A 55609-nucleotide genomic window follows, 5' to 3' on the forward strand; every position below is an offset into this window, starting at 1 on the left:
GCTGGTGTCATCGTGCAAACACTGCTGCACCACCAGCAGCTTGAACCCCTCATCGTATCGATTGCTCATAAAAACACCCCGAAGGTTGGATTGGGTGTCCAACTTTCGGGGTGCAGTTCAGCGATTGCGAGGCCTTTTTTCGTCTCGCCGCCCTCCCTCGCCGCCTCAATGCCTTTCGAGCGGGTCAACATCGACGTGAATGCACCGTAAAAAGGCGCTATGCTGCGCGACCGGGTCGCCAGGCGCCCCGTTGGACGAACGTTACAAGCCAGGGAATACAAGCAAAACCATAAGAGACTTGCGCTAGAACAAGTTCTACTCGCACGGAGGTGCTCGTGAAGAACGGCGAGCATGAAGCAGCGCATGGCGGCAGCGAAAGCGAGCGCGCCATGTTCCACCCTTACTGGCCCGACGTCGATCTCGACACGCTGCGGGTCAAGTTCTATCAGCTTTACATTGCCGTGGAACAGAGTCCGGCAGCGACGGCGATCACCGACACCGAGGGGCGCATCGAGTACGTCAACCGACGCTTTCTCGAAGTGACCGGCTACTCGCGCGAGGAGCTGATCGGCAAGACGCCGGCCATGATCCAGTCGGGCATGACTCCCGACCACGTCTACCGCGAGCTGTGGCAGACCCTGCGCAGCGGCCGGGTGTGGCGCGGCGAGCTGCAGAACCGCAAGAAAAACGGTGAGCTCTACTGGGAAGCCGAGACCATCACCCCGGTACGCGACGACAGCGGCCGGATCGTACGATTCGTGGCGGTGAAGGAGGACATCACCGAGCGCAAGCGCCAGGAGGAGGAACTGCGGCTGCTCGCCAGCGTGTTCCAGACCGGCCAGGCCACGCTGATCACCGATCCGGAGATGCGCATCGAACGGGTCAACCAGGCCTTCACCGACATTACCGGCTACCTACCGGAAGAGGTGATAGGCGAGACCCCTCGACTGTTCAAGTCGGGTCGCCACGACAAGCACTTCTACGCTCAGCTGTGGCAGGCGGTGCTGGAAACCGGCCACTGGCAGGGCGAGATCTGGAATCGCAACAAGTACGGCGACATCTATCCGCTGTGGCAGGCGATCACGGCCGTCTACGACGACAGCGGCAGGATCCGCCACTTCATTGCCGTCTTCCACAACATCGCCGAACGCAAGCGCCTGGAAGAAGAGCTGGAGCAGCAGGCCACCCGCGATCACCTGACCGGCACCCAAAACCGCCGCGCCTTCGATGTCGCCATGCGCAAGGCGGTGCGCCAGGCCGAGCGCAGCGACAACACCTTCTCGCTGCTGCTGTTCGACATCGACCACTTCAAGTCGATCAACGACCAGCACGGTCACGACACGGGCGATATCATCCTCAAGCGTCTGGCCACCCTGGTCGGCCAGACCCTGCGCAGCACCGATCTGCTCGCCCGCTGGGGCGGCGAGGAGTTCGCCATCCTGCTGCAGGACACCACGGCGCAGGGGGCCTCGATCTTCGCCGAGCGGCTGCGCCAGCAGGTGGCAGAGACCCGCTTGCACGGCCTGGCCGTGACCATCAGCCTGGGAATCGCGGAATATCGCCGGGGCGACGACCCCGAGGCGATACTGGCACGCGCCGACAGCGCGCTGTATCGCGCCAAACGCGCGGGGCGCAACCGGGTGGGCATCGCCGACACCCACGAGTGATGCCGCCGCGCGTTACAGCAGCGGTTCGAGCCGCAGCAGCCGACTTACCCCGGCCCCACCGTGCCGCCACAGGCTGCCGGGCTCGCGCAGCAGTTCGACCGACTCTCCCTGCACGAGGGCCTGCCAGTAGAGCCGCCCCGACGGCGTACGCCCGACCCGGTAGCTGAGCGCCGGCGACTTGCCGATCTCGGTCAGGCGCTGAAACTCGTTGGCCAGGCCCTGGCTGGTCACCAGTACGCCCACCTCGGTATTCCACCACACCGAGCGCGGGTCGGCGTTGGGCGACCCCACGAAGACACGATCGGCGTCGATGCCCAGCGCCTTGATGTGCAGGGCAGAGGCCGAAGACCCCACACTGAAGCCGATATCCGCATCCGGCTCGTGCTCGGCACGCATCTCATAGAGTGCGACCCCGCTATCGAGCAATGCCGCCCGCCTGGCCTGGTAGGCACCGTGCACCACCGGTACATCGGTCGCCTCCAGGGCATTGGTGAATATCTCGACCTCCACGCCGGCCTCGGCCAGTTCCGTCAGCAGCCGGGTTCCCTGTCTGCCTGGCACGAAGTAGGCGGACACGAGTGTCAGCCGCTCGCTCGGCTCCCCCACCTGGTCGAGCAGCGCGCCGGCCATGGTGCGCCCGAAGGCCGGTCGCCCCCGCCAGGCGGGCTTGCCCGGCGGGTCCCACAGCGCCACTCCCTCGCCCCAGTGCAGCTTGCCGACCAGCGGCCCCTGCTCGATGTCGGCATAGCGCTGGCGCAGGTCGGCGAAATAGGGCGAGTCGATACTGGTCTCGAACCACTCGGCGAGCGACGTCAGCAACGCTTGCCAGGCGCCCTCATCGACCTGGTGATAGCGGCCGATGGGCTGCGCCAGGCCGTGGTTCCAGTACAGATGGAAGCTCTGCGACAACGCGTCCACCACCGGCCCCAGGGCCAACAGGTCGAGATCGGTGAAATTGCGCGGTTCACTGGCGCTGTAGTACTCGTCGCCCAGGTTGCGACCGCCGACGATGGCCAGCGCGTCGTCGGCGATCCACAGCTTGTTGTGCATGCGCCGATGCTGACGCGCCGCCTGGGGCGCCGAGGCCAGCACACGGCCTGTCAGCGTGCCTCGGCCGACGCTCAAGGCGTTGTAGACGCGCACCTGGACGTTGGGGTGGCTGTCGAGCGCAGCCAGCTGCCGACCCTGGCCCACCGCACCGATGTCATCGATCAGCAGACGCACCTCGACGCCGCGCTCGGCGGCCCCCAGCAGCCGGTGCAGCAAGGCCCGGGTGGTCTGTCCGTCGCCCATCAGGTAGGTCTGGATATCGAGCCTGCGGTCGGCCTGCTCGCTGAGCAGCACGCGCAGGCTGAAGGCATCCTGGCCGCTGGAGAGCAGCGCGAAGCCGCTCTTGCCCGGATGCGCGGAGCCGCTCAGGCGCGCCCACTGGCCCAGCCAGGTGGCCTCGCGTTCGGCCGGGGTCAACGGTGCGCCGTGTTCGCGCACCGCCGCGTTGCCGGCACAGCCTTGCAGCAGCAGGAGCAGTACGCCACACAGCACCAGCAGCCAACCGCGGGCGCGGCGCCTGGCGTCCGGATCAGGGTTCGTCATCGTGCTCTGCCAGACGGCGAGCCATGGCCTTGCGCGCCTTGTTGCGCCGATAGAGCCGCGCCACGGCCAGCGCCAGGGCAAAGGCCACCATGGCGCCCAGGGTCACTCCCTGCCAGGGCCGGGCGGCCTCGCCCCCCATGACCGTTTCCAGCGTGATGATCAGGATGAAGCCCAGCGCCTGGCTACCGATGGCCAGGGCGCGCAGGGTATCGAAGGTCTTGTGTGCCATGTAGGCTCCCGCCGGTGACAGCGCCGTCCTGGGGCAGTAGGCTTGCTCTGCCTGACGCGTTACTTTATGCAAGTGAGTGATTTTACCCGGTCACGGCGCTTGCGCCGACCCTAAATGCTGGAGCCGAGCCAATGGACGCCTTTGCCCTGGGCCCCGTGCTGATATCCGTACCGCGCCTCTATGCCATTGGCTGTGCCCTGCTGCTGCTGCTCGCCGCCTGGCTGCTGCTGGGGCTCTCGCCCTCGGCGCGGTCGCGCTGGTTCAACGGCCTGCTGCTGGCCTGGCTGGTAGGCGCCCGCCTGGGGCACGTGGCGCTGAACTTCGACGCCTATGCCGCTGCCCCGCTGGACGTGTTGAGGCTCTGGCAGCCCGGCTATCACGGCCTGTGGGGGCTGCTCGCCGCGCTGATCTGGACCGGCTGGGCACTGCGCGACCGGCTGCTGTCGATGATCGGCGCCATGGGACTCACCGTCGGCGCCTCGGCGCTGTGGCTGGTGCTGGTCACCCTGGCCCCCTTCGGCGGTGACATGCCGCTGCGCGAGCTACCCGACATCACCCTGGAGAACCTCGACGGCGAGCCGGTCAACCTGCAGCAGCTTCAGGGCGAGCTGGTGGTGGTCAATCTGTGGGCCACCTGGTGCCCGCCCTGCCTGCGCGAAATGCCGCTGCTGGCCGAGGCCGACACCCGCGACGGCGTTACCGCGGTGGTGATCAACCAAGGCGAGGAGTTGCTCCAGGTGGCGCGCTACCTCGACGAGCAGGAGCTCGCGTTCCGCTATCCGCTGCTCGATCCAAACCAGCAGATGATCCGCACCATGGAATCGCCGGGGCTTCCCACCACGGTGCTGTTCGACCGCGAAGGTCGCGCCGTGGAGCGCCACGTGGGCGAACTGTCGCGGGCGCAGCTCGATACCTGGCTGGGACGCCACTGATTACCACCGGTAACAGCCGCTCCCTACCATTTCCCGCTCGTCTCCACCAGCCTTAAGCCAGCGCGGGCTTTGCGATAGAATCGCCCGCCCTGCCCGCCGAAGCCATGCTGCGGCGGCAGCGTGCGCACCGTGTTCAGCATCGACCGAGGCATCATGAGCGACTTTTCACCCGGCCAACGCTGGATCAGCGACGGCGAGGCCGACCTGGGCCTGGGCACCATCCTGAGTTGCGACCACCGTAGCGTTACCGTGCTGTTCGGCGCCAGCCAGGAAACCCGTACCTACAGCAGCCGCCAGGCACCGCTGACCCGTGTGGCTTTCGGCAGCGGCGACCGCATCCAGTCCGCCGAGGGCTGGAGCCTGACCGTCGACGACAGCAAGGAAGTCGACGGTCTGATCGTCTACATCGGCGAAGACGACCAGGGCCAGCTGCGCGAGCTGCCCGAGGCGCGTCTGGCCGACAGCATGCAGTTCGACCAGGCCCGCGACCGCCTGCTCACCGGCCAGGTCGACCGCAACGACTGGTTCGACCTGCGCTTTCGTACCCTGCACCACCATCATCGCATCGAGCAGAATCCGGCGCTGGGCCTAGCCGGCCCGCGCATCGACCTGATTCCCCATCAGCTCTACATCGCCGACGAAGTGGCCCGGCGCCATGCGCCGCGGGTACTGCTGGCCGACGAGGTAGGCCTGGGCAAGACCATCGAGGCCGGTCTGATCCTGCACCGCATGCTGCTCACCGGCCGCGCCGAGCGCGCCCTGATCCTGGTGCCGCCGAGCCTCATGCACCAATGGCTGGTGGAACTGCTGCGCCGTTTCGCCCTCGAGGTGACCCTGCTCGACGAGCAGCAGAGCCTGGCCCAGGCCGAAGCCAACCCCTTCGAGTCCGGCCAGCTGATTCTGGCCAGCCAGGCGTGGCTGTTCGCCAACCCCCAGCGCCAGGAACAGGCGGCCGCCTGCGACTGGGACCTGCTGATCGTCGACGAGGCGCACCATCTCGACTGGAGCGCCGAGCAGGTCGGCGCCGGCTACGCCTGCGTCGAGCGTCTGGCCAAGCGCGTGCCGGGGGTGCTGCTGCTCACCGCCACGCCGGAGCAGATGGGCCTGGAGAGCCACTTCGCCCGCCTGCGCCTGCTCGACCCGGACCGCTACCACAGCCTGGAAGCGTTTCGCGAAGAGGAGCAGCACTACGTGGAAGTGGCCCAGGCCATCGACGCCCTGGAACGCCTGCCGGCCGGCGGCGAACGCGACCGTGCCGTCGTGGCCACGGTGATCGAGGAGCATGACAGCCTGGCCCTGCTCGACACCCTGGCCAACCCCGAGAGCGGCCCGCAGCAACAGCAGAGCGCACGAGACCAGCTGCGCGAGCAGTTGCTCGACCGGCATGGCACCGGCCGGGTAATGTTCCGCAACAGCCGTCGCCATGTGGGCGGCTTTCCCGAGCGCCACCTGCACCTGGCCGAACTACCTCTGCCCTCGGCCTACCGCCGGGTACTGCGCAAGCTCGAGCGCGACGAGGACCATCTCGACGAACTGCTGATCGAGACCGGGCTCGACCATCCCGACGTGCTGATCTACCCCGACGCCACCTACCGCGCGCTTTCCGACGATCCGCTCAACGCCGAGCCGTGGTGGCAGATCGACCCGCGGGTGAACTGGCTGATGGAGCGCCTCGCCGACGACGGCGAACAGGGCTTCGCCAACGACAAGGTACTGGTGATCGCGCACAGCCGCGAGACCGCCCAGGACCTGGCCGAAGCGCTGCGGGTACTGGGCGGCATTCATGCGCCGGTATTCCACGAGGGGCTGACGCTGGTAGAACGCGACCGCGCGGCGGCCGCCTTCGCCGACGAGGAGGAGGGCAGCCAGGTGCTGGTCTGTTCCGAGATCGGCTCCGAGGGACGCAACTTCCAGTTCTGCCGCCATCTGGTGATGTTCGACCTGCCCCAACATCCCGATCAACTTGAGCAGCGCATCGGCCGGCTCGATCGTATCGGCCAGCGTCACGCCATCGAGATCCACGTGCCGCTGTTCGAGGCCAGCCCCGGGGCGCGTCTGCTGCGCTGGTTTCGCGAGGGGATGGACGCTTTCGACGCTCCCCACGGGGTCGGCAGCGAGCTGTTCGACGCCTTCGGCGATGCCCTGGCCGAGGCGCTGCTCGACGACGAGGCCCTCGACGACGTCATCGCCGAGACCCGCGCCCTGTTCGAGAACCGCCTGGCCCAGCGCGACGCCGGGCGCAACCGTCTGCTGGAACTCAATGCCTGCCGTCCGGATCGGGCCGAGGCGGTCGCCACGGCGATCCGCGAACTCGACCACGACCCGGCGCTGTCGCGCTACCTCGACCAGGCGCTGGACATCTTCGGCGTCGACAGCCAGGAGCTCGGCGGCGGCCTGCTGCACCTGCAGCCCAGCCCGCAGATGCTCGACGGCCTGCCCGGCCTGGCCAAGGGCGAGGAGGGTTTCACCGCAACCCTGTCGCGCGCTCGCGCCCTGGCCCGCGACGACGTGCAGCGGCTCTCCTGGGAGCACCCGCTGCTGCGCGAAATGATGGCGCGCATCCTCGACGGCACCATGGGCAACACCGCGCTCGCCCTGCTCAAGCACCCGGCGATTCCCGCCGGCAGGCTGATGGCGGAGCTGGTGTTCCGCACCTACTGCCCGGCGCCGAAGCGTCTGCACGTCAATCGCTTCCTGCCGCCGACCGCGGTACGCGTGCTGCTCGACGAGTCCGGCGCCGTGCTCAGCGACAAGGTTTCCTTCACCGGGCTTTCCAAGAACCTGCAGAAGGTCAAGAAGGCCATGGCCCGGGACCTGATTCGCAGCCGCCACGACCAGCTGCGCGAACTGCTGACACAGGGTGAGCAGGAGGCCGAGCGCGAGCTGCCGAGCATCGTCGAAGCGGCTCAGGTCCGCATGCGCCGGGAGCTCGACGGCGAGCTGGCCCGGCTGGAGGCACTGGCACGACTCAACCCGGCGGTGCGCGAAGCGGAGCTCGAGGCGCTGCGCCGCGAACGTGGCGAACTCGACGGCGCCATCGAAGGCACGCGGCTGCGGCTGGACGCCGTGCGGGTCATCGTCACGGTGGGCGACGAGGGCCGCTGAGCCTCGCGGCGGTATGCGTCAGGACTTGCCGAGGATATCGGCCAGCGCCTGCTCGAGGGTCGGGAAGTGAAACTCGAACCCAGCCTCGAGCAGGCGTGCCGGGCGCATGTCGGCACCGGTCAGCAACAGCCGCGCCATCTCGCCGAAGGCGGTCTCCAGCACGATCGCCGGCACCGGCATGACGGCCGGGCGATGCAGCTGCCTGGCCAGGGTACGTGTGAACTCGGCGTTGGTGACGGGATGCGGTGCGCTGCCGTTGAACGGCCCCTCGAGATCGTCGCGCTCGAGCAGGAACAGGATGCTGCGCACCAGATCTTCTCGATGGATCCAGGGCATGAACTGGCGACCGCTGCCGAAGCGTCCCCCGAGGCCCAGCTTGAAGGGCGTCAGCATCTTCTCCAGGCTGCCTCCGCCCGTATCCAGCACCAGCCCGGTGCGCAGCAGCGCCACCCGCGTGCCGAAATCCGCCGCCTCTCTGGCGGTATCCTCCCAGCGCTTGCACAGGCGATGCGCGAACTCGTCGTGGGGTGGGGTCTGTTCGGTGACCTCCACTTCACCCTGATCGCCGTAATAGCCCATGGCCGAGCCCGAGACCATGACGCCGGGCGCCTTGCCGTTGGCCTGCTTGAGCTGCTCGCAGAGGATCACCAGATCGCGGGTGACGTTGACCCGTGAGTCGATCAGCCGGTTCTTCTGCTCGTCGCTCCAGCGCCGGGCGGCGATCGGCTCGCCCGCCAGGTTGACGATGGCATCCGGGGGCGACTCGACGAAGTCGAGCACCGAGCGCCTTATGTCGGCACCTTGGGGCAGCTTGCTCCTGGCCGCGTCCGGATCGCGCGACACCACCTGCAGGCGATGCCCGGCCTGCTTCAAGCGCAGGCACAAACGCTGCCCGACGAAACCGCTGCCACCCGTGATCAGTACCCGCATCGCAATCCCTCCGCAGCGCTGCCTTTCGTTATACAGCCGTTGTACACCTCTGCTATGCTGGCGACAATTGCAAGAGCCCTGGTAGCGCCGGGGCGCCGACCTGCCAGCATCCTGCCTGCTTTCGGGAGACAGCCATGTCCTACAGCCTGATCCTTCTCGCCCACGGCTCTAGCGACGCCAAGTGGCGGGCCCCGTTCGAACGCCTTCATGAGGCGCTCGCCGCTCGCATGGAGGCGAACTTGAAGCTCGCCTACATGGAGCTTAGCGAACCCTCACTGGAAAGTACCGTGGCTGAACTTGCCGCCTCGGGCATCCAGCGGGCCGAGATCCTGCCACTATTCTTCGCCGCCGGGCGTCACCTGCGCAAGGATGTGCCGGCCCAGGTCGAGGCGCTACGCTCCGCTCACCCCAGCGTCGATCTGCAGCTGCTGCCCCCGGTGGGCGAGCATCCGGCCTTCGTCGAGGCCCTGGCCGCCGTGATCGCCGAGCAGGCAGGAGAAGCACTACCGACTTGACCATGACCTCCATCAGTTGTACACCGTTCGAGTAGTGTACAATATTCTCTGCTGCCACCCGTAACGACGGCCAGCCAGGCAGACGAATCCAGGTGATGGCAAGGTCCATACAACGAACGAGCAGAGGCGCGCATGACCGCAAAGGGGGGCCACCCGGCCGACACACCGCTCTATCCGATCCGCGAGGTGTCCCGAATCACCGGTGTCAACTCGGTGACCCTGCGCGCCTGGGAGCGCCGCTACGGCCTGATCCGCCCTCAGCGCACCCCCAAGGGCCATCGTCTCTACGCTCGCGAGGACATCGAGAGGGTCGAGCGCATTCTGCAATGGCTGAGCCGTGGCGTACCGGTCAGCCAGGTCAAGGAGCTCATCGACCAGCCCGCCTCTGCGCCGACCCCCGAACCCGCCTCGGGCGACTGGCCCAGCCAGCAGCGCCAGTTGGTCGCCGCGGTCGAGGCACTCGACCGCGGCCAGATGGAGACCCTGTTCACCCAGAGCCTGGCGCTCTACCCCGTGACCACTTGCCTGACGGAGCTGTGGCAGCCGGTGACACGCGAGCTCGAGGAGCGCTGGCGCGACCAGCTCGGCGCCACCCTGCAGCGCCGCTGCCTGGAGTCCTTCCTGCGCACCCGCATCGGCATACGTCTCTACCACGCCAACCAGCTCGCCAGAGGGCCGTTACTGCTGATCGTACCGCTGCCCGACGACCCGGGGACTCTGTGGCTGCTGCTGGCCGCCCTGGCCGCCAGCGATGCCGGCTATCGTATCCAATTGCTCGACAGCGCCTTGCCCTTCAGCGAACTTCCCCTGGCCGTCGAGCGCTTGCAGGCAGCGGCAGTGCTGCTGGTCAGCGGCCGGGCCGAGCGGGCCGACCTGATTCGCCGCCAGCTGCCACGGCTGGCCGAGCAGCTCGACGCCCCGCTGGGCCTGTGCGGCCCCGTGGCGCGCATCCGTGACGGCGACCTGGCCGACAGCCTGGTGGAACTGCTGGGCGACGACCTGCCTCAGGCCATGGCGCGCCTGCGGTCGTTGATCCAGGACGCCTGACCCTCGGCGAGGCGACCGCCATGATCCGCGCATTGGTATGGTTTCGTAGCGATCTGCGCATTCATGACAACACGGCGCTGGCAGCCGCAACGCGGCGCGGCCCGGTGGTCGCCGTCTTTCTGCGCAGCCTGCCGCACTGGCAGCGCCATGGGCACGGCACCAACAAGCTCGACTTCTGGCATCGCGGCGTCGTCGCCCTGAAGGAAGCCTTGGCCGGCCTCGGCATCCCGCTGCTGCATCGGGACATTGCCGGCTTCGACGACGCCCCTGCCACGCTGCTGCAGATCGCGCGCGAGATCGGCGCCGACGAGCTGCACTTCAACCACGAGTACCCACTGGACGAGCAGCGTCGCGACCGGGCCGTGGCGAAGGCCTTTGCCGACGCCGGCCTCACGGCCACCGGCCACCACGACAGCGTGGCCTTCGCCCCAGGCGAACTGCTGACCGGCAAGGGCGACTTCTATGGCGTATTCACCCCCTTCGCGCGGGCCTGGCAGCGCCAGCTGACGCCCGAGCGCCTGGCGCTGCGGGAGACACCGGCGCCGCAGCCATCCCCGGGTATCGCCGCCGAGCGGGTCGAACCGCCCACGCTGCCCGCGCCCCCCGTCGATGCCGAGCGCTGGCCCGCGGGCGAGGCCGCGGCGGCCGACCGCCTGGAGCGCTTCCTGCGCTTCCGGGCCCGCCACTACGCCACCCAGCGTGACTTTCCGGGCCTGGCCGGGACCAGTGAACTATCCCCCTACCTGGCCTTGGGCATGATCTCGCATCGTCAGTGCCTGCAGGCGGCGCTGAGCGAAAACGACGGCAGTCTGGCGGAAGGCGATGCCGGCATCGTCAGCTGGGTCAACGAACTGGTGTGGCGTGAGTTCTACCACCACGTGGCGACGGGCTTCCCCCGGGTCTGCCGCCACCGGGCGTTCCAGCGCCACACCGAGGCGTTGGCCTGGCAGGATGACGAAGCCGGCTTCCATGCCTGGTGCGAGGGGCGTACCGGCTACCCCATCGTCGACGCTGCCATGCGCCAGTTGGTCCGCACCGGCTGGATGCACAATCGCCTGCGCATGATCGCGGCGATGTTCCTGAGCAAGCATCTGTTGATCAACTGGCGACGAGGCGAAGCGTTCTTCCTGCAGCATCTGGTGGACGGCGAGTTCTGTGCCAACAACGGCGGCTGGCAGTGGGCCGCCTCCACCGGCACCGATGCGGCGCCCTACTTCCGCATCTTCAACCCCACCACCCAATCGCGCCGCTTCGATGCGGACGCCCGCTTCATCGCCGAGTACGTGCCCGAACTAGCGGAACTGGCGCCGCGGGATCGCCACGCCCCCAGCGCCGCGCAGTGCGAGCGGGTGGGATACCCCCGCCCCGTCGTCGATCACAAGGCGGCCCGCGCTCGCGCGCTGGAGGCTTTCAAGTCGCTGCCACCCGGCACCTGACCACACGCATTACCCTCGACCACGGAGATATCGCCATGCACCGGGACGACCCCCTGGCGGCCTTCTGCGCCGCCTTCAATAAACTAGACAAAAACTGTACAGAATTATTGTACGAGTTATATACTCGCGATGTGACCTTCATCGATCCATTCCATCGGATCGAGGGGGTGGAAGCGCTCGAGGCGCACTTCCTCAAGCTGTACGACAACGTGACAGAGTGCCGCTTCGTCTTTCACGACAGCGTGAGGGTGGAGCAACAGGCCTATGTCACCTGGACCATGCAGTTGAGACATCCGCGCCTGGCCGGGGGCCACTCCGTCGCCGTGGAAGGCTGCTCGCAGCTGACCTTCTCGACCCGTCATCCCGGGCGCGTCAGTCGGCATCGCGACTACTTCGACGCCGGCGCGATGCTCTACGAGCAGCTGCCCGTCCTCGGCGGCATGGTGCGCTGGCTGAAGCGACGGATGGCGAACTAGCGCACGGGCTCACGCAGCGAGGAGCAGGCATGACGTCTCCCAACGAAACACGGCGGATCTGGCTGACCGGCGCCACTTCGGGCATCGGTCGTGCCGTGGCGCAGCGCCTGCTCGACCGGGGCCACCTGGTCGCGCTGAGCGGCCGCAGCGAGCCGGCGCTCAAGGCGCTGTGCGAGGGTCGAAACAATGCCTTGCCGCTGCCCCTCGACGTGACCGACCGTGGCGCCGTCGAAGCGGCCGGTCGCCACCTGGGCGATCTCTTCGGTCGCCTCGACCTGGCGGTGCTAAACGCCGGCACCTGCGAATACCTCGATGCGCCACACCTGGACAGCGCTCTCGTCGAGCGCGTCTTTGCGGTCAACTTCTTCGGCGCAGTGTATTGCATCAGCGCCGCGCTGCCGCTGCTGCGCCAGGCTCGTCAGACCGGCAGGCGCCCTCAGCTGGCGGCGACCTCGAGCGCCGCGGCCTACCTGGCGCTGCCGCGGGCCGAAGCCTACGGTGCCTCGAAGGCCGCCCTGAGCCACTATCTCGAGTCGCTGCGCCTGGACCTGGCCCATGAGGGCATCGATGTCAGCGTGATACATCCCGGCTTCGTCGCCACGCCGCTGACCGCGCGCAACGACTTCGCCATGCCCATGCGAATTTCGGCCGAAGCGGCGGCCCAGGCCATCGTCAGCGGCCTGGAGCAGCGTCGCCTCGACATTCACTTTCCCCGCCGCTTCACCTACGGCCTCCGCCTGCTCGGCTTGCTGCCGCCGCCGCTGCGTTATCGCCTGGGCAAACGGCTGGTGCGTCATCCCGCCATGGAGACCTGACCCATGACCGCCTCGTTTCAGCCCGGCCCGGCCGCTCCCAACCAGCGCATCGCCGTGGTGGGCAGCGGCATCAGCGGCATGGCCGCTGCCTGGTACCTCAGCGCCCGTCATCAGGTCACCCTGTTCGAGGCGGCGGAGCGGCTGGGCGGACATACCGCCACCGTGGACGTCGAACTCGACCGGCGCCACTACGCCATCGACACCGGTTTCATCGTCTTCAACGACCGTACCTACCCGCACTTCCAGCGCCTGCTCACACAGCTCGACGTGGCCGTGCAGCCCACCGAGATGAGCTTTTCCGTGCACGAGACGCAGCGGGACTTCGAATACAACGGCCATACCCTCGGCTCGCTGTTCGCGCAGCGTCGCCACCTCACCAGCCCGCGCTTTTACCGTCTGCTGGCCGACATCCTGCGCTTCAATCGCCAGGCCAGCGACGACCTCAGGTACGAGCGGCTGCCGGCGGCGCTGACCCTGGCCGAGTATCTCGACACCTGGAGCTTCGGCAGCGACTTCCAGCGCCGCTACCTGCTGCCCATGGGCGCGGCCATCTGGTCGGCAAGCCTGGGGGAGATGCGCCGCATGCCGGCGCTGTTCTTCGTTCGCTTCTTCCATCATCACGGCCTGCTGTCGCTGCGCCAGCGCCCCCAGTGGTACACCCTGGTCGGCGGTTCACGTACCTACATCCCCGGCCTGACGGCGCCCTACGCCGAGCGGATCCGGCTCGCCACGCCGGTGCGAGGGATTCGCCGCCGCCCCAACGGCGTCGTGCTGACCACCTCGCGGGGCCAGGAAGGGTTCGATCAGGTGGTGCTGGCCTGCCACGCCGACGAGGCGCTGCGGTTGCTCGAGGATGTCAGCCTGACCGAACGGGAGGTGCTGGGCGCACTGCCCTACGCCGACAACGAAGTGGTGCTGCACACCGACACCCGTCTGCTGCCGCGGCGCCCACGCGCCTGGGCCAGCTGGAACTACCGCCTGGACGGTCGCGGCGACGATGCTCGCGCTTCGGTGACCTACAACATGAACATCCTGCAGCGGCTCGAGGCGCCGCACACCTTCTGCGTCACCCTCAACGACACCGGCGCCATCGACCCTGACAAAGTGCTGGGGCGCTTTCGCTACGCCCACCCTCAGTTCAGCCTGGCCGGTCAGCACGCCCAGGCCCGGCATGGCGAGATCTCGAGCTGCCCTCTGCGCACCCACTACTGCGGCGCCTACTGGCGCAACGGCTTTCACGAAGACGGGGTGTGGAGCGCGCTGCGGGTGGCCCACGCGCTGGGCTGCGACGACAACGGTACGCGCGCCTTGGGCACGCCCAGCATGGCAGCGCTCAGCCCATGACGGCCCATCCGCGCTCGCGTGTCTGCCATGGCAGGCTGCAGCATCGTCGCCACCTGCCCCGCCATCATCGCTTCGAATATGCGGTGTGGATGCTGTGGCTCGACCTCGACGAGCTTCCCGAGCTGTTCGACGGCGTACCGGGCTTCAGCGCCCGCCGCCCGGCCCTGGCCCGCTTTCGTCGCGAGGACTATCTGACGCCGTTCGCCCCACCTCTGGCCGAGGTGGCACGTGCCGAGGTGTGCCGCCAGCTCGGCCAGGCGCCCCAAGGGCGGGTCTGCCTGCTCACCCAACTGCGCACGCTGGGCTCGGGCTTCAACCCCATCTCGCTCTATTACCTCTATCACCGTGAGGAGGAGGGCGGCGCCCTGGGCGCCGTACTGGGAGAGGTGACCAACACGCCGTGGCGTGAGCGGGCCCGCTACGCCTGTGCCGTGGAGCCGGGGCGGCATGCCCACGCCGCCGAGTTCACCAAGAGCCTGCATGTCTCGCCCTTCATGCCGCTGGACATGACCTACCGCTGGCGCTTCGACACCCCGGGCGAGACGCTGGCCCTGCACATGGAGACCTGGCGCCAGGGAGAGCGTCACTTCGATGCCAGTCTGGCCCTGACGATGCGCCCCGCGACGCGCCCGGCGCTGCTCGCCGCCCTGGCACGCCAGCCCTGGATGAATCTCAAGACCCTCGCTGCCATCCACTACGAGGCACTCAGGCTCTGGGCCAAGGGGGTACCCGTCCACGATCACCCACAGCGCAAGGAGACCACGCCGTGAACATGCTCCGCACTCACCCCGAGCGGCCGCTGGCCGAATCCGAATCGGCCCTGATACGCTGGCTCCGGCCGCGCATGCTGGCTCAGCTCGGCAGCCTGGTGGGCGGCACCATCACATTGATCGAGGGCAGCCAGTGCCACCGATTGGGACAGGGGGGGCCGCTGCAGGTCACGCTGGTGGTGCGTCGGGCGAGGACATGGCGGCGGCTGGCGCTGGGGGGCAGCCTCGGCGCAGCCGAAGCCTACGTCGACGGCGACTGGGACGTCGACGACCTGGTCAGCCTGATTCGGTTATGTGCCATCAACATGGAGCAGCTCGACGGCGATGTGGGCTCGCGAGTGGCGCGGGCAGGCATCTGGCTGGCCAGCCTGGGCCAGCGACTGCTGGGCAACACGCGAAGCCGCGCCCGGCGCAACATTGCCGCTCACTACGACATCGGCAACGAGCTTTTCGCCCTGTTCCTCGATCAGCGTCATTGGATGTATTCGAGCGCCGTCTTTCCGCATCCGGAAGCCAGCCTGGAGGAGGCCTCGACCCACAAGCTCGACCTGCTGCTGACCCAGCTCGACGTGCAGCCGCAGCATCATCTGCTGGAGATCGGCACCGGCTGGGGCGGCCTGGCCATCCATGCCGCTCTGACCCGCGGCTGCCGGGTCACCACCACGACCATTTCCGTCGAGCAGTATCGGCATACGCGGCAGCGCGTGCGCGAAGCGGGCCTGGAGTCCCGGGTCGAGGTGCTGCAACGGGACTACCGCGAACTCGAAGGCCGCTATGACCGCCTGATCTCGGTGGAGATGATCGAGGCCGTCGGCCATCAGTACCTAGACACCTACCTGGCCACGCTGGATCGACTGCTGGCGGACGACGGCATGGCCATGCTGCAGGCCATCACCATTCGCGACCAGCGCTACGAGGCGGCCAGGCGGGAGGTGGACTTCATCAAGCGCCACGTCTTCCCCGGCGGCTTTCTTCCTTCGCATCGCGCCATACTCGATGGCCTGACCCGGTGCACTTCGCTCAACCTGGTGGCCTTGCAGGAGATTGGCCCACACTACGCCCGCACGCTGCGCGAGTGGCGCCACCGCTTCGAAGCCAACCTGGAGACCGTGCAGCGGCTGGGCTATGACGAACGCTTCATTCGCCTGTGGCGCTACTACCTGTGCTACTGCGAAGCGGGGTTCACCGAGCGCTCCATCGGCACCAGCCAGCTGCTGCTGGCCAAACCCGGAGCCCGACCTGTACCCCGGCTCTAATGGTGCTATGCAGTAGGTTCGGCACGTAGCATCAGCCCCGCCGAGTCGGTCTTGAGCGCCTGCCATTGGGCCTCGATCACCTCTGCCGGCCCCGGGCGGGAGTAGAGGTACCCCTGTACCAGACGGCAGCCGGCCTGCTGCAGAAAGCCGAGCTGACCGTGGGTTTCAACGCCTTCGGCCACCACGTCGAGCCCCAGTCCGCGTGCCATGGCCAGCACCGCGCTGACGATGGCGGCATCGGCGGGGTCGTCGGGCAACGAGCGGATGAAGGCGCGGTCGAGCTTGAGCTTGTCCAGCGGCAGGTTCTTCAGATAGCTCAGCGATGAATAGCCCATACCGAAGTCGTCGATGGCAATGCGATGCCCCTTGGTGCGCAGCGCTTCCAGCCGCGGCACGATGTCGCCGGCGCGCTCGTCGAGCAGCACCGACTCGGTAAGCTCCAGCCCCAACTGAGAGGGCTCGATACCATGCCGGGCCAGGCCAGAGGCGAGTGCCGCTTCCAGTTCGCCCTGAAACATCTGGATCGCCGAGATATTGATCCATACCGGCAGCTGTGGGAGCCCCATCTCGCGCCAGCGCGCCATTTGCGCCAGCGCCTCGTCGATCACCCAGTTGCCCAGCGGTCCCATCAGCCCATGGCGTTCGGCCAACGGAATGAAGTCGCCGGGCGAGACCATGCCGTGTTCCGGGTGCCGCCAGCGCAGCAGCGCCTCCATGCCGACCACGGCACCGTCCATCACGCGATGCTGGGTCTGGTAGTGGAGCTCGAGCTGTTCGCCGTTGGCCAGGGCGTCGCGCAGGCTGTAGACCAGCGCCATCTGCGGAGAGTCCTGCACGTCGAGCGCCGGACGAAAGCGCCGACTGACGTTGCGCCCGTGACGCTTGGCGGAATAGAGCGCCGACTCCAGGCGCTGAAATAGCACGCCGGACTCCTTGCCATCCTCCGGTGCGCGACAGCTGCCGATGGAGAGCCCCAGGCGCAGGGTCTTGCTGCCAACCTCGAACGGCTCGCCCAGGTGGTCGCGCAGACCGGCGATCCATTTATCATGATCATCGAAGGTGGTGGTGCGAATGGCCAGGAATTCGTCGCCGCCCAGACGTCCCACGACCCCGCCCGCTACATGGTGCGCCAGACGCTGGCCGAAGCGGGCCAGCAAGCGGTCGCCCTGCTCCACGCCCAGGCTGTCGTTGACCGACTTGAAACCGTCGATGTCGATGATCGCCATGTCGAGGCTCTCGCCGGCGCGCAGGTGGCGCAGACGCGAGGTCATCAGGTCGTGCAGCCGGCGGCGGTTGGGTAGCCCGGTGAGCGGATCCTCGAAGCCGATGCGTCGCAGGTCCTGCTCACGGGCCTTGTGCACCGAGATGTCGGTGAAGGTACCGACGTAGTGAGTGATGCGACCGCGGCCGTCGGTCACCGCCTTGACCCGCAGCCACTCGGGGAATTCGTCCCCCTGCTTGCGCCGATTCCAGATTTCACCCTCCCAGCGCCCCTTGCTGTGCAGGGTCTGCCAGAAACGCTTGAAGAAGGCCGCATCATGCCGCGCCGCCGCCAGGCTGGCGGCGTTGAGCCCGCGAATCTCGTCTTCGGTGAAGCCGGTGATCCGGGTAAAGGCGGGATTGACGGCGAGGATGCGATTGTCGGCATCGGTGATCTGCACGCCCTCTTCGGAAAGCATCAGCGCCTGCTGCATCAGGTCGGCGTGCTGGCGATCGTGCTTGATCTGACGCCAAGCCACCCACAGCCCGGTAGCCACGATACCGACCGCCACCGTCCGCAAACCGGGGTCGGGCAGCCAGATGCAGGCCGGCAGCGCTACCATGGCAGCCCAGAGCAGCGGTCGGTTGAAGGCGGAGGATGGCCGCATGTGAGATCCCGCAATGACGGTGGAGAGAGTAAAGTGCGCCCATGCAATGCATCGACCCTTCATTGAGTATCGACACTTGACGCCGACACTTTAATCCGTGGTGAAGGTCGCGTCATGCCTGACGTGCAATCGAGGGCCACGGCCAGTAGACTAGGCAGGGCCGCCCGGGCGGGTCGGCTCTGCGCCAAGCCGCCGCTGCACTGCATGCGGAAAGGCCCATTACAACTGTGACTCGGAACGACTCAGTGACCAAGCAACACTCTTTCGAACGCGAAGAACTGCTGGCATGTAGCCGCGGCGAGCTTTTCGGCCCCGGCAACGCCCAGCTGCCGGCGCCCAACATGTTGATGCTCGATCGCATCACCCGCATCTACGAGGACGGTGGTGACTTCGGCAAGGGCGAGCTGATCGCCGAGCTGGATATCCATCCCGACCTGTGGTTCTTCGACTGCCATTTTCCCGGCGACCCGGTCATGCCCGGCTGCCTGGGGCTCGATGCCATGTGGCAACTGGTCGGCTTCTACCTGGGCTGGTTGGGCAATCCCGGCCGTGGCCGCGCCCTGGGCTGTGGGGAGGTGAAGTTCACCGGCCAGATCCTGCCCGACGCCAAGAAGGTCACCTACAAGATCGACATCAAGCGCATCATCACCCGGCGTCTTATTCTCGGCATCGCCGATGGCACCGTGTCGGTCGATGGCCGCGATATCTACCAGGCCACCGATCTGCGCGTCGGTCTGTTCACCTCTACCGCGAATTTCTGATACAGGAGGCTTCCATGCGACGAGTGGTAGTCACCGGCCTGGGCATCGTATCCTGCCTGGGCAACGACCCGCAGGCGGTCGTCGAGGCGCTCCGGAATGGGCGCTCGGGCATTCGCTTCAAGGAGGAGTACGCTGAACTTGGCTTTCGCAGCCATGTCGCCGGGGTCGTGGACATCGATCTCGACGCCCTGATCGACCGCAAGCTGCGCCGCTTCATGGGTGATGCCGCGGCCTATGCCTATGTCAGCATGGCACAGGCCATAGAGGACGCCGGGCTCACTCCCGAGCAGGTGTCCAGCGAGCGCACCGGGCTCATCGCCGGCTCAGGCGGCGCCTCGAGCGCCAACCAGGTCGAAGCGGCCGATGTCATGCGCGAGAAGGGCCTGCGCCGGGTCGGTCCCTACCGGGTCACCCGTACCATGGGCAGCACCGTCTCGGCGTGTCTCGCCACGCCGTTCAAGATCAAGGGGGTCAACTACTCCATCTCCTCCGCCTGCGCCACCTCGGCCCACTGCATCGGCAACGCCATGGAGCAGATCCAACTGGGCAAGCAGGACATCGTCTTCGCCGGCGGCGGCGAAGAGGAGCACTGGACCCTGTCGTGCCTGTTCGATGCCATGGGCGCGCTCTCCACCCAGTACAACGAGACGCCCGAGAAGGCCTCGCGCCCCTATGACAAGGCCCGCGACGGCTTCGTCATCGCCGGCGGCGGCGGCATGCTGGTGCTCGAGGAGCTCGAACACGCCAAGGCACGCGGGGCCAAGATCTACGCCGAGCTGGTCGGCTACGGCGCCACCTCCGACGGCCACGACATGGTCGCCCCTTCCGGCGAGGGCGCAGTGCGCTGCATGCGTCAGGCCATGGCCGGCGTCGACGGCTCCATCGACTACATCAACACCCACGGCACCTCCACGCCGGTGGGCGATGTGGCCGAGCTCAAGGCCATCCGTGAGGTCTTCGGCGACTCCACGCCGCCCATGAGTTCCACCAAGTCGTTGACCGGCCACTCGCTGGGCGCCACCGGCGTGCAGGAGACCATCTACTCCCTGATGATGATGGAGCATGGCTTCATCGCTGCCTCGGCCAACGTGGAGGAGCTCGACGACCAGGCGGCCGGCTTCGATATCGTGACCAGTCTGCGCGACGGTGTCAGCGTGGATCGCGTGCTCTCCAACAGCTTCGGCTTCGGCGGCACCAATGCCTGCCTGGTGCTGCAGCGCTACCGCGACTGATCCAGGCAGGCGGCTCACGCCCACGGCCAACGCAAAAGGCGCCCTCCTCAGGGCGCCTTTTGCGTAAGCCAGGCGACAGCGCTCAGTCGACGCTGGCCCCCACGGCGGGCTTGGCATCGGCCGGGCGCGGCACTTCGGAAATCTCGGCCAGGCGCGCCTCGATCCAGGCTTCGACCTCTTTCAGCACTTCCTCGGGCGTACGCCCTTCGGTCACAATGGGTTCGCCCACCACCACGTTGAGCACTCCCGGATTCTTCACCCACTGCCGCCCCGGCCAGCGCTCGCCGGCATTGTGCGCCACCGGCACCACCGGGACACCGGCGCGACAGGCGATGACGGCACCGCTCTTGTTGTAACGCCGCCGCTGGCCCGGATCCACCCGAGTGCCCTCGGGAAAGATCAATACCGACAGCCCCTCCTGCAGTCGCGCCACCCCCTGGCTCAGCACCTGGCGCATGGCCCGCGCCGGCTTCGAGCGGTCGAGCCCGATGGGGTGTAGCAGCCTGAGCCCCCAACCGAACAGCGGAATACGCAACAACTCCTGCTTGAGTACCGTGCACACCGGTGGCTTGAGAATCTGCAGGAAGATGGTCTCCCACTCGCACTGGTGATTGGCCAATATCACGCAGGGCCCATCAGGTAGATGCTCTCGGCCACGGACCCGATAGGTCACACCACAGGTCCAGCGAAACCAGGCGGTCAGGAAATGATTGTAGAGATTGAGCAGCCGATAGCGCGCCGGCAACGCCAGCAGCGGCGCCACAGGCAGCAACAGCGCACCGAAAACCAGAATGGCAAGAAAGTAACCAACATAGAACAGCAGACTGCGCAACACATTCATGGGGTCGTGCCGCCCTCTTCATCGAGTCGGCTGGCGCGGCGCGCCTGGCACCACTCATCGAGCAGACGTCCCACTTCCAGGCGCCAGGGTTTCTGATGCACGCCGAACGCCTCCAGCACCCGTCGACAGTTGAGCACTCGTCGCAGCGGCTGGTCATGATGATGCTTGAGCGCCTTCACCTCGCCCAGCTCGATCTGCTCCCCCAGCCCCTCGAGCCGGGTCGACAGCTGGGTGCGCACCATGGTGGTGAAGGTGTAAGCGCTGACCGGCTCCGTGCCTGCCAAGTGGTAGGCGCCCCAGGCGCTCGAGCCACAGGTCAGCTGGTGCAGCATGCCGACCAGCGCCATGGCCACGGCGTCGGCGGCAGTGGGACAAAAGATCACGTCCTGCGCCGCCCGCACCTCTTCCCCGCTAACCAGGCTGTCGATCACACCGCTGAGCCAGGCATGCCCGCCCTCCAGGGCGAACAACGGCCCCAGCCGCACGATCAGATGGCGCGGATGGCCAGCACGGATGCGATCGCCGATGGCGATCAGGCGACGCAAGCTTTCGTCGCGGGGTGCCGGAATCACATGCTCGTCGATGGGCGTTTCGAAGCCGTCCTGGTAGAGCTGGTCGGATACACACCAGACCAGCGGCGTATCGGTCTCGCGGCACGCTGCCAGGCAGGCGTCCACTCCCTCGCCATGCGCCACGACGGCGGCCGGCTCGATCTCCATCGGCGCCGAGAGCGGCGGAATGATCACCGCCGCAGGAGCCACCTCGCGCAGCAGCGCGGCATCGATGTTCAAACCGGGCTCGATGACGAGCTCGGTGTCGCTACGCCGATGCGCCAGCCTGGCCAACGCCAGGTTGAGGCAGTGGCCGGCATCCAGTACCAACAGCTTCACGATAGCCTCCGGCAGCCTGGGACGGGCAGCGTCAGAACGGGATCTCGTCGTCGAAATCGTCGAAGCTGCCCGGGTCGGGGGCACCGTAGTTGTTCTGCTTCTGACCGCCCTGCTGAGGCTGGCCGCCCTGCTGAGGCTGACCGCCCTGTGCCGGCGGGCGCTGCTGGGGCTGGCCGCCGCCATAGCCGCCCTGCTGCGGCGCATTGTTGCCGAAGCCGCCGCCCTGAGCCGGCGGGGCGCCATAGCCGCCCTGTTGCGGCATGGGCGCGCCCTGAGGCGCCCCGTAGCCGCCGCCCTGCTGCTGCATGCCACCACCTTGCTGCGGCATGCCGGCACCCTGACCGCCGAACTCGCCGCCACGGGTATCGAGCATCTGCATGTCGTTGCAGACGATCTCGGTGGTATAGCGGTCCTGACCGTCCTGCCCCTGCCACTTGCGCGTCTGCAGGCGCCCTTCGAGATAGACCCGAGAGCCCTTCTTCAGATACTGCTGAGCGATCTCGGCCAGGCGGTTGAACAGTACCACCGAGTGCCACTCGGTACGCTCCTGGCGCTGGCCGCTCTGCTTGTCGGTCCAAGTGTCGGTAGTGGCGACGCGCAGGTTGGCGACGGGACTGCCGGACGGCATGAATCGCACCTCGGGATCCTGCCCCAGGTTGCCGATGAGTATGACCTTGTTGACGCCACGGGCCATGCTGGACTCCCTTTATCAAATGAACATGTGCATTGTAATGGAACGGCCGATCGGAGCTGCGCCCGAGCGACAGACTAGCCGCCCCGGTTACGACTCGAGCGGATCAGACGCGCCAGGGCATCCTCATCGAGGCGCTGCCGATCCACCTTAAGATACGCCACTCGCTCCTCGGGAACGACCATCACGTCCTCAACGCCGGCCACGTCGGCAAAGCTCGTCATCAGCGTGTCGAGAGCATCCCCGTGCTGGTCGTCGTCGAGCGCCACCACCTCGCTGGACAGATGCGGTACGGTGGGCATGCCCAGCATCAGCAGCCACCAGATGCCGACCAGCGTGGCGCTGCCGGCGAACACCGCCGCCAGCCCCCACTGCTGAGCCAGAAAGCCCCCCAGCACGCCACCGAAGAAGGCGCCCAGGAACTGACTGGTGGAGTAGACGCCCATTGCCGTGCCCTTGGCCCCGGCCGGTGCCAGCTTGCTCAACATCGAAGGCAGCATCGCCTCCAGCAGGTTGAACGCCACGAAGAACAGCAGCAGCCAGGCGAACAGCGCCCAGCCACCACCGAAGACGGCCAGCCCGACCAGGCTTGCGCCGATCGCCGCGATCGCCGTCAGGCTCATGCCGCGCATGCGCTGACGCTTCTCGGCGATGACCACCAACGGCACCATGCCGACGAAAGCCAGCGCCATGATGCCGAGATAGGTCAGACCATGACGCTCGGCCTCGATGCCCGCCTCGACCAGGCGAAACGGCACGGCAACGAAAATCGCCATCAGCACCAAGTGCAGGGCGAAGATCGACAGGTCCAGCCGCCACAGGTCGGCGCGGGTGAGAATGGCGTTCAGCTGCCGGCGGTCGATGCCCACATCGCGATGACGCAGCCGACGCGGCGCCGGCGGCACCAGCTTCCACAATACCACCAACCCCAGCGCGGCGAGCATGGCGGTGAACCAGAACACCGATGAGAGACCGAACGTCGCGGCCAGCCAGGGGCCCAGCACCATGGCCACGGCAAAGGCCACGCCGATGGAGAGACCGATGGTGGCCATGGCCGCGGTGCGCACCTGCTCGCGGGTCTGATCGGCCAACAGTGCCATGATCGCCGCCGCCACCGCCCCGCTGCCCTGCAGGCAGCGCCCCAGGATCACCCCGCCGATGGAATCGGCATTGGCCGCCACCACGCTGCCGATCACGAACAGCAGCAGCCCGGCAGCGATCACCGGCTTGCGTCCCAGACGGTCGGAGAGCAGGCCGAAGGGGATCTGCAGCACCGCCTGGGTCAAGCCGTACACGCCCAGTGCCACCCCCACCAGCAGCGGCGTGGCGCCGACCAGCTCGTCGGCATACAACGCCAGTACCGGCAGCACCATGAACAGCCCCAGCATGCGCGTGGCATACAGGCCGGCCAGGCCGGTGATGGCTCGCCGTTCGGAGGCTAGCAGCAGTCCAGAGAGCTTGCGCATAGGGAGTCAGACGATTCCATGGGTAGGCGGGCCGAGGCCCTCGAGATGAGCCGACTATTCTAACGATTCCGGTCCCTACAGGAAACGTTCCGACCAGCGGCGCTTTGGCGCGCATTGCGTCGCAGGCGTATAATCGAGGTTTTGCCAGCGTGCCATGAGGTGGGAATGGACAGGATCGTGGTCAGGGGTGCACGCACCCACAACCTCAAGCAGATCGACGTCGAGCTGCCCCGCGACAGTCTGATCGTGGTGACCGGGCTCTCCGGTTCGGGCAAGTCGTCACTGGCCTTCGACACGCTCTACGCCGAGGGCCAAAGGCGCTACGTGGAATCGCTCTCCACCTATGCCCGCCAGTTCCTGTCGATGATGGAGAAACCCGACGTCGACCACATCGAGGGGCTGTCGCCGGCGATCTCCATCGAGCAGAAATCGACCTCTCACAACCCGCGCTCCACGGTCGGCACCATCACCGAGATCTACGACTACCTGCGCCTGCTGTTCGCCCGCGCCGGCACGCCGCGCTGCCCCGAACACGGCGAGGATCTCGAGGCCAGCACCATTTCGCAAATGGTCGATCAGGTGCTGGCCCTACCCGAGGGCAGCAAACTGATGCTGCTGGCGCCGGTGGTCAAGGGCCGCAAGGGCGAGCACCTGCAGCTGCTCGCCGAGCTGCGCGCCCAGGGCTTCGTGCGGGTGATGGTCGACGGTCAGGCGCTGGAGCTCGACGACATCGCACCGCTGGACAAGAACAAGAAGCACGATATCAGCGTGGTGGTGGATCGCATCAAGGTGCGCGAGGGGCTCCAGCAGCGCCTGGCGGAATCGTTCGAGACTGCGCTCAACCTGGCCGACGGCATCGCCGTGGTGCACTTCATGGATGGCGAGGCCGAGGACATCACCTTCTCGGCGCGCTTCGCCTGCCCGGTGTGCGGCTACGCCATTGCCGAACTCGAGCCGCGCATGTTCTCGTTCAACAACCCGGCCGGCGCCTGCCCCACCTGCGACGGCCTGGGCGTACAACAGGTATTCGACCCCGACAAGCTGATCAGCCACCCGGAGCTGTCCCTGGCCGAAGGCGTGATCAAGGGCTGGGACCGGCGCAGCGTCTACTACTTCAGCCAGCTGCAGGCAGTGGCAGATCACTACCGCTTCACCCTCGAGACACCGTGGCAGGACCTGGCCCGCCACGAGAAGGAGCTGATTCTCTACGGCAGCGGCGACGACGAGATCGCCTTCAGCTACGTCAACGACCGCGGCCGCCGCGTGACCCGCGAGCACCCCTTCGAGGGCGTGCTGCCCAACATGCAGCGACGCTACCGCGAAACCGAATCGAGCATGGTGCGCGAGGAGCTGGCGCGCTACATCGCTGACCGCCCCTGCCCCAGCTGTCACGGCTCGCGCCTGCGCAAGGAGTCCCGCCACGTCTTCGTCGACGAACATACCCTGCCGCAGATCGTGCAGCTGCCCATCGGCGAAGCATGGGACTACTTCCAGCGGCTGACCCTACCGGGGCGCAAGGGCGAGATCGCCCAGAAGGTGATCAACGAGATCCACGCCCGGCTGGAGTTCCTGGTCAACGTCGGCCTCGACTATCTCAACCTGGAGCGCAGCGCCGAGACCCTCTCCGGCGGCGAGGCCCAGCGCATTCGCCTGGCCAGCCAGATCGGCGCCGGCCTGGTGGGCGTGATGTACATCCTCGACGAGCCCTCCATCGGCCTGCATCAGCGTGACAACGACCGCCTGCTCAAGACCCTGATCCACCTGCGCGACCTGGGCAACACCGTGATCGTGGTCGAGCATGACGAGGACGCCATCCGTGCCGCCGACCACGTACTCGACATCGGCCCCGGCGCCGGCGTACACGGCGGACGTATCGTTGCCCAGGGCACGCCGGAAGCGGTGATGGCCAGCGACCACTCGCTCACCGGCCAGTACCTATCGGGCAAGCGCCGCATCGAGGTGCCCAAGTGGCGCATCCCCGGCAACCCGGAGAAGCAGCTGCGGCTGACCGGCGCCCACGGCAACAACCTGCGCAATGTCAGCCTGACCCTGCCACTGGGGCTGTTCATCTGCGTCACGGGTGTCTCCGGTTCGGGCAAGTCGACGCTGATCAACTCGACCCTGATGCCGATTGCCGCCCGTGAGCTCAATCACGCTACCACCCTGACCCCGGCGCCCTATGAGCACATCGAAGGGCTCGATCAGCTCGACAAGGTGATCGACATCGATCAGAGCCCCATCGGGCGTACGCCGCGCTCCAACCCGGCCACCTATACCGGCATCTTCACGCCGATCCGCGAGCTCTTCGCCGGTACCCAGGAGGCCCGCTCGCGCGGCTACAAGCCGGGGCGCTTCTCGTTCAACGTCAAGGGCGGACGCTGCGAGGCGTGCCAGGGCGAGGGCATGATCAAGGTCGAGATGCACTTCCTGCCCGACATCTACGTGCCCTGCGACGTGTGCAAGGGCAAGCGCTACAACCGCGAGACGCTGGAGATCGAGTACAAGGGCAAGAGCATCGACGAGGTGCTCGAAATGACCGTGGAGGAAGCGCTGGAATTCTTCAGTCCGGTGCCGGCCATCGCCCGTCGCCTGCAGACCCTGCTCGATGTTGGACTTTCCTACATCCGTCTGGGCCAGAGCGCCACCACGCTCTCCGGCGGTGAAGCCCAGCGGGTCAAGCTGGCCCGCGAGCTGGCCAAGCGCGACACCGGCAAGACGCTATACATCCTCGACGAGCCCACCACCGGGCTGCACTTCGAGGACATTCGGCAGCTGCTCGCCGTGCTTCACCGTCTGCGCGACCACGGCAACACCATCGTGGTGATCGAGCACAACCTCGACGTGATCAAGACCGCCGACTGGATCGTCGATCTCGGCCCCGAGGGCGGCTCCGGCGGCGGGCGCATCATCGCCGAGGGCACACCGGAGCAGGTCGCCGAGATGGAAGTCTCCCACACCGGGCGCTTCCTCAAGCCATTGCTGGAGCGGGCCAGGAGCCAGCAGGCCGAGCTGGCAACGTCCAAATAGCACCGCCACAGCGCTACAGCAAAAAAACCCGGCTTCGTGAGAAGCCGGGTTTTTCGTATCTACCGCTACAGCATTGCCGGGCCGGGCCCGCCGCCGGGGATCACTCCTCGGCTGCGGCTTCCTCGACCTCCTCGACGACCGGACGGTCAACGAGTTCGACGAAGGCCATGGGGGCGTTGTCGCCGGTGCGGAAACCGCACTTGAGGATACGGACGTAACCGCCCGGACGCTCGGCGTAACGCGGACCCAGCTCGTTGAAGAGCTTGCCGACCGCTTCTTTGGAGCGGGTGCGGCTGAAGGCCAGACGACGATTGGCGACGCTGTCCTGCTTGGCCAGGGTGATCAGCGGCTCGATGACGCGACGCAGCTCCTTGGCCTTGGGCAGGGTTGTCTTGATCACTTCATGCTCGATCAGCGACACGCTCATGTTCTTGAACATGGCCTGGCGATGCGAGCTGGTGCGATTCAGATGACGACCACTCTTACGATGACGCATGGTTGCAATTCCTTACCAAACTGGGACTCGAGTCGACGCTCACGCAGAGGCCTTGTCGTCCTTCAGGCTCGCCGGCGGCCAGTTCTCCAGCCGCATGCCGAGGGAAAGACCGCGAGCAGCCAACACGTCCTTGATTTCGTTCAAAGACTTCTTGCCGAGGTTCGGCGTCTTGAGCAGCTCGACTTCGGTGCGCTGAATCAAGTCGCCGATGTAGTAGATGTTCTCGGCCTTCAGGCAGTTGGCACTGCGGACGGTCAACTCGAGATCGTCTACGGGGCGCAGCAGGATCGGATCGACGTGATCCTCTTCCTCCTCGATCTCCTGCTCCTTGTCGGCTTCCAGGTCGACGAACGCTGCCAGCTGCTCCTGCAGGATGGTGGCGCTGCGACGGATGGCCTCTTCCGGATCCAGGGTGCCGTCGGTTTCCAGGTCGATGATCAGCTTGTCCAGGTCGGTACGCTGCTCGACACGAGCGGCATCGACGGCATACGAGACGCGACGCACGGGGCTGAAGGTGGCATCCAGCTGCAGGCGACCGATGGCACGCGACTCATCGTCGGCACCAACACGAGCATCAGCCGGCTCATAGCCACGGCCACGAGCGATCTTGAGCTGCATCTTGAGCTCGGCACCCTCGTTGACGTGAGCGATGACATGCTCCGGGTTGACGATCTCGACGTCGTGATCGAGGACGATGTCGCCCGCGGTCACCACGGCCGGGCCCTGCTTGTTCAGCGAGAGCACTGCCTCGTCGCGACTGTGCATGCGGATGGCCACGTCCTTGAGGTTCAGGAGAATCTCGATGACGTCTTCCTGAACACCCTCGATCGCGCTGTACTCATGCTCGACACCTGCGATCTCGACTTCCACCACGGCGCAGCCGGGCATGGACGAGAGCAGAATGCGACGCAGCGCATTGCCCAGGGTATGGCCAAAGCCACGCTCGAACGGCTCGAGCACGATCTTCGCGTGATGCGCGCTGATCTCTTCGACCTTGATATCGCGCGGACGGAGAAACTCTGTCACTGAACGCTGCATAACTACACCTTTGAGGCTGCCTAACGGTTACTCGGTACTCGCTGCCGGCCCCGAGGGGCCGGCGCGACGCGGTCAGCGACGCTTACTTCGAGTACAGCTCGACGATCAGGTTTTCGTTGATGTCGGCCGACAGATCGCCGCGCTCCGGGATAGCCTTGAAGGTGCCTTCCATCTTCTTCGCGTCGACCTCGATCCAGGCGACGTCGCCACGGTTGGCAGCGATGGAGAGAGCACTCTGGATGCGCGCCTGGTTCTTCGCCTTCTCGCGAACGGAAACCACGTCACCGGGCTTGACCTGATAGGAAGCCACGTTGACGGTGCGGCCGTTGACCGCGATCGCCTTGTGGCTCACCAGCTGGCGTGCCTCGGAACGAGTGGAGCCGAAGCCCATGCGGTAGACGACGTTGTCCAGTCGGGATTCGAGCAGCTGCAGCAGGACTTCGCCGGTGGCGCCGGAGCGACGGGCGGCCTCCTTGTAGTAGCTGCGGAACTGCTTTTCGAGTACGCCGTAGATACGACGCACTTTTTGCTTCTCGCGAAGCTGCAAGCCGTAGTCGGAAAGACGCTGACGGCGCTGGCCGTGCACACCCGGAATCTGCTCGGATTTGCACTTCTTCTCGAAGGGAGTCACACCACTCTTGAGGAAGAGGTCGGTGCCTTCACGACGAGACAGTTTGCACTTCGGTCCAATATAACGAGCCATGAATCTGTCTCCTTAAACGCGGCGTTTCTTCGGCGGACGGCAGCCATTGTGGGGAATGGGCGTCGCGTCAGTGATGCTCTGCACGCGGAAGCCGGCGGCGCTCAGAGCGCGCACGGCGGATTCACGGCCAGGACCGGGGCCCTTGACCAGCACGTCGACGTTTTTCACACCATACTCGGCTGCAGCGGTCGCTGCACGTTCGCTTGCCACTTGAGCAGCGAACGGGGTGCTCTTGCGAGAACCACGAAAACCCGAACCACCGGCAGTTGCCCAAGAGAGAGCATTGCCCTGGCGGTCTGTGATCGTCACGATCGTGTTGTTAAAAGAGGCGTGGATGTGCGCAACGGCGTCCACTACCTGCTTTTTAACCTTTTTACGGTTGCTACGCGGGTTAGCCATGTTGATGTCTATTCCTGTCTTTACGCCAGAACGTGCGTGTTACTTGCGGATCGGCTTACGCGGGCCCTTACGGGTGCGCGCGTTAGTCTTGGTCCGCTGACCACGCAGCGGAAGACTACGACGATGACGCAGACCACGATAGCAACCCAGGTCCATGAGACGCTTGATGTTCAGCGTCACATCACGACGAAGGTCACCTTCCACGGTGTACTTGCCGACCTCTGCACGCAGGGCATCTACTTCTTCAGAAGAGAGCTCCTGGATCTTGGTGGTCGGCGCGATGCCGGTAGCGGCACAGATTTCCTGTGCACGCGTGCGGCCAATCCCGAAGATATAGGTCAGCGAGATCGCCGCATGCTTGTTGTCCGGGATATTGACGCCTGCAATACGGGCCATCAGCTTTCTCCGAAATTTGAGCGGCTTGCTCGATTAGTTACTACAAAAGGCGCAACAGCATACCCCTTTACCCATCTCAGGGCAAGGGGTATGCCGGCACCACTTATTCACAAACGCCAGAATCAACCCTGGCGCTGCTTGTGCCGCGGCTCGATGCAGATGACGCGAACCGCGCCATTGCGCCGAATGATCTTGCAGTTACGGCACATCTTCTTGACGGAAGCTCGAACTTTCATCGTTCCTTCTCCAAAATCGGCGCGGCGCGCCTTGTCACCGGCAGCGCCACTCAGCGCATGATGCCGCCGCTGCCATAGCCTTTCAGGTTGGACTTCTTCATCACCGACTCGTACTGGTGCGACATGAGATGCGACTGCACCTGGGCCATGAAGTCCATGATGACCACCACGATGATCAGCAGCGCGGTACCGCCGAAGAAGAACGGCACGTTCCACGCCACGATCAGGAACTGGGGCATCAAGGAAACCGCAGTGATGTACAGGGCGCCGCACAGGGTCAGACGGGTCATGACCTTGTCGACATAGCGAGCGGTCTGCTCACCAGGACGAATACCCGGGAGGAAGGCCCCTGACTTCTTGAGGTTGTCAGCGACATCCTTGGGATTGAAGACCAGTGCTGTGTAAAAGAAGCAGAAGAATATCACCGCCGCGCCGAAAAGCAAGATGTAGAGCGGCTGTCCCGGGCCCAGGGCCTGGGAGGCACGCTGCAACCACTCCATGCCGTCGCCCGCTCCGACCCACTGGCCGATGGAGGCAGGGAACAGCAGGATGCTGGAAGCGAAGATCGGCGGAATCACACCCGCCATGTTCACCTTCAGCGGCAGATAACTGCTCTGCCCGGCATACATCTTGTTGCCGACCTGACGCCGCGGATAGTTCACCGTGATACGGCGCTGGCCGCGTTCGATGAAGACCACGAAGGCCACGGTCGCCACGCCCAGCACGGAGAGAGCCAGCAGCGGCAGCACGTTCCACGCGCCTTCGTTGCGGGCCAGCTCGAACGCCTGTCCCACCGCACCCGGCAGGCCTGCGACGATACCGGCGAAGATCAGCAGCGAGATACCGTTGCCGATACCCTTTTCGGTGATCTGCTCGCCCAGCCACATCAGGAACACTGCACCCGACACGAAGGTGACGATGGCAGTGAAATAGAAGCTGAAGTCAGCGCTATAGGCGATGCCCTGGCTGGCCAGACCCACCGACATGCCGGTGGCCTGGACGAAGGCCAGCAGCACGGTACCGTAGCGGGTGTACTGGCTGATCTTGCGGCGACCGGCCTCGCCCTCCTTCTTCAACTGCTCGAGGTGGGGCGAGACTGCGGTCAGCAGCTGCATGATGATCGACGCGGAGATGTAGGGCATGATGCCCAGCGCCATGATACTCATGCGCTCCAGGGCGCCACCCGAGAACATGTTGAACATGCCCAGGATGGTGCCCTGCTGCTCCCTGAACAAGGCAGCAAGCTGGTCAGGATTGATACCGGGAACGGGAATATGGGCACCGATACGGTACACCACGATGGCGAGGAGCACGAAGCGCAGACGCGCCCACAGTTCACTCAGACCGCTGCCCATCGCCGGCATGTTTCCTGACTTGGCCATTTAGTCCTCTACCTTGCCGCCGGCAGCTTCGATCGCGGCACGGGCACCCTTGGTGACCTTGACGCCGCGAACGGTGACCGCCTTGTTGACGTCGCCGGAAAGAATGATCTTCGCGTGCAGAGTAGCGTCCTTGAGCACGTTGGCCTGCTTCAGGGTCTCCAGAGTGACTTCGTCACCCTCGACCTTGGCCAGCTCGCTCAGGCGCACCTCTTCGGAGACCAGCGACTTCATGGAAGTGAAGCCGAACTTGGGCAGGCGCCGCTGCAGCGGCATCTGACCACCCTCGAAACCGGGCTTCACGGTGCCGCCGCTACGCGACTTCTGACCCTTGTGGCCACGGCCACCGGTCTTACCCAGACCGGAACCGATGCCACGGCCGACGCGCTTCTCGGCGTGCTTGGAACCCGGTGCCGGGCTCAGCGTGTTGAGTTTCATGGATTACTCTCCCTCTACCCGCACAAGGTAGTTGACCTTGTGGATCATGCCGCGCACGGCAGGGGTGTCTTCCAGCTCGACCGTATGACCGATGCGGCGCAGGCCCAGGCCCTTCATAGTAGCCTTGTGCTTGGGCAGAGTGCCGATGGTGCTACGGATCTGGGTTACCTTGAGTGTGGCTGCCATGGTAGTTACCCCGTGATCGCTTCGACAGACAGACCGCGCTTGGCGGCGATGTCTTCCGGCGACTGCATGGAGGCGAGACCCTTGACGGTCGCGCGCACCACGTTGACCGGATTGGTGGAGCCGTAGCACTTGGCCAGGACGTCATGGACGCCGGCCAGCTCGAGCACGGAGCGCATGGCGCCGCCGGCGATGATCCCGGTACCTTCGGAGGCCGGCTGCATGTACACCTTGGAGGCACCGTGACGGGCCTTGACCGGGTACTGCAGGGTGTGACCCTTGAGGCTCACCTTGACCATGTTGCGGCGCGCCTGGTCCATGGCCTTCTGAATCGCGACCGGCACTTCACGCGCCTTGCCACGACCGAAGCCGACACGACCATTGCCGTCGCCAACGACGGTCAGCGCGGTGAAGCCGAAAATACGACCACCTTTGACCACCTTGGCGACACGGTTGACCTGCACGAGCTTTTCCTGCAGGTCGCCGGTGTTCTGTTCGTTCTTCGCCATCGTAAAACCCTTTAGAATTCCAGGCCGCCTTCACGTGCGGCGTCGGCCAGGGCCTTGACGCGGCCGTGGTACTTGTAACCGGCACGATCGAAGGCCACCTGGGTGATGCCAGCCTGCTTGGCACGTTCGGCAATCAGCGCACCCACCTTGGCGGCGGCGTCAGCATTACCGGTCGCACCCGCACGCAGGTCCTTGTCCAGCGTGGAAGCGCTGGCCAGCACCTTGCCACCATCCGGCGAGATGATCTGCGCATAGATGTGACGCGGGGTACGGTTGACGCACAGGCGAAACACGCCCAGCTCGCGCATCTTGGCACGAGCGCGGCGGGCACGACGGAGACGAGATTCTTTCTTCGCGTTCATAACCCTGCCTTACTTCTTCTTGGCTTCTTTGCGACGCACCTGCTCGTCGGCGTAGCGCACACCCTTGCCCTTGTAGGGCTCGGGCGGACGGAAGGCGCGGATCTCCGCAGCCACCTGACCGAGCATCTGCTTGTCCGCGCTCTTCAGCACGATGACGGTGTTCTTCGGCGTTTCCGCCGTAACACCCTTGGGCAGGGAGTACTCGACCGGGTGAGAGAAGCCCAGTGACAGATTCAGCGTCTGGCCACTTGCCTGGGCACGATAGCCGACGCCAACGATTTCGAGGGTCTTGGTAAAGCCCTCAGAGACGCCGGTGACCAGGTTCTGGACCAGAGCTCGTGTGGTACCGACCATGGCCCAGGACTTGGCGCTCTCGCTCGGCTTGAAGGTCAGCTGACCCTCTTCCTGAGCGATGACCACGTCCGGGTGAACGGTCAGCGACAGCGTGCCCTGACCGCCCTTGGCGGTCAGCTGGTCGCCGTCGAGTTTGACGTCGACGCCGGCGGGCACTTTAACCGGATATTTGGCTACGCGGGACATTCCAGACTCCTAGAATACGGTGCAGATGACTTCGCCACCGACGCCCGCCTGACGAGCGGCACGGTCGGTCATCACGCCCTTGGAGGTGGTGACGATCGCCACACCCATGCCATCCGCCACCTTGGGCAGTTCACTCTTGCCCTTGTACTGGCGCAGGGACGGCTTGGACACCCGCTGCAGGTGCTCGATGACCGGCTTGCCCTCGAAGTACTTGAGGGTCACGGTCAGCTCGGGCTTGGTACCTTCAGCGACCGCGAAGTCGTTGATGTAACCCTCTTCCTTCAATACGCGGGCCACCTCGACCTTGAGCTTGGAGGACGGCATGGTAACCGTCTCCTTGGTGGCCATCTGCGCATTGCGGATACGGGTGAACATATCCGCCAGAGTATCTTGCATGCTCATTTACGTTGCGCTCCTGATGTTTCCGTGGCGGCTTACCAGCTGGACTTCTTCAGTCCAGGGACCTCGCCACGCATGGCGGCTTCACGCAGCTTGTTACGGCCGAGGCCGAACTTGTTGTAGTAGCCGTGCGGGCGACCAGTGATGCGGCAGCGGTTACGCTGACGCACCGGGCTGGAGTCGCGCGGCAACTGCTGCAGTTTCAGCGTCGCCTCGAAGCGCTCTTCGTCGGAAGAATTCACGCTCTGGATGATCGCCTTGAGCTCGGCACGGCGGGCCGCATACTTCTCGACCAGCTTGGTGCGCTTGAGCTCGCGTTCAATCATGCTCTTCTTTGCCATGATCCCACCCTTATTTCTTGAACGGGAAGTTCAGCGCGCTCAGCAGCGCACGACCTTCCTCGTCGGTGTTGGCAGTAGTGGTGATGGTGACATCCAGACCACGAATCCGGTCGATCTTATCATATTCGATCTCCGGGAAGATGATCTGCTCACGCACACCCATGGAGTAGTTGCCGCGACCGTCGAAGGACTTCGGGTTGAGACCACGGAAGTCACGTACGCGGGGGATCGCGATGTTGACCAGACGATCGAGGAATTCCCACATGCGCTCGGAGCGCAGGGTCACCTTGATGCCGATCGGCCAACCTTCGCGCACCTTGAAGCCCGCGATGGACTTGCGTGCCTTGGTCACCAGCGGCTTCTGACCGGAGAGCTTCTCCAGGTCGCCGATGGCATTCTCGATCAGCTTCTTGTCGCTGGTCGCGTCACCGATGCCCATGTTGAGGGTCACCTTGGTGATCCGCGGCACCTGCATCACGTTGGCGTAGCTGAACTGCTCTTTGAGCTGAGCCACCACCTCGTTCTGATAACGTTCTTTCAAGTTCGCCATTTTGCTACCCGACTCGCGTTAGGCGTCGATCTGCGTCTGCGTCGACTTGTAGATACGTACCTTGGTACCGTCTTCCTTAACCTGGAAGCCGACGCGATCCGCCTTACCGGTCTCCGAGTTGAAGATCGCCACGTTGGACGCGTGAATCGGAGCCTCGCGCTCGACGATACCGCCCTGATTGCCCGCCATAGGGTTGGGCTTGGTGTGACGCTTGATCATGTTCACACCGGACACGACGAAGCGTTCGTCCTTGAGGACGCGCTTGATCGTGCCACGCTTGCCCTTGTCCTTGCCGGCGATGACGATCACTTCATCGTCACGTTTGATCTTTTGCATGTCCGCTTCGCTCCTTACAGCACTTCAGGCGCCAGGGAAATGATCTTCATGAACTTCTCGGTACGAAGCTCACGAGTCACCGGCCCGAAGATACGGGTGCCGATCGGCTGTTCGTTGGTGTTGTTCAACAGAACTGCCGCATTTCCATCGAAGCGGATCAGCGAGCCGTCGGAACGACGAACGCCGCTGCGGGTACGAACCACCACCGCCTTGAGGACCTGGCCTTTCTTGACCTTGCCACGCGGAATGGCTTCCTTCACCGTGACCTTGATGATGTCACCGACCCGCGCGTAGCGGCGGTGCGAACCGCCCAGCACCTTGATGCACTGCACCCGGCGCGCTCCGCTGTTGTCGGCGACATCCAGCATTGTCTGAGTCTGAATCATCGGTTTTCTCCAAACCTAATCTGACTGCTCTCGCCGAGCTCAGCCCCTGGCCTGCTCGATCACCTCGACCAGCGTCCAGGCCTTCTTCTTGGACAGCGGACGGCATTCCTGGATGGAAACCGTGTCGCCGGCCTTGGCCTGGTTCGCCTCGTCATGGGCGTGCAGCTTGGTGGAGCGCTTGACGTACTTGCCATAGATCGGATGACGCTCGCGGCGCTCGATCATGACGACGATGGACTTGTCCATCTTGTCGCTCACCACCTTGCCGGTGAGCGTACGGGCTTTCTTTTCTTCGGCCATCTCAGTCACCTGCCTTCTCGTTGAGCACAGTCTTCACCCGGGCGATGTCCCGACGAACCTGCTTGAGCAGATGAGTCTGGCTGAGCTGGCCGGTGGCCTTCTGCATGCGCAGGTTGAACTGCTCGCGGAGGAGTTCGAAGAGCTGCTCCTGGAGCTGCTCGACTGACTTTTCACGAATTTCCTGGGCTTTCATCACATCACCGTCCGTTTCACAAAGGTGGTGGACACGGGCATCTTCTGAGCGGCCAGGGTGAAGGCCTCGCGGGCCAGCTCCTCGGACACGCCTTCGATTTCATACAGGACCCGACCCGGCTGGATCTGTGCGACCCAGTACTCGACGGAGCCCTTACCCTTACCCATACGGACTTCGAGTGGCTTCTTGGAAATCGGCTTGTCAGGGAAGACGCGGATCCAGATCTTACCGCCACGCTTGACGTGACGGGTGATCGCACGACGGCCGGCTTCGATCTGGCGCGCCGTGATGCGGCCGCGACCGGTTGCCTTGAGGCCGTATTCCCCGAAGCTGATCTTGCTTCCGCGATGCGCCAGGCCACGGTTGCGGCCTTTCATCATCTTGCGGAATTTCATGCGCTTGGGCTGTAACATCGATTCGCTCTCCCCTTACCTGGAACCTTTCTTCTTGGAGGGCGCGGCCTGCGGCTGTTGCTTGGCCTTGGCGCGGACCTCTTCGATGCCCCCGAGGATTTCACCCTTGAAGACCCAAACCTTGACACCGATGATGCCGTAGGTGGTTTTTGCCTCAAAGGTGGCGTAATCGATGTCCGCACGCAGGGTGTGAAGCGGCACGCGACCTTCACGGTACCACTCGGTACGCGCGATTTCGGCGCCACCCAGGCGACCAGACAGCATCACCTTGATACCACCCGCACCGAGGCGCATGGCGTTCTGCACGGAACGCTTCATGGCACGACGGAACATGACGCGACGCTCGAGCTGGCCGGCGATGTTCTGCGCGACGAGCTTGGCGTCCAGCTCCGGCTTGCGGACCTCTTCGATGTTGACGTGCACGGGCACGCCCATCATCGCGGTGACGTCGCGACGCAGCTTGTCGACGTCCTCGCCCTTCTTGCCGATCACGATGCCCGGACGGGCAGTGTGAATGGTGATACGGGCGTTGTTGGCCGGACGCTCGATAGTGATCTTGCTCACGGAAGCGTTCTTCAGACGCTCCTCGAGGAAGCGACGCACTTCGAGGTCGTTGTTCAGCTTGTCGGCATAAGCACCGCGCTCGGCATACCACACCGAGGTGTGATCCTTGACGATACCCAGCCGAATACCTGTCGGATTGACTTTCTGACCCATCTGGTCGACTCCTACTTCTCGGCTACCTTGACGGTGATGTGGCACGTGCGCTTCAGGATGCGATCCGCGCGACCCTTGGCCCGCGGCTTGATGCGCTTGAGCGTCATGCCCTCATCGACGCAGATGGTCGAGACACGCAGCTCGTCGATATCCATGCCGTTGTTTTCTTCCGCATTCGCGATGGCGGACTGCAGCACTTTCTTGACCAGCTTGGCAGCCTTCTTCGGTGAGAAGGTCAGCAGGTCGAGCGCCTCGGCGACAGGCTTACCGCGCACCTGGTCAGCCACCAAACGGGCCTTCTGGGCGGATAAACGAGCGCCACGCAGCTTAGCTGTGACTTCCATCTCTCAATCCTCTCTGGCTTACCGTTTGGCTTTCTTGTCCGCCGCATGACCGCGATAGGTGCGGGTGGCAGCGAATTCGCCCAGCTTGTGGCCAACCATTTCCTCGGAGACGTGCACCGGGACGTGTTGGCGACCGTTATGGACAGCAATGGTGAGCCCAACCATGTTCGGCAGGATCATGGAACGACGCGACCAGGTCTTGATCGGTTTGCGGTCGTTCTTCTCCACTGCAGCCTCAACCTTCTTCAGCAGATGAAGGTCGATAAAAGGACCTTTCTTCAGTGAACGTGGCACAGCCGTTACCTCTTAGTGTCTGTTACTTGGCCTTGCGGCGGCGAACGATCAGCGCATCAGTGCGCTTGTTCTTGCGGGTCTTGTGGCCCTTGGTGGGCACACCCCACGGCGTAACCGGATGGCGACCACCGCTGGTGCGGCCTTCACCGCCACCGTGCGGGTGATCTACCGGGTTCATCGCGACACCGCGAACGGTCGGACGCACGCCTCTCCAGCGCTTTGCACCGGCCTTGCCAAGTTGACGCAGGCTGTGCTCAGAGTTGCTCACTTCACCCAGGGTCGCACGGCAGTCGGCCAGCACCTTGCGCATCTCGCCGGAGCGCAGACGCAAGGTGGCATAGCTGCCTTCACGGGCGACCAGCTGGGCGCTGGTACCGGCACTGCGAGCGATCTGGGCGCCCTTGCCGGGCTTGAGCTCGATGCAGTGAACGGTGGAACCCAGCGGGATGTTACGCAGCGGAAGGGTGTTGCCCTTCTTGATCGCCGCGTTCACGCCGGACTCGAGCTTGTCGCCAGCACTCACGCCCTTGGGCGCGATGATGTAACGACGCTCGCCGTCCAGGTACTTCAGCAGCGCGATGTGCGCGCTACGATTGGGATCGTACTCGAGGCGCTCGACGATGGCAGGAATGCCATCCTTGGTGCGCTTGAAGTCGACGATCCGGTAATGCTGACGGTGACCACCGCCCACGTGGCGGGTAGTGATGCGACCGTTGTTGTTACGTCCACCGCTGCGCGACTGCTTTTCCAGCAGCGGCGCATAGGGCTTGCCCTTGTGCAGGCCTTCGCTGACGACCTTGACGACGTGGCGACGACCGGCGGATGTGGGTTTTGTCTTGACGATTGCCATGATCCGTACTCCTGCCCTTATTCGGCGCCAGTGAAGTCTTCGAGCGTTTCACCAGCTGCCAGGGTCACGTACGCCTTGCGGTAACCCTGACGGCGGCCCAGACCGTGCGCGCTGCGCTTGGTCTTGCCCTTCATGTTCAGCACCTGGACGCGGTCGACCTTCTTGCCAAACAGCACCTGAACGGCCTGCTTGATTTCGGGCTTGGTCGCGTCGCTGGCCACCTTGAACACATACTGGTTGCGCTCGGCGGCGAAAGCGGCCTTCTCGGTCACGTGCGGACCAAGCAGAACCTTGAATACGCGCTCCTGGTTCATGCCAGCTTCTCCTCGAATTTACGCAGAGCAGAGACGGTGACCAGCACCTTGTCGAAGGCGATCAGGCTCACCGGATCGGCAGCAGCCACGTCCACCACATCCACGTTGGGGATGTTGCGGGCGGCCAGATAGAGCTTCTCGTCGACTTCCTCGGTGACGATCAGCGCCTTCTCCAGACCCAGCTCGTTGAGCTTGGCCACCAGCTGCTTGGTCTTCGGCGCATCGACGGTGAACTCGTCGATGGCGATCAGGCGCTCCTGGCGCACCAGCTCGGACAGGATGGAACGCATCGCGGCGCGATACATCTTGCGGTTGACCTTCTGCGAGTGGTCCTGCGGACGGGCCGCAAAGGTCACACCACCGCTGCGCCACAGCGGCGAACGGATGGTACCGGCGCGAGCGCGACCGGTGCCCTTCTGACGCCACGGCTTCTTGCCACCGCCGCGCACGTCGGAACGGGTCTTCTGAGCACGGGTGCCCTGGCGACCACCGGCCAGATAGGCGGTGACGACCTGGTGAACCAGCGCCTCGTTGAATTCTTTGCCAAAGGTGGCGTCGGCGACTTCGACAGTACCCGCGCCTGCAGCAAGATTCAGATTCATCGGATCTCTCCCCTTCAGCCAGCTTTGACGGCGCTGCGAACGATGACGTCACTACCGGTAGCACCGGGCACGGCACCCTTGATCAGCAGCAGGTTGCGCTCGGCATCGACCCGCACGACTTCGAGGCTCTGGACGGTGCAGCGGACGTTGCCCATCTGACCGGCCATCTTCTTGCCTTTAAAGACACGACCCGGGGTCTGACACATACCGATGGAACCCGGCGCACGATGCGACAGGGAGTTACCGTGGGTGGCATCCTGGGTACGGAAATTCCAGCGCTTGACGGCGCCCTGGAAGCCCTTGCCCTTGGAGGTGCCGGTCACGTCGACCTTCTGACCAGCTTCGAAGAGGGATACGGTGAGTTCGCCGCCCACTTCCGGAGCCTCATCACCTTCATTGAGGCGGAACTCCATCAGCGAACGACCGGCCTCGATACCTGCCTTGGCGTACTGACCTGCCTGCGCCTTGGTAAGATGCTTGGCCTTGCGGGAGCCGGTTGTGACCTGAATCGCCGCATAACCGTCGGACTCGACGGTCCGCACGCTGGCGACGCGATTCGGCTCAACCTCGATAACGGTTACGGGCACGGAAGCGCCATCTTCGGTAAAGACACGGGTCATACCGGCCTTTCTACCGAGCAAACCGATAGTCATTCTCAGTCTCCTTTAGTGTACGGGGCTATCACCCGCTATGGCTGCCCTTTCCAGAGCATTCCACTAGCACGTTGTATGACGCCATCACGGCGTGGCGGCTGCTGCTCTCACTCGTTTGAAAGAGCGCTGGGCCGCGGGTGTCTAGTGTGGTTAGTCGAGCTTGATCTGAACGTCCACGCCGGCGGCGAGGTCGAGCTTCATCAGGGCATCGACGGTCTTTTCAGTCGGCTCGACGATATCGAGCACGCGCTTGTGAGTGCGAATCTCGTACTGGTCACGCGCGTCCTTGTTGACGTGCGGTGAGATCAGCACAGTGTAGCGCTCACGATTGGTCGGCAGCGGGATCGGACCGCGCACCTGAGCACCAGTACGCTTGGCGGTATCAACGATCTCCGCGGCGGACTGGTCGATCAGGCGATGGTCGAATGCCTTCAACCGAATGCGAATCTTCTGGTTCTGCATTTGCCCTAAACTCCAATGGATGTCGACGGCGCGAGCCGCCTACCCACGCATTCAAAGGATGCGCATTATATGCACGCCGGATGCGAGAGTCAAACACTCTGCATCAGGTGCGCAGAAAGGGGGCTCCTCACGGAGCCCCCTTCGATCAGTCAGCAGCCCAGGGCTTACTGAACGATCTTGGCCACGACGCCGGCGCCGACGGTACGACCGCCTTCACGGATGGCGAAACGCAGGCCTTCGTCCATGGCGATCGGAGCGATCAGGGTGATAACCATCTTGACGTTGTCGCCCGGCATGACCATCTCGACGCCTTCCGGCAGTTCACAGGTACCGGTCACGTCAGTGGTACGGAAGTAGAACTGCGGACGGTAGCCCTTGAAGAACGGGGTGTGACGACCGCCCTCTTCCTTGGACAGCACGTACACTTCGGCTTCGAAGACGGTGTGCGGGTTGATGGAACCCGGCTTGGCCAGCACCTGACCACGCTCGACTTCGTCACGCTTGGTGCCGCGCAGCAGGGCGCCGACGTTCTCACCGGCACGACCTTCGTCGAGCAGCTTGCGGAACATCTCGACACCGGTAACGGTAGTCTTGGTGGTGTCCTTGATACCGACGATCTCGACTTCTTCGCCAGCCTTGACGATACCGCGCTCGATACGACCGGTAACCACGGTGCCGCGACCGGAGATGGAGAACACGTCTTCGATCGGCATCAGGAACGGCTGATCGATGGCACGCTCCGGCTCCGGAATGTAGTCGTCCAGGGCCTTGATCAGGTTGGCAACGGCGGTGGTGCCCATGCCGTTCTCGTCCTCACCGTTCAGCGCCATCAGCGCGGAACCGGTGATGATCGGAGTGTCGTCGCCCGGGAAGTCGTACTCGTTCAGGAGCTCACGAACTTCCATCTCGACCAGCTCGAGCAGCTCTTCGTCGTCGACCATGTCGGCCTTGTTCAGGAACACGACGATGTACGGAACGCCAACCTGACGAGACAGCAGGATGTGCTCGCGAGTCTGCGGCATGGGGCCGTCGGCAGCGGAACAGACCAGGATAGCGCCGTCCATCTGAGCGGCACCGGTGATCATGTTCTTGACGTAGTCGGCGTGCCCCGGGCAGTCGACGTGAGCATAGTGACGCTGCTCGGACTGATACTCGACGTGAGAGGTGGCGATGGTGATACCACGCTCACGCTCTTCCGGAGCGTTGTCGATGGAGTCGAACTGACGCCATTCACCGCCGAAGACCTCAGCAGAAACGCGAGTCAGGGCCGCAGTCAGAGTGGTCTTGCCGTGGTCGACGTGACCGATGGTGCCGACGTTGACGTGCGGTTTGGAACGTTCGAATTTTTCCTTAGCCACTTCGATAACCTCTTTAACGTTTGCTAGCGGTTAGCCTTTCTGGTTGATGACGGCTTCAACGATGCTGGAGGGCGCCTCTTCGTACTTCGCGAACTCCATAACGTAGCTCGCACGACCCTGGGTCTGAGAACGCAGATCGGTTGCATAACCGAACATCTCGCCCAGAGGCACCATCGCGCGGATGATCTTGCCGGAGGAAGAGTCATCCATGCCTTGCACCAGACCGCGGCGACGGTTCAGGTCGCCCATGACGTCACCCATGAAATCCTCGGGGGTCACGACTTCGACCTTCATCACCGGTTCCAGCAGCACGGCCTTGGCCTTGCGGGCCCCTTCCTTGACAGCCATGGAAGAGGCGACCTTGAACGCGTTCTCGTTCGAGTCCACGTCATGGTAGGAGCCATCGTACAGCGTGACCTTGACGTCGATCATCGGGTAACCCGCGATGACACCGTTCTGCAGCTGCTCGTAGGCCCCTTTCTCGACGGCACCCACGTACTCCTTGGGTACCACACCGCCGACGATCTCGGAAGCGAACTTGAAGTGCATCTCTTCGTCTTCGCCCTTGTCCGCCTCGGTGAGCGGCTCGATGCGCAGCCAGACATGACCGTACTGGCCACGACCGCCGGACTGACGCACGAACTTGCCTTCCTGCTCGACCTTGCCGCGAATGGTTTCGCGGTAAGCCACCTGCGGCTTGCCGATGTTGGCCTCGACCTTGAACTCGCGACGCATGCGGTCGACGATGATGTCGAGGTGCAGCTCGCCCATGCCGGAGATGATGGTCTGACCGGTCTCTTCGTCGGTCTTGACGCGGAATGACGGATCTTCCTGGGCCAGCTTGCCCAGCGCCACGCCCATCTTCTCCTGGTCGGCCTTGGACTTCGGCTCCACGGCCACCGAGATGACCGGCTCCGGGAATTCCATGCGCTCGAGAATGATCTTGTTCTCCAGGTCGCACAGGGTGTCACCGGTGGTGACGTCCTTCAAGCCGATGCAGGCGGCGATGTCGCCGGCCAGAATTTCCTTGATCTCTTCGCGGGAGTTGGCATGCATCTGCACGATACGGCCAACGCGCTCCTTCTTCTGCTTGACCGAGTTATAGACGCTGTCGCCCGACTTCAGCACGCCCGAGTAGACGCGAATGAAGGTCAGGGTACCGACGAAGGGATCGGTGGCGATCTTGAATGCCAGGGCGGCAAAAGGAGCACTATCGTCCGCTTCACGCGTGGCGACGGTGCCGTCCTTGTCGTCCAGCTCACCTTCGATGGCCTTGACCTCGGCCGGAGACGGCATGTATTCGATCACGGCGTCGAGCACCGCCTGCACGCCCTTGTTCTTGAACGCAGAGCCGCAGGTGACCAGCACGATCTCGTTGTCCAGGGTACGACGACGCAGGCCGGCCTTGATCTCCTCGGTGGAGAGCTCGCCCTCTTCGAGGTACTTGTCCATCAGCTCTTCGGAGGCTTCGGCAGCGGCTTCGACCATCTGCTCGCGATACTCCTCGGCCGTCTCCTGGAGCTCGGCGGGAATGTCGACGAGCTCGTAGCTCATGCCCTGGTCGGCTTCGTTCCAGAGGATCGCCTTCATCTCGATCAGATCGATGACGCCCTTGAACTCGTCCTCGGTGCCCCAGTTGATCTGGATCGGCACGGCGTTGGCGTTCAGGCGCTCCTTGAGCTGCTTCACGACCATGAAGAAGTCGGCGCCGGTACGGTCCATCTTGTTGACGAACACCATGCGCGGCACTTCGTACTTGTTGGCCTGGCGCCAGACGGTCTCGGTCTGGGGCTGAACGCCGGAGCTGCCGCACAGCACCACGACGGCGCCATCGAGCACGCGCAGGGAGCGCTCGACTTCAATGGTGAAGTCGACGTGCCCAGGGGTGTCGATGATGTTGATGCGGTGCTCGTCGAACTGCTGGTTCATGCCCTTCCAGAAGGTCGTCACAGCAGCGGAGGTAATGGTGATACCGCGCTCCTGCTCCTGCTCCATCCAGTCGGTGGTCGCCGCACCATCGTGCACCTCACCGAGTTTGTGAGACAGACCGGTGTAGAAAAGCACACGCTCGGTAGTGGTGGTCTTGCCCGCGTCGACGTGGGCACAGATCCCGATATTGCGATAGCGGTTGAGAGGTGTCTTGCGTGCCACGGTGAAACTCCCCGTTGATTGGCGATGCGTTGAGAGGCGCTGCGCTTAGAAACGGTAGTGCGAGAACGCCTTGTTGGCCTCGGCCATGCGATGCACGTCTTCACGCTTCTTGACCGCGGAGCCCTTGCCTTCGGCGGCATCGAGCATTTCGCCGGCAAGGCGCTGCACCATGGTCTTTTCACCGCGCTTGCGCGCCGCATCCACCAACCAGCGCATGGCCAGCGCCTGGCGACGCGAGGGACGAACTTCCACGGGCACCTGATAGGTCGCACCGCCAACGCGGCGGGACTTGACCTCGACCATCGGCTGAATGGCTTCCAGCGCGCGATCGAAGATCTCCAGCGGCTCTTCCTTACTACGCTCGGCAACCGTGTCCAGCGCACCGTAGACGATACGCTCAGCTGTGGACTTCTTGCCGCTGACCATCAGGTGGTTCATGAACTTGGCCAGGCGCTCGCTTCCGAACTTGGGATCCGGCAGGATCTCGCGCTTGGCAACAACTCTTCTTCTAGGCATGACAAGCCCTCTATCGAAGGGTCTTTCAGGCAAACCCGGAACTCCCGCACGCTCAGCTCGAACCCGCGACGCCCGACCTTACTCTTATCAGACCGAAATTGATTCTGGTAACGCCTCGAGGTCGATCAGGACTTCGGACGCTTGGTGCCGTACTTGGAACGGCCCTGCTTACGGTTCTGCACGCCGGAGGTGTCGAGGGCGCCGCGCACGGTGTGGTAACGCACACCCGGCAAGTCCTTGACACGGCCGCCGCGGATCAGCACGACAGAGTGTTCCTGAAGGTTGTGACCTTCACCGCCGATGTAGGACGAAACCTCGAACCCGTTGGTCAGGCGCACACGGCAGACCTTACGCAGGGCCGAGTTCGGCTTCTTCGGGGTAGTGGTATAGACGCGGGTGCAGACACCGCGCTTCTGCGGACAGGCCTGCAGCGCCGGCACGTCGCTCTTGGCGGCGGGGCGCTTGCGCGGCTTGCGCACGAGCTGGTTGATCGTTGCCATGTTGTGTAGCTGACTCCAATGGTTGCCTTGCCTTTCAGCGGACGCGGGCGCACCCACCCCACTGTTAAAGGCTGCGCATTCTAAGGTCTAACGGGGTCAGGCGTCAAGCGACGGGGAGCTTCCCGGCACCTGACGCCCACCTCGCTTACAGCTCGTCGTCGTCCGAGTCGAGAGCGGTGAGCTGGGCGCCCAGCTCCTGCTCGACGTCGAAAGCCGACGGGTGGAGCAGACGCTCGGTATCTTCCCGCTTGCGGCGACGCTCCTGATGGTGGGCCAGCCCCGTACCTGCCGGGATCAGACGACCGACCACCACGTTCTCCTTGAGGCCGCGCAGGTAGTCGCGCTTGCCGGTTACCGCCGCCTCGGTCAGCACCCGCGTGGTCTCCTGGAAGGAGGCCGCGGAGATGAACGATTCGGTGGCCAGGCTGGCCTTGGTGATACCCAGCAGCACACGCTGGTAGCGAGCCGGGAATTTCTCGGCATGTTCCAGCAGCGCATTCTGCTCGAGCACTTTGACCAGTTCGACCTGGTCGCCCGGGATGAAATCCGAGTCGCCCGAGTCGGTGATCTCAACCTTGCGCAGCATCTGACGCACGATCACTTCGATGTGCTTGTCGTTGATGCCCACGCCCTGGAGGCGATAGACCTCCTGGATCTCAGCGGTGATGTACTTGGCCAGCTCCGCCACACCCAGCAGGCGCAGGATGTCGTGGGGGTTGCTCGGGCCATCGGAGATCACCTCGCCCTTCTCCACGGTCTCGCCTTCGAAGACCGCGATCTGGCGCCATTTCGGGATCAGCATCTCGAACGGATCGCCACCGTCGTCCGGCGTGATGGTCAGACGACGCTTGCCCTTGGTCTCCTTGCCGAAGCTGATCGTACCGCTGACTTCGGCGAGGATGGCCGGTTCCTTCGGCTTGCGCGCTTCGAACAGGTCGGCCACGCGGGGCAGACCACCGGTGATGTCCTTGTTGCCGGACGCTTCCACCGGAATACGCGCAACGATTTCACCGATACCGATCTTGGCACCATGGTCGACCGAGACGATGGCCTTGCCGGGCAGCAAGTATTGCACCGGGGTGTTCGAGCCCGTCACGCTGATGGGCTCACCGCTCTCGTCGGTGAGCAGGATCATCGGGCGGCTGTCGCGACCGGCCTGCGGGCGCGCCGCCGACTCGATCACCTCGATGGACGACAGGCCGGTCATCTCGTCCACGCTGCGGTGGATGGTGACACCCTCGACCATGTCGACGTACTGCACTTTACCTTCGACTTCGGCAATGATCGGGTGGGTGTGCGGATCCCACTTGGCGACCATCTGGCCGGCATCCACCGCGTCGCCGTCCTTGATCGACAGCTCGGCGCCGTAAGGCAGCTTGTAGTACTCGCGCTCGCGGCCGTGCTCGTCGGCCACCGCCAGGGCGCTGGAGCGGGACACCACCACCAGCTTGCCGTCGGTGCGCTCGACGAACTTCATGTTGTGCAGACGGACCTTGCCGCCGTGCTTGACCTGAACGCTGTCCACCGCAGAGGCACGCGATGCCGCACCGCCGATGTGGAAGGTACGCATGGTCAGCTGGGTACCCGGCTCACCGATCGACTGGGCGGCGATGACGCCGACGGCCTCGCCGATGTTGACCTGATGCCCGCGGGCCAGATCGCGGCCGTAGCACGACGAGCAGACCCCGTGAGTCGATTCGCAGGTGATGGCGCTGCGCACCACGATCTCGTCGACGCCCATGGTGTCGAGACGCTCGCACCAGGCTTCGTCGAGCAGGGTGCCCTTCTCGATCAGCACTTCTTCGGTGCTGGGGTCGATGACGTCCTGGGCCACCACGCGACCCAGCACGCGCTGGGCCAGGGAGACGATGATGTCGCCGCCTTCGATGACCGGGTGCAGGGTCAGGCCCTGCTCGGTGCCGCAATCGGTCTCGGTGATCACCATGTCCTGCGCCACGTCGACCAGACGACGGGTCAGGTAACCGGAGTTGGCGGTCTTGAGGGCGGTATCCGCCAGACCTTTACGCGCGCCGTGGGTCGAGATGAAGTACTGCAGTACGTTCAGACCCTCGCGGAAGTTGGCCACGATGGGTGTCTCGATGATCGAGCCGTCCGGCTTCGCCATCAGGCCACGCATACCTGCCAGCTGACGGATCTGAGCCGCGCTACCCCGGGCACCGGAGTCGGCCATGATGAAGACGCTATTGAACGAGTCCTGCTCCACCTCGTTGCCGTTGCGGTCGATCACGGTCTCCTTGGAGATACCCGCCATCATCGCCTTGGCCACCTTGTCGTTGGCCTTGGACCAGATATCGATGACCTTGTTGTACTTCTCGCCAGCGGTGACGAGACCGGAGGAGAACTGGTCCTCGATCTCCTTGACCTCGGCCTCGGCGGCTTCGACGATCTCGCTCTTGGCGTCGGGAATGACGAAGTCATTGACGCCGATGGAAGCGCCGGACCAGGTCGCCATACGGAAACCGGTGTACATCAACTGGTCGGCAAAGATCACCGTCGGCTTGAGGCCGGCACGACGATACACCTCGTTGAGCAGCTTGGAGATTGCCTTCTTCTTCATCGGCTGATCGACCAGCTCGAACGGCACGCCGTCGGGCAGGATACGGAACAGCAGCGCACGACCCACCGTGGTGTCGTAGAGGGTGCGGGCGGTGCTGTGCTCGCCGCTCTCCTCGTCGATGATCACCTCGGTGAGACGCACCTTGACCCGGGCATGCAGCGACACGCTCTGGGTACCGAAGGCACGCTCCACCTCTTTGAGGTCGGAGAACACCATGCCCTCGCCCTTGGCGTTGATCTTCTCGCGGGTCATGTAGTACAGACCCAGCACCACGTCCTGAGACGGCACGATGATCGGGTCACCGTTGGCCGGCGACAACACGTTGTTGGTGGCCATCATCAGCGCCCGCGCCTCGAGCTGGGCTTCCAGCGTCAGCGGCACGTGTACCGCCATCTGGTCACCGTCGAAGTCGGCGTTGTAGGCGGCACATACCAGCGGGTGCAGCTGGATCGCCTTGCCCTCGATCAGCAGCGGCTCGAAGGCCTGGATGCCGAGACGGTGCAGGGTCGGCGCACGGTTGAGCAGCACCGGGTGTTCGCGGATGACGTCGGCGAGGATGTCCCACACCTCGGGCAGCTCGCGCTCGACCATCTTCTTGGCTGCCTTGATGGTGGAAGCATGACCCAAGGTCTGCAGCTTGGAATAGATGAACGGCTTGAACAGCTCGAGCGCCATCTTCTTCGGCAGACCGCACTGGTGCAGACGCAGGGTCGGGCCGACGGTGATCACCGAACGACCGGAGTAGTCGACGCGCTTGCCCAGCAGGTTCTGACGGAAACGCCCCTGCTTGCCCTTGATCATGTCGGCCAGCGACTTCAGCGGACGCTTGTTGGAGCCGGTGATGGCCCGGCCGCGACGACCGTTGTCGAGCAGCGCATCGACCGCTTCCTGCAGCATGCGCTTCTCGTTGCGCACGATGATGTCCGGCGCATTGAGATCGAGCAGCCGCTTCAAGCGGTTGTTGCGGTTGATCACCCGACGATACAGGTCGTTGAGGTCGGAGGTGGCGAAGCGACCGCCGTCCAGCGGCACCAGCGGACGCAGGTCCGGCGGCAGCACCGGCAGCACTTCCATGACCATCCACGCCGGATCGTTGCCGGAGTTGAGGAAGGCTTCCAGCAGCTTGAGCCGCTTGGAGAGCTTCTTGATCTTGGTCTCGGAGTTGGTCTGCGGGATCTCCTCGCGCAGACGGTCGACCTCCTCGGCAAGGTCGATGTCCTTGAGCAGCGCCTGGATGGCCTCGGCGCCCATGCGGGCGTCGAAGTCGTCACCGAACTCCTCGAGGGCCTCGAAGTACTGCTCGTCGTTGAGCAGCTGGCCGCGCTCCAGGGTGGTCATGCCCGGATCGATGACCACGAAGCTCTCGAAATAGAGCACCCGCTCGATATCGCGCAGGGTCATATCGAGGAACATGCCGATACGCGACGGCAGCGACTTGAGGAACCAGATGTGCGCCACCGGCGAGGCCAGCTCGATGTGGCCCATGCGCTCGCGACGCACGGCTGCCTTGGTCACCTCGACGCCGCACTTCTCGCAGATGATGCCGCGGTGCTTCATGCGCTTGTACTTGCCGCACAGGCACTCGTAGTCCTTCACCGGACCGAAGATCTTGGCGCAGAACAGCCCGTCCCGCTCCGGCTTGAAGGTACGGTAGTTGATGGTCTCGGGCTTCTTGACCTCGCCATAGGACCAGGAGCGAATCATGTCCGGCGAGGCGAGCGAGATCTTGATCGCGTCGAACTCTTCAGACTGTGATTGCGATTTGAGGACTTTCACCAAATCTTTCATGGAGTCGGCTCCTAGCTCTCTAACTCGATATCGATGCCCAGCGAACGGATTTCCTTCACCAGTACGTTGAAGGATTCCGGCATGCCGGCATGCATGGTGTGGTCGCCGTCGACGATGCTCTTGTACATCTTGGTGCGACCTTCCACGTCGTCGGACTTCACCGTGAGCATCTCCTGGAGGGTATAGGCGGCGCCGTAAGCTTCCAGCGCCCACACCTCCATCTCACCGAAACGCTGACCGCCGAACTGCGCCTTACCGCCCAGCGGCTGCTGGGTGACGAGCGAGTAGGAGCCAGTGGAACGGGCGTGCATCTTGTCGTCCACCAGGTGGTTGAGCTTGAGCATGTACATATAGCCCACCGTCACCGGGCGGTCGAAGGCGTCACCGGTACGCCCGTCGTACAGCGCCATCTGGCCGGAATCCGGCAGATCCGCCAGGCGCAGCAGGTGCTTGATCTCGCCTTCCGCCGCGCCGTCGAACACCGGCGAAGCCATCGGCACGCCGCCGCGCAGGTTCTTGGCCAGGGCGATCACCTCGTCGTCGGAGAGCGAGTCGATGTCCTCGATCCGGGTACCTTCGGTGGAGTTGTACACCTTGCCCAGGAACTCGCGAATCTCGCTCACCTGCTGGGTGCGTGCATCGCGCAGCAGAGCGTCGATCTTGACGCCGAGGCCCTGGGCCGCCAGGCCCAGGTGGGTCTCGAGGATCTGACCGACGTTCATCCGCGACGGTACGCCCAGCGGGTTGAGGACGATGTCCACCGGCACGCCGTTGTCGTCGAAGGGCATGTCTTCTACCGGCATGATTGCCGAGATGACACCCTTGTTACCGTGACGGCCGGCCATCTTGTCACCCGGCTGGATACGACGCTTGACCGCCATGTAGACCTTGACGATCTTGAGTACGCCCGGCGCCAGGTCGTCGCCCTGGGTCAGCTTGCGCTTCTTGTCCTCGAAGCGCTCCTCCATCTCCTTGCGACGGTTCTCCAACTGCTCGTCGGCCTGGGCCAGCAGCTCGTTGAGCGACTCGTCCTGCAGGCGCAGCTTGAACCACTGCTGACGCGGCAGTTCGTCGAGGTAGCTGTCGGAGAGCACGTCGCCTTTCTTAAGCTTGGGTCCGCCGTTGACCGGCTGGCCGGAGAGCGTGCGCTTGAGACGCTCGAAGGTGGCGTCCTCAGCGATGCGGTAGGTCTCCTGCAGGTCCTTGCGCACCTCGTCGAGCTGCATCTGCTCGATGGCCAGCGCCCGGGAGTCCTTCTCCACGCCGTCGCGGGTGAACACCTGCACGTCGATCACGGTACCGCGCATGCCGGTGGGGGCACGCAGCGAAGTATCCTTCACGTCGGAGGCCTTCTCACCGAAGATCGCCCGCAGCAGCTTCTCTTCCGGGGTCAGCTGGGTCTCGCCCTTGGGCGTGACCTTGCCCACCAGGATGTCGCCCGGGCCGACTTCGGCGCCGATGTAGACCACGCCGGCCTCGTCCAGCTTGGAGAGTGCCGACTCACCCACGTTGGGGATATCCGAGGTGATCTCCTCCGGCCCCAGCTTGGTGTCGCGGGAAACGCAGGTCAGCTCCTGGATGTGGATGGTGGTGAAGCGATCCTCCTGCACCACGCGCTCCGAGAGCAGAATCGAGTCCTCGAAGTTGTAGCCGTTCCAAGGCATGAAGGCGATGCGCATGTTCTGACCCAGGGCCAGGTCACCCATGTCGACGGAGGGACCGTCGGCCAGGATGTCGCCGCGCTCGACCACGTCGCCGGGACGCACGATGGGGCGCTGGTTCATGCAGGTGTTCTGGTTGGAACGCACGTACTTGGTGAGGTTGTAGATGTCGACGCCGGCTTCGCCGCCGATGATCTCGTCCTCGTTGATACGTACCACGATGCGCTTGGCGTCGACCGAGTCGATGACCCCGCCGCGACGCGCCACGGCACACACGCCGGAGTCGCGGGCGACGAAACGCTCCATGCCGGTACCCACCAGCGGCTTCTCGGCGCGCAGGGTCGGTACCGCCTGACGCTGCATGTTCGAGCCCATCAGAGCGCGGTTGGCATCGTCGTGCTCAAGGAACGGGATCAGCGCCGCTGCCACCGAGACCACCTGACGCGGAGACACGTCCATCAGGGTGACCTGCTCGGGGCGCATGAAGGTGGTCTCGCCCTTGTGGCGCACCTGTACCAGGTCGTCGACCAGCTTGCCGCTCTCATCGACGGTGGCCGAAGCCTGGGCGATGATGAAGTCGCCCTCCTCGATGGCCGAGAGGTGTACCACCTCGTCGGTCACCTGGCGGTCCACTACCTTGCGGTACGGCGTCTCGAGGAAGCCGTAGCTGTTGGTGTGGCTGTAGGTGGCCAGCGAGTTGATCAGACCGATGTTCGGACCTTCCGGGGTCTCGATCGGACACAGACGGCCATAGTGGGTGGCGTGAACGTCGCGCACCTCGAAGCCGGCCCGCTCGCGGGTCAGACCGCCCGGACCAAGCGCGGAGACGCGGCGCTTGTGGGTGACCTCGGAGAGCGGGTTGTTCTGGTCCATGAACTGCGAGAGCTGGCTGGAACCGAAGAACTCCTTGACCGCCGCCGCCACCGGCTTGGCGTTGATCAGGTCCTGCGGCATCAGGCCTTCGCTCTCGGCCATGGAGAGACGTTCCTTGACCGCACGCTCGACGCGCACCAGGCCCACGCGGAACTGATTCTCGGCCATCTCGCCGACGCAGCGGATACGACGGTTGCCCAGGTGATCGATATCGTCGACTTCGCCGAAGCCGTTACGGATGTAGATCAGCTCCTTGAGCACGTCGAGGATGTCACGGTTGTCGAGTACGCCGGAGCCGACGTCGGAATCACGACGCAGGCGACGGTTGAACTTCATGCGACCGACGCCGGAAAGGTCGTAGCGGTCTTCGGTGAAGAACAGGTTGTGGAACAGCGTCTCGGCGGCTTCCTTGGTGGGCGGCTCGCCGGGGCGCATCATGCGGTAGATTTCGACCAGCGCCTCGAGCTGCGAGCTGGTGGTATCCAGGCGCAGGGTCTCGGAGACGAACGGACCGCAGTCGAGATCGTTGGTGTACAGCGTCTCGAGCTTGGTGATGCCGGCCTGGCCCAGCTTCTCGAGCAGTTCCGGGGTGATCACGCTGTTGCAGGGGCAGATCAGCTCGCCGGTATTGGCATCGACCTGATCCTTGGCCAGGGTCTTGCCGAACAGGTAATCCATCGGCACTTCGAGGCGCTCGAGGCCGGCCTTCTCCAGCTGACGGATATGCTTCTGGGTGATACGGCGACCTTCCTCGACGATCAGGTTGCCATCGGCATCCTTGATGTCGAAGGTGGCGGTTTCGCCACGCAGGCGCGACGGCACCAGCTCCACCGAGAAACCGCTCTTCTCGATGTGGAAGACGCTGGTGTCGAAGAACTCGTCGAGGATCTCCTCGGCACTCATGCCCAGCGCGCGCAGCAGCACCGTGGCCGGCAGCTTGCGGCGACGGTCGATACGCACGAAGACGTTGTCCTTGGGATCGAACTCGAAGTCGAGCCAGGAGCCGCGATAAGGAATCACGCGAGCGGAATAGAGCAGCTTGCCCGAGGAGTGGCTCTTGCCCTTGTCATGATCGAAGAACACGCCCGGCGAGCGATGCAGCTGGGAAACGATGACCCGCTCGGTGCCGTTGACCACGAAGGTGCCGTTCTCGGTCATCAGGGGGATCTCCCCCATGTAGACTTCCTGCTCCTTGATGTCCTTGATGGCCTTGTTGGAAGAGTCGCGATCGTAGATGATCAAGCGAACCTTGACCCGCAAGGGAGCGGAGTAGGTGACGCCACGCAGCTGGCACTCCTTGACGTCGAAGGCCGGGGTACCGAAGCGATAGCTGACGTACTCGAGCGCCGCGTTGCCGGAGAAGCTCTCGATCGGGAACACGGACTTGAACGCCGCATGCAGTCCGGTCTCGAGGCGCTCATCGGGGGCGCGGTCCTGCTGGAGGAAGTCGTAGTAGGAATCAAGCTGGATCGCCAGCAGGTAGGGCACATCCATCACTTGGGGCAGTTTGCCGAAATCCTTGCGGATGCGTTTTTTCTCAGTGTATGAGTAAGCCATCTGTATTCCCCAGCTTGTTCACCATGGGTGACCGATGCGTGGTCGGCGCCGCCCGACGAGACCGCCCCCGTCAGGCGCTGACGGCAAGCTCCACAGGGGGTAGCTCGCCGTCGGGATTCTGCTAGCGACGCTGCGTCAGCAAGGCGCTAGTGCAACAGAAAAAGGCCGGCAGCGGGAGGGCCCGCCACCAGCCGTGGAAGCTTACGCAGCGCGTGAAGCCATGGAAACCAAGGGGTTACTTGAGTTCCACGGTGGCGCCGGCTTCTTCCAGCTTCTTCTTGGCCTCATCGGCCTCTGCCTTGGGCATGGCTTCCTTGATGGTAGCCGGGGCGCCGTCGACGGCAGCCTTGGCTTCCTTCAGGCCCAGACCGGTGATCTCGCGCACAGCCTTGATCACGTTGACCTTCTTGTCGCCGGCGCTGGCCAGCACCAGGTCGAACTCGGTCTGCTCTTCGGCAGCGGCTTCACCACCAGCAGCCGGACCGGCCACGACGGCGGCAGCGGCAGAGACGCCGAACTTCTCTTCCATCGCTTCGATCAGCTCGACGACTTCCATCACGGACATGTCGGCGACGGCGTTGATGATGTCTTCTTTGGTAAGTGCCATTTCGGTATTCCTAACTTTGCGGGAGCCTCGGCGCACCGAGCGCTCTATTCAGTGTTCGATTCAGGCTACAGCAACGAGTTCGCCGATCAGGCGGCCTGTTCCTGCTTCTGGTCGCGCAGGGCGGCCAGAGTACGAACCAGCTTGCCGGCAGATGCTTCCTTCATGACGGACATCAGCTTGGCGATGGCCTCGTCATAAGTCGGCAGGGTTGCCAGACGGTCAATGTCGCTTGCCGCAATCAGCTCGCCTTCGTAGGCCAGCGCCTTGACTTCGAAGTTCTTCTCATCCTTGGCGAAATCCTTGAACAGACGGGCGGCAGCGCCCGGATGCTCGGTGGAAAACGCCAGCAGAGTCGGACCGACGAAGCTCTCGTTCAGACACTCCCACTGAGTGCCGGAAAGGGCGCGGCGTGCCAGGGTGTTGCGGACAACACGCAGCTGGACGCCATTCTCGCGTGCCTGCTTGCGCAGACCGGTCATCTTCTCGACCGTGACGCCACGAGAATCGGCAACTACGACGGAGAGTGCGCTCTTGGCAGCTTCACTGACCTCGGCAACGATCGCCTTCTTGCCTTCGAGTGCTAGTGGCACAGTGATCACTCCTTCGTGCCGGAACCGCATAAGCGGACTCCGGTGGTTACCATCTCTCCCCTCAACGCAAGCGCCGATGGGAGTCCTGGGTGATGGTGCTCACCAGCGTTCTGGCGGCCACACCATCTGCGCAGGCACCCCTAGGGGAGATTAAGCCGCCCACTCGAAAGAGGGCGGCACCTGCGGTCTTTGACGGCGCCCCTCGCCCCTGCCAGGCAGGACCTCGGGGACCGCAAAGTTCTTGCAACTATTCTCTACCGCGTCCTTAGACGAGGGCAGAGTGATCGAGGGTCAGACCCGGGCCCATGGTAGTGGACAGGGTGACCTTCTTGAAATAGATACCCTTGGACGTGCTCGGCTTGAGACGCTTGAGGTCCGCGACCAGCGCTTCCAGGTTGCCCCGGATGGCGTCGGCATCGAAGTCGACCTTGCCCAGAGTGGTGTGAATGATGCCGTTCTTGTCGGTACGGAAACGTACCTGACCAGCCTTGGCATTCTTCACCGCAGTGGCCACGTCGGGCGTCACGGTGCCGACCTTGGGGTTCGGCATCAGACCGCGCGGACCGAGGATCTGGCCCAGTTGGCCGACCACGCGCATGGCGTCCGGCGAGGCGATGACCACGTCGAAATCGAGCTGACCCTTCTTGACCTGCTCGGCCAAGTCGTCCATGCCGACGATATCGGCACCGGCTTCCTTGGCGGCATC

The 55609-nt window shown here is 64.4% G+C and carries 60 protein-coding genes (1 of these 60 cut by a window edge); 15 read left to right on the top strand and 45 right to left on the bottom strand.

Annotated elements, in window-relative coordinates; genetic code table 11:
- Positions 1-210 (top strand): hypothetical protein (locus HOP59_RS21930; RefSeq protein ID WP_234255586.1); only part of this gene is annotated, 210 nt, incomplete at its 5' end.
- 125 nt (positions 211-335) lie between these two features.
- A complete protein-coding gene (locus HOP59_RS21935) occupies positions 336-1667 on the top strand; it encodes a sensor domain-containing diguanylate cyclase (RefSeq protein WP_234244216.1) in 1332 nt (443 codons plus the stop codon).
- A 12-nt stretch (positions 1668-1679) separates the two neighbouring features.
- Here the strand turns inward: HOP59_RS21935 and HOP59_RS21940 are convergent, their stop codons facing one another.
- Both HOP59_RS21940 and HOP59_RS21945 read right to left on the bottom strand, forming a co-directional pair.
- Complete coding sequence (locus HOP59_RS21940; protein WP_234255587.1) at positions 1680-3260, bottom strand: phospholipase D family protein; 1581 nt, start codon at positions 3258-3260, stop codon at positions 1680-1682.
- Positions 3247-3489 carry a hypothetical protein gene (locus HOP59_RS21945; RefSeq protein WP_086508017.1) on the bottom strand — a complete coding sequence of 81 codons (243 nt, stop codon included), beginning with the start codon at positions 3487-3489 and terminating at the stop codon, positions 3247-3249. The genes HOP59_RS21940 and HOP59_RS21945 overlap by 14 nt, the downstream gene beginning before the upstream one ends.
- A 131-nt stretch (positions 3490-3620) precedes the next feature.
- Here HOP59_RS21945 and HOP59_RS21950 point away from each other — a divergent pair, with 131 nt between their 5' ends.
- Both HOP59_RS21950 and rapA read left to right on the top strand, forming a co-directional pair.
- Positions 3621-4421 (top strand): TlpA family protein disulfide reductase, encoded by an 801-nt coding sequence (locus HOP59_RS21950; RefSeq protein ID WP_086508016.1) that lies wholly within the window; start codon positions 3621-3623, stop codon positions 4419-4421.
- Positions 4422-4574: 153 nt separating this feature from the next.
- Complete coding sequence (gene rapA / locus HOP59_RS21955) at positions 4575-7526, top strand: RNA polymerase-associated protein RapA (protein ID WP_234255588.1); 2952 nt, start codon at positions 4575-4577, stop codon at positions 7524-7526.
- Positions 7527-7544: 18 nt separating this feature from the next.
- Here the strand turns inward: rapA and HOP59_RS21960 are convergent, their stop codons facing one another.
- Complete coding sequence (locus HOP59_RS21960; protein ID WP_234255589.1) at positions 7545-8456, bottom strand: TIGR01777 family oxidoreductase; 912 nt, start codon at positions 8454-8456, stop codon at positions 7545-7547.
- A gap of 134 nt (positions 8457-8590) precedes the next feature.
- Here HOP59_RS21960 and HOP59_RS21965 point away from each other — a divergent pair, with 134 nt between their 5' ends.
- The 8 genes from HOP59_RS21965 (at position 8591) to HOP59_RS22000 (ending at position 16115) form a co-directional block, all read left to right on the top strand.
- Entirely contained in the window at positions 8591-8971 is a 381-nt protein-coding gene (locus HOP59_RS21965; RefSeq protein WP_086508014.1) for a sirohydrochlorin chelatase, read from the top strand.
- A 132-nt stretch (positions 8972-9103) separates the two neighbouring features.
- The gene (locus tag HOP59_RS21970; protein ID WP_255777261.1) at positions 9104-10018 is read left to right on the top strand and encodes a MerR family transcriptional regulator; all 915 of its coding nucleotides are present in this window, start codon (positions 9104-9106) and stop codon (positions 10016-10018) included.
- A gap of 20 nt (positions 10019-10038) precedes the next feature.
- Positions 10039-11454 (top strand): deoxyribodipyrimidine photo-lyase, encoded by a 1416-nt coding sequence (gene phrB, locus HOP59_RS21975; protein WP_234255590.1) that lies wholly within the window; start codon positions 10039-10041, stop codon positions 11452-11454.
- A gap of 35 nt (positions 11455-11489) precedes the next feature.
- Positions 11490-11930 (top strand): nuclear transport factor 2 family protein, encoded by a 441-nt coding sequence (locus HOP59_RS21980; protein ID WP_234255591.1) that lies wholly within the window; start codon positions 11490-11492, stop codon positions 11928-11930.
- 29 nt (positions 11931-11959) lie between these two features.
- A complete protein-coding gene (locus HOP59_RS21985) occupies positions 11960-12745 on the top strand; it encodes an SDR family NAD(P)-dependent oxidoreductase (RefSeq protein WP_234255592.1) in 786 nt (261 codons plus the stop codon).
- A 3-nt stretch (positions 12746-12748) separates the two neighbouring features.
- Complete coding sequence (locus tag HOP59_RS21990) at positions 12749-14089, top strand: NAD(P)/FAD-dependent oxidoreductase (protein ID WP_234255593.1); 1341 nt, start codon at positions 12749-12751, stop codon at positions 14087-14089.
- The gene (locus HOP59_RS21995) at positions 14086-14859 is read left to right on the top strand and encodes a DUF1365 domain-containing protein (protein ID WP_234255594.1); all 774 of its coding nucleotides are present in this window, start codon (positions 14086-14088) and stop codon (positions 14857-14859) included. Before HOP59_RS21990 ends, HOP59_RS21995 begins: the two co-directional genes overlap by 4 nt.
- Before the next feature lie 2 nt (positions 14860-14861).
- On the top strand, positions 14862-16115 hold the full coding sequence (locus HOP59_RS22000) for an SAM-dependent methyltransferase (protein ID WP_234255601.1): 1254 nt from the start codon (positions 14862-14864) through the stop codon (positions 16113-16115).
- 5 nt (positions 16116-16120) lie between these two features.
- Here HOP59_RS22000 and HOP59_RS22005 read toward each other — a convergent pair whose 3' ends face one another.
- Entirely contained in the window at positions 16121-17983 is a 1863-nt protein-coding gene (locus HOP59_RS22005) for a putative bifunctional diguanylate cyclase/phosphodiesterase (protein WP_234255595.1), read from the bottom strand.
- A gap of 245 nt (positions 17984-18228) precedes the next feature.
- On the opposite strand from HOP59_RS22005, the gene fabA reads away from it, so the two are divergent.
- Positions 18229-18744 (top strand): 3-hydroxyacyl-[acyl-carrier-protein] dehydratase FabA, encoded by a 516-nt coding sequence (gene fabA, locus HOP59_RS22010; RefSeq protein ID WP_103969102.1) that lies wholly within the window; start codon positions 18229-18231, stop codon positions 18742-18744.
- 14 nt (positions 18745-18758) lie between these two features.
- On the top strand, positions 18759-19976 hold the full coding sequence (gene fabB / locus HOP59_RS22015; protein ID WP_234255596.1) for a beta-ketoacyl-ACP synthase I: 1218 nt from the start codon (positions 18759-18761) through the stop codon (positions 19974-19976).
- 82 nt (positions 19977-20058) lie between these two features.
- On the opposite strand, the gene HOP59_RS22020 is transcribed toward fabB, so the two are convergent.
- The 4 genes from HOP59_RS22020 to HOP59_RS22035 form a co-directional block, all read right to left on the bottom strand.
- Entirely contained in the window at positions 20059-20817 is a 759-nt protein-coding gene (locus tag HOP59_RS22020) for a lysophospholipid acyltransferase family protein (protein WP_010626497.1), read from the bottom strand.
- Complete coding sequence (locus tag HOP59_RS22025; RefSeq protein WP_234255597.1) at positions 20814-21707, bottom strand: sugar nucleotide-binding protein; 894 nt, start codon at positions 21705-21707, stop codon at positions 20814-20816. Before HOP59_RS22025 ends, HOP59_RS22020 begins: the two co-directional genes overlap by 4 nt.
- 31 nt (positions 21708-21738) lie before the next feature.
- Positions 21739-22401 (bottom strand): single-stranded DNA-binding protein, encoded by a 663-nt coding sequence (locus HOP59_RS22030; protein WP_234255598.1) that lies wholly within the window; start codon positions 22399-22401, stop codon positions 21739-21741.
- Between the two features lie 74 nt (positions 22402-22475).
- Positions 22476-23864 carry an MFS transporter gene (locus HOP59_RS22035; protein WP_234255599.1) on the bottom strand — a complete coding sequence of 463 codons (1389 nt, stop codon included), beginning with the start codon at positions 23862-23864 and terminating at the stop codon, positions 22476-22478.
- A gap of 165 nt (positions 23865-24029) precedes the next feature.
- Between HOP59_RS22035 and uvrA the strand changes: the two genes are divergently transcribed.
- Positions 24030-26891: an excinuclease ABC subunit UvrA gene (gene uvrA, locus HOP59_RS22040; RefSeq protein WP_234255600.1), complete on the top strand. Its 2862-nt coding sequence runs from the start codon at positions 24030-24032 to the stop codon at positions 26889-26891.
- Between the two features lie 100 nt (positions 26892-26991).
- Here the strand turns inward: uvrA and rplQ are convergent, their stop codons facing one another.
- The 37 genes from rplQ to rplA all read right to left on the bottom strand — a co-directional run.
- Entirely contained in the window at positions 26992-27387 is a 396-nt protein-coding gene (gene rplQ, locus HOP59_RS22045) for a 50S ribosomal protein L17 (RefSeq protein WP_010626491.1), read from the bottom strand.
- Positions 27388-27426: 39 nt separating this feature from the next.
- Positions 27427-28425 (bottom strand): DNA-directed RNA polymerase subunit alpha, encoded by a 999-nt coding sequence (locus tag HOP59_RS22050; RefSeq protein ID WP_010626490.1) that lies wholly within the window; start codon positions 28423-28425, stop codon positions 27427-27429.
- Between the two features lie 82 nt (positions 28426-28507).
- Positions 28508-29128 carry a 30S ribosomal protein S4 gene (gene rpsD, locus HOP59_RS22055; RefSeq protein ID WP_010626489.1) on the bottom strand — a complete coding sequence of 207 codons (621 nt, stop codon included), beginning with the start codon at positions 29126-29128 and terminating at the stop codon, positions 28508-28510.
- A 12-nt stretch (positions 29129-29140) separates the two neighbouring features.
- Positions 29141-29527, bottom strand: coding sequence for a 30S ribosomal protein S11 (gene rpsK, locus HOP59_RS22060; protein ID WP_010626488.1), 387 nt, complete (start codon positions 29525-29527; stop codon positions 29141-29143).
- Between the two features lie 39 nt (positions 29528-29566).
- Positions 29567-29923: a 30S ribosomal protein S13 gene (rpsM, locus tag HOP59_RS22065; RefSeq protein WP_010626487.1), complete on the bottom strand. Its 357-nt coding sequence runs from the start codon at positions 29921-29923 to the stop codon at positions 29567-29569.
- 122 nt (positions 29924-30045) lie between these two features.
- Positions 30046-30159 (bottom strand): 50S ribosomal protein L36, encoded by a 114-nt coding sequence (rpmJ, locus tag HOP59_RS22070; protein WP_009099023.1) that lies wholly within the window; start codon positions 30157-30159, stop codon positions 30046-30048.
- A 50-nt stretch (positions 30160-30209) separates the two neighbouring features.
- Positions 30210-31541 carry a preprotein translocase subunit SecY gene (gene secY / locus HOP59_RS22075; RefSeq protein ID WP_026037871.1) on the bottom strand — a complete coding sequence of 444 codons (1332 nt, stop codon included), beginning with the start codon at positions 31539-31541 and terminating at the stop codon, positions 30210-30212.
- Complete coding sequence (gene rplO / locus HOP59_RS22080; protein ID WP_010626485.1) at positions 31542-31976, bottom strand: 50S ribosomal protein L15; 435 nt, start codon at positions 31974-31976, stop codon at positions 31542-31544.
- A 3-nt stretch (positions 31977-31979) separates the two neighbouring features.
- Positions 31980-32162 (bottom strand): 50S ribosomal protein L30, encoded by a 183-nt coding sequence (gene rpmD / locus HOP59_RS22085; protein WP_010626484.1) that lies wholly within the window; start codon positions 32160-32162, stop codon positions 31980-31982.
- 5 nt (positions 32163-32167) lie between these two features.
- Positions 32168-32668: a 30S ribosomal protein S5 gene (gene rpsE / locus HOP59_RS22090; protein ID WP_010626483.1), complete on the bottom strand. Its 501-nt coding sequence runs from the start codon at positions 32666-32668 to the stop codon at positions 32168-32170.
- Positions 32669-32679: 11 nt separating this feature from the next.
- A complete protein-coding gene (gene rplR, locus HOP59_RS22095) occupies positions 32680-33030 on the bottom strand; it encodes a 50S ribosomal protein L18 (RefSeq protein WP_010626482.1) in 351 nt (116 codons plus the stop codon).
- 9 nt (positions 33031-33039) lie between these two features.
- Entirely contained in the window at positions 33040-33570 is a 531-nt protein-coding gene (gene rplF, locus HOP59_RS22100) for a 50S ribosomal protein L6 (protein WP_010626481.1), read from the bottom strand.
- A gap of 9 nt (positions 33571-33579) precedes the next feature.
- The gene (gene rpsH, locus HOP59_RS22105; protein WP_010626480.1) at positions 33580-33972 is read right to left on the bottom strand and encodes a 30S ribosomal protein S8; all 393 of its coding nucleotides are present in this window, start codon (positions 33970-33972) and stop codon (positions 33580-33582) included.
- Between the two features lie 32 nt (positions 33973-34004).
- Positions 34005-34310 (bottom strand): 30S ribosomal protein S14, encoded by a 306-nt coding sequence (gene rpsN, locus HOP59_RS22110; RefSeq protein WP_010626479.1) that lies wholly within the window; start codon positions 34308-34310, stop codon positions 34005-34007.
- Positions 34311-34320: 10 nt separating this feature from the next.
- Positions 34321-34860: a 50S ribosomal protein L5 gene (rplE, locus tag HOP59_RS22115; RefSeq protein WP_010626478.1), complete on the bottom strand. Its 540-nt coding sequence runs from the start codon at positions 34858-34860 to the stop codon at positions 34321-34323.
- A gap of 18 nt (positions 34861-34878) precedes the next feature.
- Entirely contained in the window at positions 34879-35196 is a 318-nt protein-coding gene (gene rplX / locus HOP59_RS22120) for a 50S ribosomal protein L24 (RefSeq protein WP_010626477.1), read from the bottom strand.
- Positions 35197-35210: 14 nt separating this feature from the next.
- The gene (gene rplN, locus HOP59_RS22125; protein ID WP_010626476.1) at positions 35211-35582 is read right to left on the bottom strand and encodes a 50S ribosomal protein L14; all 372 of its coding nucleotides are present in this window, start codon (positions 35580-35582) and stop codon (positions 35211-35213) included.
- 39 nt (positions 35583-35621) lie between these two features.
- Complete coding sequence (gene rpsQ / locus HOP59_RS22130; protein WP_010626475.1) at positions 35622-35882, bottom strand: 30S ribosomal protein S17; 261 nt, start codon at positions 35880-35882, stop codon at positions 35622-35624.
- 1 nt (position 35883) lies between these two features.
- Entirely contained in the window at positions 35884-36075 is a 192-nt protein-coding gene (gene rpmC / locus HOP59_RS22135) for a 50S ribosomal protein L29 (protein WP_010626474.1), read from the bottom strand.
- A complete protein-coding gene (gene rplP, locus HOP59_RS22140; RefSeq protein WP_010626473.1) occupies positions 36075-36488 on the bottom strand; it encodes a 50S ribosomal protein L16 in 414 nt (137 codons plus the stop codon). The genes rpmC and rplP overlap by 1 nt, the downstream gene beginning before the upstream one ends.
- A 15-nt stretch (positions 36489-36503) precedes the next feature.
- Entirely contained in the window at positions 36504-37205 is a 702-nt protein-coding gene (rpsC, locus tag HOP59_RS22145) for a 30S ribosomal protein S3 (RefSeq protein ID WP_010626472.1), read from the bottom strand.
- An 11-nt stretch (positions 37206-37216) separates the two neighbouring features.
- Positions 37217-37549: a 50S ribosomal protein L22 gene (rplV, locus tag HOP59_RS22150; protein WP_010626471.1), complete on the bottom strand. Its 333-nt coding sequence runs from the start codon at positions 37547-37549 to the stop codon at positions 37217-37219.
- An 18-nt stretch (positions 37550-37567) separates the two neighbouring features.
- Positions 37568-37843 (bottom strand): 30S ribosomal protein S19, encoded by a 276-nt coding sequence (gene rpsS / locus HOP59_RS22155; protein ID WP_009098993.1) that lies wholly within the window; start codon positions 37841-37843, stop codon positions 37568-37570.
- Between the two features lie 22 nt (positions 37844-37865).
- Entirely contained in the window at positions 37866-38693 is an 828-nt protein-coding gene (gene rplB, locus HOP59_RS22160) for a 50S ribosomal protein L2 (RefSeq protein WP_010626470.1), read from the bottom strand.
- A gap of 17 nt (positions 38694-38710) precedes the next feature.
- Positions 38711-39007 (bottom strand): 50S ribosomal protein L23, encoded by a 297-nt coding sequence (gene rplW, locus HOP59_RS22165; RefSeq protein ID WP_010626469.1) that lies wholly within the window; start codon positions 39005-39007, stop codon positions 38711-38713.
- Positions 39004-39609 (bottom strand): 50S ribosomal protein L4, encoded by a 606-nt coding sequence (gene rplD, locus HOP59_RS22170; RefSeq protein WP_086507993.1) that lies wholly within the window; start codon positions 39607-39609, stop codon positions 39004-39006. The genes rplW and rplD overlap by 4 nt, the downstream gene beginning before the upstream one ends.
- A gap of 14 nt (positions 39610-39623) precedes the next feature.
- Positions 39624-40262, bottom strand: coding sequence for a 50S ribosomal protein L3 (gene rplC, locus HOP59_RS22175; protein WP_010626467.1), 639 nt, complete (start codon positions 40260-40262; stop codon positions 39624-39626).
- 150 nt (positions 40263-40412) lie between these two features.
- Entirely contained in the window at positions 40413-40724 is a 312-nt protein-coding gene (rpsJ, locus tag HOP59_RS22180) for a 30S ribosomal protein S10 (RefSeq protein ID WP_010626466.1), read from the bottom strand.
- Between the two features lie 164 nt (positions 40725-40888).
- A complete protein-coding gene (gene tuf / locus HOP59_RS22185; protein WP_010626465.1) occupies positions 40889-42082 on the bottom strand; it encodes an elongation factor Tu in 1194 nt (397 codons plus the stop codon).
- A 30-nt stretch (positions 42083-42112) separates the two neighbouring features.
- Positions 42113-44233 (bottom strand): elongation factor G, encoded by a 2121-nt coding sequence (gene fusA / locus HOP59_RS22190; protein WP_010626464.1) that lies wholly within the window; start codon positions 44231-44233, stop codon positions 42113-42115.
- Positions 44234-44278: 45 nt separating this feature from the next.
- Complete coding sequence (gene rpsG / locus HOP59_RS22195; protein ID WP_010626463.1) at positions 44279-44749, bottom strand: 30S ribosomal protein S7; 471 nt, start codon at positions 44747-44749, stop codon at positions 44279-44281.
- 125 nt (positions 44750-44874) lie between these two features.
- Positions 44875-45249, bottom strand: coding sequence for a 30S ribosomal protein S12 (gene rpsL, locus HOP59_RS22200; RefSeq protein WP_010626462.1), 375 nt, complete (start codon positions 45247-45249; stop codon positions 44875-44877).
- Between the two features lie 145 nt (positions 45250-45394).
- Positions 45395-49615: a DNA-directed RNA polymerase subunit beta' gene (gene rpoC, locus HOP59_RS22205; RefSeq protein ID WP_010626461.1), complete on the bottom strand. Its 4221-nt coding sequence runs from the start codon at positions 49613-49615 to the stop codon at positions 45395-45397.
- A gap of 11 nt (positions 49616-49626) precedes the next feature.
- Positions 49627-53706 (bottom strand): DNA-directed RNA polymerase subunit beta, encoded by a 4080-nt coding sequence (gene rpoB, locus HOP59_RS22210; protein ID WP_010626460.1) that lies wholly within the window; start codon positions 53704-53706, stop codon positions 49627-49629.
- Positions 53707-53941: 235 nt separating this feature from the next.
- Positions 53942-54313 (bottom strand): 50S ribosomal protein L7/L12, encoded by a 372-nt coding sequence (rplL, locus tag HOP59_RS22215; protein ID WP_010626459.1) that lies wholly within the window; start codon positions 54311-54313, stop codon positions 53942-53944.
- Between the two features lie 86 nt (positions 54314-54399).
- Positions 54400-54903 carry a 50S ribosomal protein L10 gene (gene rplJ / locus HOP59_RS22220; protein ID WP_010626458.1) on the bottom strand — a complete coding sequence of 168 codons (504 nt, stop codon included), beginning with the start codon at positions 54901-54903 and terminating at the stop codon, positions 54400-54402.
- Between the two features lie 265 nt (positions 54904-55168).
- Positions 55169-55609: the 3' portion of a 50S ribosomal protein L1 gene (gene rplA, locus HOP59_RS22225; protein WP_010626457.1), read on the bottom strand. 252 nt of this gene lie beyond the right edge of the window; the window shows 441 of its 693 coding nt (coding positions 253-693); its start codon lies off the right edge, out of view — the gene reads right to left on this strand; the stop codon is at positions 55169-55171.

The sequence above is a fragment of the Billgrantia aerodenitrificans genome, assembly GCF_021404405.1.
Classification (GTDB): Bacteria; Pseudomonadota; Gammaproteobacteria; order Pseudomonadales; family Halomonadaceae; genus Halomonas; species Halomonas aerodenitrificans.

Excerpts from the sequence above, each read along its gene's own strand:
- HOP59_RS21940 (WP_234255587.1), bottom strand. The coding sequence starts at position 3,260 with ATGACGAACCCTGATCCGGACGCCAGGCGCCGCGCCCGCGGTTGGCTG.
- HOP59_RS21945 (WP_086508017.1), bottom strand. The coding sequence starts at position 3,489 with ATGGCACACAAGACCTTCGATACCCTGCGCGCCCTGGCCATCGGTAGC.
- HOP59_RS21950 (WP_086508016.1), top strand. The coding sequence starts at position 3,621 with ATGGACGCCTTTGCCCTGGGCCCCGTGCTGATATCCGTACCGCGCCTC.
- rapA (WP_234255588.1), top strand. The coding sequence starts at position 4,575 with ATGAGCGACTTTTCACCCGGCCAACGCTGGATCAGCGACGGCGAGGCC.
- HOP59_RS21960 (WP_234255589.1), bottom strand. The coding sequence starts at position 8,456 with ATGCGGGTACTGATCACGGGTGGCAGCGGTTTCGTCGGGCAGCGTTTG.
- HOP59_RS21965 (WP_086508014.1), top strand. The coding sequence starts at position 8,591 with ATGTCCTACAGCCTGATCCTTCTCGCCCACGGCTCTAGCGACGCCAAG.
- HOP59_RS21970 (WP_255777261.1), top strand. The coding sequence starts at position 9,104 with ATGACCGCAAAGGGGGGCCACCCGGCCGACACACCGCTCTATCCGATC.
- phrB (WP_234255590.1), top strand. The coding sequence starts at position 10,039 with ATGATCCGCGCATTGGTATGGTTTCGTAGCGATCTGCGCATTCATGAC.
- HOP59_RS21980 (WP_234255591.1), top strand. The coding sequence starts at position 11,490 with ATGCACCGGGACGACCCCCTGGCGGCCTTCTGCGCCGCCTTCAATAAA.
- HOP59_RS21985 (WP_234255592.1), top strand. The coding sequence starts at position 11,960 with ATGACGTCTCCCAACGAAACACGGCGGATCTGGCTGACCGGCGCCACT.
- HOP59_RS21990 (WP_234255593.1), top strand. The coding sequence starts at position 12,749 with ATGACCGCCTCGTTTCAGCCCGGCCCGGCCGCTCCCAACCAGCGCATC.
- HOP59_RS21995 (WP_234255594.1), top strand. The coding sequence starts at position 14,086 with ATGACGGCCCATCCGCGCTCGCGTGTCTGCCATGGCAGGCTGCAGCAT.
- HOP59_RS22000 (WP_234255601.1), top strand. The coding sequence starts at position 14,862 with ATGCTCCGCACTCACCCCGAGCGGCCGCTGGCCGAATCCGAATCGGCC.
- HOP59_RS22005 (WP_234255595.1), bottom strand. The coding sequence starts at position 17,983 with ATGCGGCCATCCTCCGCCTTCAACCGACCGCTGCTCTGGGCTGCCATG.
- fabB (WP_234255596.1), top strand. The coding sequence starts at position 18,759 with ATGCGACGAGTGGTAGTCACCGGCCTGGGCATCGTATCCTGCCTGGGC.
- HOP59_RS22020 (WP_010626497.1), bottom strand. The coding sequence starts at position 20,817 with ATGAATGTGTTGCGCAGTCTGCTGTTCTATGTTGGTTACTTTCTTGCC.
- HOP59_RS22030 (WP_234255598.1), bottom strand. The coding sequence starts at position 22,401 with ATGGCCCGTGGCGTCAACAAGGTCATACTCATCGGCAACCTGGGGCAG.
- HOP59_RS22035 (WP_234255599.1), bottom strand. The coding sequence starts at position 23,864 with ATGCGCAAGCTCTCTGGACTGCTGCTAGCCTCCGAACGGCGAGCCATC.
- uvrA (WP_234255600.1), top strand. The coding sequence starts at position 24,030 with ATGGACAGGATCGTGGTCAGGGGTGCACGCACCCACAACCTCAAGCAG.
- rplQ (WP_010626491.1), bottom strand. The coding sequence starts at position 27,387 with ATGCGTCATCGTAAGAGTGGTCGTCATCTGAATCGCACCAGCTCGCAT.
- HOP59_RS22050 (WP_010626490.1), bottom strand. The coding sequence starts at position 28,425 with ATGCAGCGTTCAGTGACAGAGTTTCTCCGTCCGCGCGATATCAAGGTC.
- rpsD (WP_010626489.1), bottom strand. The coding sequence starts at position 29,128 with ATGGCTCGTTATATTGGACCGAAGTGCAAACTGTCTCGTCGTGAAGGC.
- rpsK (WP_010626488.1), bottom strand. The coding sequence starts at position 29,527 with ATGGCTAACCCGCGTAGCAACCGTAAAAAGGTTAAAAAGCAGGTAGTG.
- rpsM (WP_010626487.1), bottom strand. The coding sequence starts at position 29,923 with ATGGCCCGTATTGCAGGCGTCAATATCCCGGACAACAAGCATGCGGCG.
- rpmJ (WP_009099023.1), bottom strand. The coding sequence starts at position 30,159 with ATGAAAGTTCGAGCTTCCGTCAAGAAGATGTGCCGTAACTGCAAGATC.
- secY (WP_026037871.1), bottom strand. The coding sequence starts at position 31,541 with ATGGCCAAGTCAGGAAACATGCCGGCGATGGGCAGCGGTCTGAGTGAA.
- rplO (WP_010626485.1), bottom strand. The coding sequence starts at position 31,976 with ATGAAACTCAACACGCTGAGCCCGGCACCGGGTTCCAAGCACGCCGAG.
- rpmD (WP_010626484.1), bottom strand. The coding sequence starts at position 32,162 with ATGGCAGCCACACTCAAGGTAACCCAGATCCGTAGCACCATCGGCACT.
- rpsE (WP_010626483.1), bottom strand. The coding sequence starts at position 32,668 with ATGGCGAAGAACGAACAGAACACCGGCGACCTGCAGGAAAAGCTCGTG.
- rplR (WP_010626482.1), bottom strand. The coding sequence starts at position 33,030 with ATGAACGCGAAGAAAGAATCTCGTCTCCGTCGTGCCCGCCGCGCTCGT.
- rplF (WP_010626481.1), bottom strand. The coding sequence starts at position 33,570 with ATGTCCCGCGTAGCCAAATATCCGGTTAAAGTGCCCGCCGGCGTCGAC.
- rpsH (WP_010626480.1), bottom strand. The coding sequence starts at position 33,972 with ATGAGCATGCAAGATACTCTGGCGGATATGTTCACCCGTATCCGCAAT.
- rpsN (WP_010626479.1), bottom strand. The coding sequence starts at position 34,310 with ATGGCAAAGAAGAGCATGATTGAACGCGAGCTCAAGCGCACCAAGCTG.
- rplE (WP_010626478.1), bottom strand. The coding sequence starts at position 34,860 with ATGGCGAACTTGAAAGAACGTTATCAGAACGAGGTGGTGGCTCAGCTC.
- rplX (WP_010626477.1), bottom strand. The coding sequence starts at position 35,196 with ATGCAAAAGATCAAACGTGACGATGAAGTGATCGTCATCGCCGGCAAG.
- rplN (WP_010626476.1), bottom strand. The coding sequence starts at position 35,582 with ATGATTCAGACTCAGACAATGCTGGATGTCGCCGACAACAGCGGAGCG.
- rpsQ (WP_010626475.1), bottom strand. The coding sequence starts at position 35,882 with ATGGCCGAAGAAAAGAAAGCCCGTACGCTCACCGGCAAGGTGGTGAGC.
- rpmC (WP_010626474.1), bottom strand. The coding sequence starts at position 36,075 with ATGAAAGCCCAGGAAATTCGTGAAAAGTCAGTCGAGCAGCTCCAGGAG.
- rplP (WP_010626473.1), bottom strand. The coding sequence starts at position 36,488 with ATGTTACAGCCCAAGCGCATGAAATTCCGCAAGATGATGAAAGGCCGC.
- rpsC (WP_010626472.1), bottom strand. The coding sequence starts at position 37,205 with ATGGGTCAGAAAGTCAATCCGACAGGTATTCGGCTGGGTATCGTCAAG.
- rplV (WP_010626471.1), bottom strand. The coding sequence starts at position 37,549 with ATGGAAGTCACAGCTAAGCTGCGTGGCGCTCGTTTATCCGCCCAGAAG.
- rplB (WP_010626470.1), bottom strand. The coding sequence starts at position 38,693 with ATGGCAATCGTCAAGACAAAACCCACATCCGCCGGTCGTCGCCACGTC.
- rplW (WP_010626469.1), bottom strand. The coding sequence starts at position 39,007 with ATGAACCAGGAGCGCGTATTCAAGGTTCTGCTTGGTCCGCACGTGACC.
- rplD (WP_086507993.1), bottom strand. The coding sequence starts at position 39,609 with ATGAATCTGAATCTTGCTGCAGGCGCGGGTACTGTCGAAGTCGCCGAC.
- rplC (WP_010626467.1), bottom strand. The coding sequence starts at position 40,262 with ATGACTATCGGTTTGCTCGGTAGAAAGGCCGGTATGACCCGTGTCTTT.
- rpsJ (WP_010626466.1), bottom strand. The coding sequence starts at position 40,724 with ATGCAGAACCAGAAGATTCGCATTCGGTTGAAGGCATTCGACCATCGC.
- rpsG (WP_010626463.1), bottom strand. The coding sequence starts at position 44,749 with ATGCCTAGAAGAAGAGTTGTTGCCAAGCGCGAGATCCTGCCGGATCCC.
- rpsL (WP_010626462.1), bottom strand. The coding sequence starts at position 45,249 with ATGGCAACGATCAACCAGCTCGTGCGCAAGCCGCGCAAGCGCCCCGCC.
- rpoC (WP_010626461.1), bottom strand. The coding sequence starts at position 49,615 with ATGAAAGATTTGGTGAAAGTCCTCAAATCGCAATCACAGTCTGAAGAG.
- rpoB (WP_010626460.1), bottom strand. The coding sequence starts at position 53,706 with ATGGCTTACTCATACACTGAGAAAAAACGCATCCGCAAGGATTTCGGC.
- rplL (WP_010626459.1), bottom strand. The coding sequence starts at position 54,313 with ATGGCACTTACCAAAGAAGACATCATCAACGCCGTCGCCGACATGTCC.